Annotated in this window: 48 protein-coding genes and 1 tRNA gene (1 of these 49 only partly in view); 38 read left to right on the top strand and 11 right to left on the bottom strand. The window is 48.2% G+C overall.

From position 1 onward, the window contains the following. Window positions 1–872, top strand: the 3' portion of a protein-coding gene (locus DXC51_RS09530) for a DUF2357 domain-containing protein (RefSeq protein WP_117544368.1). It extends 1,303 nt beyond the left edge of the window; 872 of the gene's 2,175 nt are visible here — the last part of the coding sequence; the start codon falls outside the window, past its left edge; the stop codon is at window positions 870–872. Between the two features lie 357 nt (window positions 873–1,229). Here DXC51_RS09530 and DXC51_RS29980 read toward each other — a convergent pair whose 3' ends face one another. Continuing rightward, window positions 1,230–1,586, bottom strand: coding sequence for a hypothetical protein (locus tag DXC51_RS29980; RefSeq protein WP_243003169.1), 357 nt, complete (start codon window positions 1,584–1,586; stop codon window positions 1,230–1,232). Between the two features lie 531 nt (window positions 1,587–2,117). Further along, window positions 2,118–2,525: a hypothetical protein gene (locus DXC51_RS29975; RefSeq protein ID WP_243003168.1), complete on the bottom strand. Its 408-nt coding sequence runs from the start codon at window positions 2,523–2,525 to the stop codon at window positions 2,118–2,120. A 223-nt stretch (window positions 2,526–2,748) separates the two neighbouring features. Between DXC51_RS29975 and DXC51_RS29970 the strand changes: the two genes are divergently transcribed. Further along, a complete protein-coding gene (locus tag DXC51_RS29970) occupies window positions 2,749–3,135 on the top strand; it encodes an ATP-binding protein (protein WP_243003167.1) in 387 nt (128 codons plus the stop codon). Window positions 3,136–3,562: 427 nt separating this feature from the next. Beyond that, window positions 3,563–4,024 (top strand): low molecular weight protein-tyrosine-phosphatase, encoded by a 462-nt coding sequence (locus DXC51_RS09515; RefSeq protein WP_117544367.1) that lies wholly within the window; start codon window positions 3,563–3,565, stop codon window positions 4,022–4,024. Between the two features lie 18 nt (window positions 4,025–4,042). Here the strand turns inward: DXC51_RS09515 and DXC51_RS09510 are convergent, their stop codons facing one another. Further along, the gene (locus tag DXC51_RS09510) at window positions 4,043–4,972 is read right to left on the bottom strand and encodes an AraC family transcriptional regulator (RefSeq protein WP_051358326.1); all 930 of its coding nucleotides are present in this window, start codon (window positions 4,970–4,972) and stop codon (window positions 4,043–4,045) included. Between the two features lie 201 nt (window positions 4,973–5,173). Between DXC51_RS09510 and melA the strand changes: the two genes are divergently transcribed. The 7 genes from melA to DXC51_RS09475 all read left to right on the top strand — a co-directional run bounded on the left by melA (window position 5,174) and on the right by DXC51_RS09475 (window position 15,283). After that, the gene (melA, locus tag DXC51_RS09505) at window positions 5,174–6,496 is read left to right on the top strand and encodes an alpha-glucosidase/alpha-galactosidase (RefSeq protein ID WP_021634822.1); all 1,323 of its coding nucleotides are present in this window, start codon (window positions 5,174–5,176) and stop codon (window positions 6,494–6,496) included. Window positions 6,497–7,044: 548 nt separating this feature from the next. Beyond that, window positions 7,045–8,439, top strand: coding sequence for an SMI1/KNR4 family protein (locus DXC51_RS09500; protein WP_117544366.1), 1,395 nt, complete (start codon window positions 7,045–7,047; stop codon window positions 8,437–8,439). A gap of 273 nt (window positions 8,440–8,712) precedes the next feature. After that, window positions 8,713–10,050 carry a phosphoglucosamine mutase gene (gene glmM / locus DXC51_RS09495; RefSeq protein ID WP_025487717.1) on the top strand — a complete coding sequence of 446 codons (1,338 nt, stop codon included), beginning with the start codon at window positions 8,713–8,715 and terminating at the stop codon, window positions 10,048–10,050. A gap of 200 nt (window positions 10,051–10,250) precedes the next feature. Continuing rightward, on the top strand, window positions 10,251–11,492 hold the full coding sequence (locus DXC51_RS09490) for an ABC transporter substrate-binding protein (RefSeq protein ID WP_117544365.1): 1,242 nt from the start codon (window positions 10,251–10,253) through the stop codon (window positions 11,490–11,492). After that, entirely contained in the window at window positions 11,489–13,228 is a 1,740-nt protein-coding gene (locus DXC51_RS09485; RefSeq protein ID WP_117544364.1) for a sensor histidine kinase, read from the top strand. The genes DXC51_RS09490 and DXC51_RS09485 overlap by 4 nt, the downstream gene beginning before the upstream one ends. Beyond that, window positions 13,212–14,732, top strand: a complete 1,521-nt coding sequence (locus DXC51_RS09480; protein ID WP_243003175.1) for a response regulator transcription factor — start codon at window positions 13,212–13,214, stop codon at window positions 14,730–14,732. Before DXC51_RS09485 ends, DXC51_RS09480 begins: the two co-directional genes overlap by 17 nt. 311 nt (window positions 14,733–15,043) lie before the next feature. Then, complete coding sequence (locus tag DXC51_RS09475) at window positions 15,044–15,283, top strand: HPr family phosphocarrier protein (protein WP_021634829.1); 240 nt, start codon at window positions 15,044–15,046, stop codon at window positions 15,281–15,283. A gap of 72 nt (window positions 15,284–15,355) precedes the next feature. On the opposite strand, the gene DXC51_RS09470 is transcribed toward DXC51_RS09475, so the two are convergent. Continuing rightward, on the bottom strand, window positions 15,356–16,180 hold the full coding sequence (locus tag DXC51_RS09470) for an AraC family transcriptional regulator (RefSeq protein ID WP_117544362.1): 825 nt from the start codon (window positions 16,178–16,180) through the stop codon (window positions 15,356–15,358). Between the two features lie 648 nt (window positions 16,181–16,828). On the opposite strand from DXC51_RS09470, the gene DXC51_RS09460 reads away from it, so the two are divergent. The 14 genes from DXC51_RS09460 to DXC51_RS09395 all read left to right on the top strand — a co-directional run bounded on the left by DXC51_RS09460 (window position 16,829) and on the right by DXC51_RS09395 (window position 34,123). Beyond that, the gene (locus DXC51_RS09460) at window positions 16,829–17,608 is read left to right on the top strand and encodes a response regulator transcription factor (protein WP_180998023.1); all 780 of its coding nucleotides are present in this window, start codon (window positions 16,829–16,831) and stop codon (window positions 17,606–17,608) included. Beyond that, a complete protein-coding gene (locus tag DXC51_RS09455) occupies window positions 17,605–19,326 on the top strand; it encodes a cache domain-containing sensor histidine kinase (RefSeq protein ID WP_021634833.1) in 1,722 nt (573 codons plus the stop codon). The genes DXC51_RS09460 and DXC51_RS09455 overlap by 4 nt, the downstream gene beginning before the upstream one ends. A 184-nt stretch (window positions 19,327–19,510) precedes the next feature. Further along, a complete protein-coding gene (locus DXC51_RS09450) occupies window positions 19,511–20,425 on the top strand; it encodes an ABC transporter permease (protein WP_117544360.1) in 915 nt (304 codons plus the stop codon). A 12-nt stretch (window positions 20,426–20,437) separates the two neighbouring features. Beyond that, the gene (locus DXC51_RS09445) at window positions 20,438–21,340 is read left to right on the top strand and encodes a carbohydrate ABC transporter permease (protein WP_117544359.1); all 903 of its coding nucleotides are present in this window, start codon (window positions 20,438–20,440) and stop codon (window positions 21,338–21,340) included. A 52-nt stretch (window positions 21,341–21,392) separates the two neighbouring features. After that, on the top strand, window positions 21,393–23,030 hold the full coding sequence (locus DXC51_RS09440) for an extracellular solute-binding protein (RefSeq protein ID WP_117544358.1): 1,638 nt from the start codon (window positions 21,393–21,395) through the stop codon (window positions 23,028–23,030). 76 nt (window positions 23,031–23,106) lie between these two features. Then, window positions 23,107–24,597: a sulfatase family protein gene (locus tag DXC51_RS09435; RefSeq protein ID WP_117544357.1), complete on the top strand. Its 1,491-nt coding sequence runs from the start codon at window positions 23,107–23,109 to the stop codon at window positions 24,595–24,597. Between the two features lie 345 nt (window positions 24,598–24,942). Next, window positions 24,943–26,217 carry an L-cysteine desulfidase family protein gene (locus DXC51_RS09430; RefSeq protein ID WP_243003166.1) on the top strand — a complete coding sequence of 425 codons (1,275 nt, stop codon included), beginning with the start codon at window positions 24,943–24,945 and terminating at the stop codon, window positions 26,215–26,217. Window positions 26,218–26,234: 17 nt separating this feature from the next. Continuing rightward, on the top strand, window positions 26,235–27,212 hold the full coding sequence (locus DXC51_RS09425) for a uroporphyrinogen decarboxylase family protein (protein WP_117544356.1): 978 nt from the start codon (window positions 26,235–26,237) through the stop codon (window positions 27,210–27,212). Window positions 27,213–27,271: 59 nt separating this feature from the next. Beyond that, window positions 27,272–28,603, top strand: coding sequence for an ABC transporter substrate-binding protein (locus DXC51_RS09420; protein ID WP_117544355.1), 1,332 nt, complete (start codon window positions 27,272–27,274; stop codon window positions 28,601–28,603). Window positions 28,604–28,673: 70 nt separating this feature from the next. Continuing rightward, window positions 28,674–29,588: a carbohydrate ABC transporter permease gene (locus DXC51_RS09415; protein ID WP_021634842.1), complete on the top strand. Its 915-nt coding sequence runs from the start codon at window positions 28,674–28,676 to the stop codon at window positions 29,586–29,588. A gap of 11 nt (window positions 29,589–29,599) precedes the next feature. Next, window positions 29,600–30,427: a carbohydrate ABC transporter permease gene (locus tag DXC51_RS09410; protein WP_025487708.1), complete on the top strand. Its 828-nt coding sequence runs from the start codon at window positions 29,600–29,602 to the stop codon at window positions 30,425–30,427. A gap of 8 nt (window positions 30,428–30,435) precedes the next feature. Continuing rightward, window positions 30,436–31,749 carry a M20/M25/M40 family metallo-hydrolase gene (locus DXC51_RS09405; protein ID WP_117544354.1) on the top strand — a complete coding sequence of 438 codons (1,314 nt, stop codon included), beginning with the start codon at window positions 30,436–30,438 and terminating at the stop codon, window positions 31,747–31,749. 65 nt (window positions 31,750–31,814) lie between these two features. Continuing rightward, entirely contained in the window at window positions 31,815–32,882 is a 1,068-nt protein-coding gene (locus DXC51_RS09400) for a M24 family metallopeptidase (protein ID WP_025487706.1), read from the top strand. A 59-nt stretch (window positions 32,883–32,941) separates the two neighbouring features. Next, on the top strand, window positions 32,942–34,123 hold the full coding sequence (locus tag DXC51_RS09395) for an iron-containing alcohol dehydrogenase (RefSeq protein WP_025487705.1): 1,182 nt from the start codon (window positions 32,942–32,944) through the stop codon (window positions 34,121–34,123). 119 nt (window positions 34,124–34,242) lie between these two features. Here DXC51_RS09395 and trxB read toward each other — a convergent pair whose 3' ends face one another. Both trxB and trxA read right to left on the bottom strand, forming a co-directional pair. Further along, window positions 34,243–35,157 carry a thioredoxin-disulfide reductase gene (trxB, locus tag DXC51_RS09390; RefSeq protein WP_021634847.1) on the bottom strand — a complete coding sequence of 305 codons (915 nt, stop codon included), beginning with the start codon at window positions 35,155–35,157 and terminating at the stop codon, window positions 34,243–34,245. Window positions 35,158–35,190: 33 nt separating this feature from the next. Continuing rightward, window positions 35,191–35,517 (bottom strand): thioredoxin, encoded by a 327-nt coding sequence (trxA, locus tag DXC51_RS09385; RefSeq protein ID WP_025487704.1) that lies wholly within the window; start codon window positions 35,515–35,517, stop codon window positions 35,191–35,193. A 286-nt stretch (window positions 35,518–35,803) separates the two neighbouring features. Here trxA and DXC51_RS09380 point away from each other — a divergent pair, with 286 nt between their 5' ends. Then, window positions 35,804–37,240 (top strand): spore germination protein, encoded by a 1,437-nt coding sequence (locus DXC51_RS09380; RefSeq protein WP_117544353.1) that lies wholly within the window; start codon window positions 35,804–35,806, stop codon window positions 37,238–37,240. Between the two features lie 97 nt (window positions 37,241–37,337). Continuing rightward, window positions 37,338–38,006, top strand: coding sequence for a hypothetical protein (locus DXC51_RS09375; RefSeq protein WP_117544352.1), 669 nt, complete (start codon window positions 37,338–37,340; stop codon window positions 38,004–38,006). Between the two features lie 58 nt (window positions 38,007–38,064). Here the strand turns inward: DXC51_RS09375 and DXC51_RS09370 are convergent, their stop codons facing one another. Genes DXC51_RS09370 through DXC51_RS09360 form a run of 3 tightly spaced genes read right to left on the bottom strand, consistent with a single transcriptional unit; the run spans window position 38,065 to window position 41,826 of the window. Then, window positions 38,065–38,784 (bottom strand): hypothetical protein, encoded by a 720-nt coding sequence (locus DXC51_RS09370; protein ID WP_117544351.1) that lies wholly within the window; start codon window positions 38,782–38,784, stop codon window positions 38,065–38,067. Further along, entirely contained in the window at window positions 38,777–40,963 is a 2,187-nt protein-coding gene (locus DXC51_RS09365) for a M1 aminopeptidase family protein (protein ID WP_117544350.1), read from the bottom strand. The genes DXC51_RS09370 and DXC51_RS09365 overlap by 8 nt, the downstream gene beginning before the upstream one ends. Then, the gene (locus tag DXC51_RS09360; protein ID WP_102286805.1) at window positions 40,960–41,826 is read right to left on the bottom strand and encodes an ATP-binding cassette domain-containing protein; all 867 of its coding nucleotides are present in this window, start codon (window positions 41,824–41,826) and stop codon (window positions 40,960–40,962) included. Before DXC51_RS09360 ends, DXC51_RS09365 begins: the two co-directional genes overlap by 4 nt. A 305-nt stretch (window positions 41,827–42,131) precedes the next feature. Between DXC51_RS09360 and DXC51_RS09355 the strand changes: the two genes are divergently transcribed. Genes DXC51_RS09355 through DXC51_RS29960 form a run of 3 tightly spaced genes read left to right on the top strand, consistent with a single transcriptional unit; the run spans window position 42,132 to window position 44,035 of the window. Beyond that, the gene (locus DXC51_RS09355) at window positions 42,132–43,454 is read left to right on the top strand and encodes an AAA family ATPase (RefSeq protein WP_117544349.1); all 1,323 of its coding nucleotides are present in this window, start codon (window positions 42,132–42,134) and stop codon (window positions 43,452–43,454) included. Between the two features lie 4 nt (window positions 43,455–43,458). Continuing rightward, the gene (locus DXC51_RS29965) at window positions 43,459–43,707 is read left to right on the top strand and encodes a hypothetical protein (RefSeq protein WP_243003165.1); all 249 of its coding nucleotides are present in this window, start codon (window positions 43,459–43,461) and stop codon (window positions 43,705–43,707) included. Beyond that, window positions 43,685–44,035, top strand: coding sequence for an RloB domain-containing protein (locus tag DXC51_RS29960; RefSeq protein WP_021634857.1), 351 nt, complete (start codon window positions 43,685–43,687; stop codon window positions 44,033–44,035). Before DXC51_RS29965 ends, DXC51_RS29960 begins: the two co-directional genes overlap by 23 nt. Before the next feature lie 87 nt (window positions 44,036–44,122). Here DXC51_RS29960 and DXC51_RS09345 read toward each other — a convergent pair. After that, window positions 44,123–44,210: transfer RNA gene (locus DXC51_RS09345), tRNA-Ser, on the bottom strand. Between the two features lie 149 nt (window positions 44,211–44,359). Next, window positions 44,360–45,640, bottom strand: a complete 1,281-nt coding sequence (locus DXC51_RS09340; protein WP_117544348.1) for a cation:proton antiporter — start codon at window positions 45,638–45,640, stop codon at window positions 44,360–44,362. A 122-nt stretch (window positions 45,641–45,762) separates the two neighbouring features. Here DXC51_RS09340 and DXC51_RS09335 point away from each other — a divergent pair, with 122 nt between their 5' ends. From DXC51_RS09335 to DXC51_RS09295, 9 genes are all read left to right on the top strand, one after another. Next, entirely contained in the window at window positions 45,763–46,722 is a 960-nt protein-coding gene (locus DXC51_RS09335) for a LysR substrate-binding domain-containing protein (protein WP_021634859.1), read from the top strand. Window positions 46,723–46,774: 52 nt separating this feature from the next. Beyond that, window positions 46,775–48,286 carry a sensor histidine kinase gene (locus tag DXC51_RS09330; protein ID WP_117544347.1) on the top strand — a complete coding sequence of 504 codons (1,512 nt, stop codon included), beginning with the start codon at window positions 46,775–46,777 and terminating at the stop codon, window positions 48,284–48,286. Window positions 48,287–48,434: 148 nt separating this feature from the next. Next, window positions 48,435–49,136, top strand: a complete 702-nt coding sequence (locus DXC51_RS09325; protein ID WP_021634861.1) for a response regulator transcription factor — start codon at window positions 48,435–48,437, stop codon at window positions 49,134–49,136. Next, entirely contained in the window at window positions 49,133–50,419 is a 1,287-nt protein-coding gene (locus DXC51_RS09320; protein WP_117544346.1) for an ABC transporter substrate-binding protein, read from the top strand. Before DXC51_RS09325 ends, DXC51_RS09320 begins: the two co-directional genes overlap by 4 nt. 323 nt (window positions 50,420–50,742) lie before the next feature. Beyond that, the gene (locus tag DXC51_RS09315) at window positions 50,743–52,047 is read left to right on the top strand and encodes an ABC transporter substrate-binding protein (protein WP_117544345.1); all 1,305 of its coding nucleotides are present in this window, start codon (window positions 50,743–50,745) and stop codon (window positions 52,045–52,047) included. Between the two features lie 141 nt (window positions 52,048–52,188). Continuing rightward, window positions 52,189–53,109 carry a carbohydrate ABC transporter permease gene (locus tag DXC51_RS09310; RefSeq protein ID WP_021634865.1) on the top strand — a complete coding sequence of 307 codons (921 nt, stop codon included), beginning with the start codon at window positions 52,189–52,191 and terminating at the stop codon, window positions 53,107–53,109. Window positions 53,110–53,121: 12 nt separating this feature from the next. Next, window positions 53,122–53,973: a carbohydrate ABC transporter permease gene (locus DXC51_RS09305; protein WP_117544344.1), complete on the top strand. Its 852-nt coding sequence runs from the start codon at window positions 53,122–53,124 to the stop codon at window positions 53,971–53,973. A gap of 202 nt (window positions 53,974–54,175) precedes the next feature. Continuing rightward, entirely contained in the window at window positions 54,176–55,009 is an 834-nt protein-coding gene (locus DXC51_RS09300; protein WP_117544343.1) for an alpha/beta hydrolase, read from the top strand. Window positions 55,010–55,135: 126 nt separating this feature from the next. Continuing rightward, window positions 55,136–57,133: a beta-galactosidase gene (locus DXC51_RS09295; protein ID WP_117544342.1), complete on the top strand. Its 1,998-nt coding sequence runs from the start codon at window positions 55,136–55,138 to the stop codon at window positions 57,131–57,133. Window positions 57,134–57,671: the final 538 nt, after the last annotated feature.

Here is a 57,671-nt window from a genome sequence, read left to right as displayed (position 1 = left end):
TTACGTTATTTTACGAGCCATTGATATGGGTGAATCGTCTTAATGAGGGAATGAATCTATATTCTACAGGATATAATTTTACAAAATGTAAATGGAATGATAGATGGATCCCAGATTTTGTACTGAAAATAGAAACATCAATGAATGAATATTATTATATTCTAGATGCTAAGTATTCAAATACACAAAATGTAAAGAAAAGATATCTGCCTGAATTGGTTCTTAAATACAGTTCACAGATTGCATCAAAAGATAAATTTTTTTCTGATGTTATTGGTGTTGGTGCGATTTATCCTGGCGATAGCGATAAAATGTATTATTTTAAGAAGAATGGAGTGAATTCTAGTAAACAATCATTACCAAAGTATTTTTCGCTTACTATTGTAGGTGAAGAGGATGGTAGTATTGCATTAAGAGACAGAATATCAAGTCTATTAGATGTTGTCGATGCTTTAGAAGCAGAGGTGAATCTAATTGCTGATGAGAATAAAGAAAAAGTAATACATGAAAGGAATTTCTCTAATAGTAAAGAAGGAAATACAGATGTTAATTTAGAAAAAGCTGAGCAAGAAGGCAATTCAATAAGCAGTTCTAAAAAAATAGATGAAACTGGGATGTATGGTAAAAGATGTTTCTATTATTCCAGAGGAATGTGTCTTCGACAAAAAATAAGATGTACAATTGAAGGAAATATGTGTGAGTTGTATGAACATAAGAACTCAAGAGAACTGATTAAAGAAGAGTCGTGTAGAAATTTCATTCGATATATGCGAAAGGGTAAGATTAATCGCGTTGAATGCTCTGCCTCGGGACTTCCTGGATGTGTTGGTTCTGATAAGTGTAAGTTCTACTTGAAAAAGAAGAAAAAGTAAAAATAGTGTAAACACTCCATAGTGGGCCGAAGTCAGATATCAGGATGAAAATTATGGTTCTTTAATGTCTGTATAAGGGGGTTAAATCCCACGCCTTAAGGCGAAGCCTTTAGGTTAACCCCATAGCTTCAAGTTTAGTAAAAAGAAAAAAGAGAATACTAAATTTGACGTGATAACCGAATATATAAAAAATCAGGATTTGGAAGAGAGAAGGAAAAACAATAACTTTGAGATAGGTAACTTTAGGCGGCTTTAGCCGGCAGTGGTTCAGTTTTACAAGCGGATAAAGTAATTGCCCTTATTTTTATGAAATATTTAAAGGCACTTGACAGTGAAAAGTTTATACGACTAAGAAATCTATAAATCCTTATGGATTTCAGATCTTTTTTGCTTCTCCAGAATTATTTGTGTTATGCCTAAATGCGGTGTTTCTACCATAAAACGAAAAATATGTTGTCGTAGATGTTGCATCATCGTTGTTTCAGATACCGTCTTTTTTGATGGCGCTCTCATATATCGGAATTCGGATATGTTCAGCAAACTGCCGTATTGTAAGGATAACATTTGTAAGATTCCCATGGCAATGACTGACAGCATCATATGGCATTCTATTGTATTAACGGTTGCTATGATTTTTTCCCTGGCGCGGGATTGCGTGATACTCTCCAACGGATGTACCATTCCTTTTTTGAGATAGCGGTTTAACTTCGGCATACCTTTACTCCAGAAATGATAACAGAAGCCTCCTATCTGCTGCGTTAACTCCCGAAAGGCACATTCGATCCGAAACCGGTAACTGTAGAGCCTTATCATATCCAGCGGTTCCATCGACAGATTTGTACTGGCTAAAATGCTTTTTTGTTCCACCGTATTCAACCAACACAAAACACAATTCCTGATACAGCTTTTGCCCCCATAGGAGATTGACACAATAATATCTCACCTGCTCTTACTTCCCATATAAAACCAAAGTACTTTCCTGAAAGAGCGGACGGCAGGAATCAAACAATCCTTTGAGATAGACGGTTTTGCCTTTCTTGGGTGGGCGGCCGCGGTCCGGTTTCTTCTTTGGTGCCGCCTCATAAGCCTTACAGTTTAGCCTGGCCTTTGTCAGGATATCAAGATGCATCTGTCCGGTCTGGTTCAGATGATTAGTTTCTGAAAGCGCCAGGATGGACAAAAAGTATCGGTCCAGTAAAAGCAGGAAATCACTGAGAACCTTAGCAGCATCGTAGGCATCCCAAATCATCCGAACGACATGAGAAGCCGTATTGGCAGATGGTCCGGCCACGATTCAAGTGGCTCAAGCCCGTCATGAAGGCGAATGCTTAAGGGAATACAAAACCATTTGGAGAAGTCGCCGGCCAAAACGTCAAGGCCGCCAAACATATGTCCAAAGATGAAATCCGGTTTGGCAGAATTTTCAGATTCCTGAAATAATTTCTTCATCCTTGGCATAAAGCGAGCATCTTTGGCCTGCTTGACGCCATCACCAATCAGAATCGTACAGTTGTATTCCTGATGGAGAGGAGCAAACCGGAGAACTGCCGCCATCCAATATCGGCACAAGGAATCAAGAGACCAGGAGGAGGATCTGAATAAATGAAGCAGAGATTCGTAAGTATCGGCTCTGAGAGCCAGGTCGCGGATCATAGAGGTCACCCCGAGTTTATCAGAACGGAGCAGAAATGCCGTAACAATAACAACAAACCAGCAAAAAGCGGTAGTTCTGGAGAAGCAAGGTTTAAAATATCATCAATAAAATTTATCATGGTATCTAGCCAGTCACCGAAAAGTATGATAAACTGAAAATGAATAACTCTTTCGGTGATTTTATCCTTTTTGTGTGGTAACTTTAAGGATAATATAAAATGGCTTGAAAGGGTTATTTTTATTGAGAACTTTTCACTGTCCAGTAAAGGCAGATATTTCTTATAAAGGAGTGACAAGAGTAGAAACTTACCCATTCCCAAAAGATACAATAATTGAAGTCGCTTTTAATGCTATTGTACATAAATTTTACGGAGCACTGCTCCCCATTCAAATATGTGTGTATATAGATATGATTTATATTACAAATGACTGTATTTTTCCAGAAGATTGGACGATTGATGATCTGATGGGAAAGGATCGGTCAAGGCCATATGATCCGTTAATTGTTAATACGTTTTTCAGGGCTGGTTTTATTGAGGTATGGGGACGTGGAATCGGACAATCAAAGATAGTTGTAAAGAAGTTAGAAATCCTATGCCATAATATATGATTAAACGGAGAAGACAGCATGGTGATGTTCAAAAGCTTGATTAGTCATACTGACCAAGACACTAACCAAGAAGGTGGTAACTCTGTGGTGCCGTGTATATTGAGAGTAGTTGAAACAGAATTAATGATATCATAAAAAGAATAGCAGAAGTTATCGGAGAAAAATATAGTACAGTAAAGTATTATATGGAATCCATAAAAAAACAGGTATTATAAAGAGAGAATGTTCCAGTCAAAAAGGAAAGTGGATTATTTTATAGAATAAATTTTGATTGGTTTGCAGGAACACCACTTCTTACACCATTTGCCAGGTGATTTATGCAGACTTATGTAGATATGCGTAGAGAGGGGCAGAAACAGAAAATCAAGAAAGCACCGAAAAGCCTGAAATATCAAGGTTTAAAGGCTTATGAAAGGATATAATCAAGATGATAAAAATACTTTTTATTTGCCACGGCAACATCTGCCGCTCCCCCATGGCAGAATTCATCCTGCGTGACATGGTAAAAACCAGAAACCTTGCGGCCGAATTCCACATAGAATCCGCCGCCACCAGCACCGAAGAAATCGGCAACCCGGTGCACCACGGAACCCGCCGCAAGCTCTTGGAGCACGGCATTTCCCGGGAGGAGATTTCACAAAAACACGCCCGCCAGATGAGAAAAGAAGACTACAATAAATTCAACTACATCATCGGCATGGATGAAATGAACCTGCGCAACATCATGCGGATCCTCCGTTCTGACCCGGAAAACAAAGTCCATCTTCTCCTGGACTATACAGACCGTCCCGGCGCCATAGCGGACCCCTGGTACACAGGCAATTTTGAAGCCACCTACCGAGATGTATGTGAAGGCTGTGAGGGCTTCTTAAACAGCTTGGTAAAGTAAATAAGCAATTAAATAATCCTATCCCCCATAATTCCCCGCCAGCCGTCTGTACTGCAGCGGCGTCCGCCCGGTGGTCTTTTTAAACTGTCGGCAGAAGGACGGGGAATCCGTAAAACCGCAGGAATATGCAATTTCCGTTATATCCCTGCGTGTTTTCTTCAGCATATCCATGGCAGCCTCCAGCCGCAGATCCAGTAAATACTGCTGAACACTTTTCCCGGAATGTGAAATAAATATTTTATACAGATAAGTACGGCTCACCCCCACCTGCCTTGCCAGCTGCTCAATTTTTACCGGATAACTGAAATTATGCTCCAGATACTCCACAGCCTGGCGGAAATAAATTTCCTGCAGCGTTCCGGTCTGGGAAGCATTCCCGGATTCCGGGAGAAGATGCGCAGGAAGCTGTTCCTGATACATGCAGGAGAACAGCAGATAAAAATTCCCCAGGATTTTCAGCAGGTTCTGGCTATTTTCGTGAAAACTGTCCTCAAACACAATTGTCTGTGTAAGCAGCCGCTGTGCACTCTCCTCGTCCGGTGCCCGGTAGACAACCTGGGAATCCGTAAAACCACAGTGACGCAGCAGCGTCCCTGCATCCGGACCATCAAAGGCAATCCAGGTGTATTCCCACGGCTCTTCTTCGTCCGCCATATATTTTGTCGTTTCACCGGGAAGGATCAGGAACGCATCCCCTTTTTTCAAAGCATATTCGGAATTGCCGCGCATATACCTGCCCTTCCCGCTCCTGATAAAATGGATCAGATAATGAGTCCTTACGGCCGGGCCGAAAAAATGTCCCGGGGCACAGGACTCACTTCCGGAATAATAAAGACGCAGCGCAATGCGCGTCTGTGACTCTGTTAAAAGCCGGATTGTCTCCCGGATGTTATTTTTTTCATCTGTTATATGCCTCAATTCATTAACCTGCGTCAATTCATTTTTCATAAAAACCTGTCCTTCCGATATCCGGTTCCATCCGCGTCCGCCATACCCTTCCGCCCTACGGAAAGAAAACACGAAAGGAAACATAAATACAAAAATAAGAAACAATTAATATAGAAAAAAAGTCCAGAAATCTTAAAATAAAAGCAGATACCATGATTTTAAAGGAATCATAAGTTAAATGCAAGAGAAGGAGGAACTCTCATGGTAAAAATTACTTTTCTGGGGGCAGGAAGTACGGTATTTGCAAGGAATGTCCTTGGGGACTGCATGTGCACACCGGTGCTCAGAGATGCGGAAATCGCATTATACGACATTGACGGAGAACGTCTGAAGGATTCAGAAATCATCCTGAAGGCTATCAACCATAATGTAAACGAAGACAGAGCGGTTATCAAAACCTATCTTGGTGTGGAAAACAGAAAAGAAGCGCTGCGTGACGCTGACTTTGTTGTAAATGCCATTCAGGTAGGCGGCTATGAGCCCTGCACCGTAACTGATTTTGAAATTCCCAAGAAATACGGCCTGAAGCAGACTATCGGTGATACGCTGGGAATCGGCGGCATCATGCGCGGACTCCGTACCATTCCCGTAATGGAAGGCTTTGCAAGGGATATGGAAGAGGTCTGCCCCAACACCCTTTTCCTGAATTACACCAACCCTATGGCAATTCTCAGCGGCTACATGCAGAGATATACGAAAATCAGAACCGTAGGCCTTTGCCACAGCGTTCAGGTCTGCACCGAAGGACTTTTGAAGGGTCTGGGAATGGAAGACAAGCTGGAAGGCGCCACGGACTATATCGCTGGCATTAACCATATGGCCTGGCTTTTGGATATCAGGGACAAAGACGGAATCGATCTTTACCCCGAAATCAAAAAGCGTGCGCTGGAGAAGAATAAAAATGAAAAGCATAACGATATGGTGCGTTATGAATACATTAGAACCCTTGGCTATTACTGCACAGAATCCAGTGAACATAACTCCGAGTATAACCCGTTTTTTATTAAGTCCCGTTATCCGGAAATGATCGATAAGTTCAATATTCCGCTCGACGAATATCCCAGACGCTGCATCAAGCAGATCGCGGACTGGGAGCAGGAAAGGGATAACATCCTTAAGGACGGCAAGATAACCCACGAACGTTCCAGGGAATATGCTTCTTATATTATGGAGGCAGTCGTAACCAACCATCCTTACCAGATTGGCGGAAACGTACTGAATACAGGCCTGATTGACAATCTGCCTTCCGACGCATGCGTGGAGGTTCCCTGCATGATCAATGCAAAAGGTGTAAATCCCTGCCATGTAGGCCGCCTGCCCGTACAGCTGGCCGCCATGAACCAGACAAACATCAACGTACAGCTGCTTACCATTGAAGCTGCGAGGACAAGGGATAAGAACTACATTTACCAGGCAGCTATGCTGGATCCCCATACTGCGGCAGAGCTGAATATCGATGATATCCGCAGCATGTGCGATGAGCTGATTGAAGCCCATGGCGAGTACATGGCAATGTATAAATAAATGCATTCCGGAGGTTCTGCCGGTACACGATCCACGGCGTACTGCGTGCGGATAAGCAAAAGTAAAAAAGTAAGAGCTACTCCGGACAGCAGTTTTAAATGAGAGAAAGCCTTTCTTAGGAAGGTATTTCCAAAAGAAGCAGTAAGCTAAGAAACAAAAGGCTAAGAAACAATAAGCGGTTATACAAACGTTGGTTTTGTATAACCGTTTATTGTTTCTATATTCCATAAATCATTTCCCGCCAATAAGAAAATGCCATATAATATTTATATTTAATACCGAACTGCGCTCATAGACTTAATTCCCATAAAATATTATAATATTCAAGACACTTTATATCCTTTATCAAGATAAAAAGCCATTTAAAAAAGAGGACTAAAAGCAAGATAAAAACAAGTGAACAAATAAACAAACCAATCAGAAAAAAATCATATTGCCGCATGCAAAGGCACATATTACCGCACGGACAGGCACAGGCTGTAAATCACCCTGAAAACTACTCATTAATGCAGCATCGCAGGCAAGACTACAATATACAGGAGATAATAATGGAAGAAAAATATCACCCATCCCCGGATTCCCCAACAGAAATACCATTCCACCCAGCCCATGCCTCTTATCTGAAATCTCTGGTAACCCAGGCCGGAGCCCGGGATCCTTCCCATCTGATATTTGGCGCGGATCGCCACAAATACAAGCTGAATCCCCCTGCTTCACCGGAACAGGTGCGCCGGTTTGAGGAAAAACATAATCTTCTGCTTCCCGAGGAATACAAATTTTTCCTCACTCAGATAGGGAACGGAGGGGCAGGCCCTTACTATGGCCTCTATTCTCTTGATGAAGCGGAACGGTATACGGAATACCTGGAGACTACGCAAACCGCTGCAAAGCAAAAGGATGAAGAAGTCCCGGTGCCCGCCTTCATCGACCGGCGCATGACGCCGGAGGACTGGGCCGTCCGCATGGAGGAGCTTGATAACTGCAGCGATGATGAATACGACTCATTGATTTATAAGCTCTGCGCGGGAATGCTGGTCATCGGAACCCAGGGCTGTACCTATGACACTGTTTTGATGTGCAGAGGAAGTGAGCGCGGTAAAATCGTCTATATCGACTGGAACCTGGAACCGGAGTACGGCCCCTTTTTTACCGGAATGCCCTTTCTTTACTGGTACGAAATGTATTTTCAGGAAATCCTTCAGGATCACAATCTTACCTCCTACGGATACCTGTGCCTGAAATCCGAAGAAGAGCTTGTTAAGGACTTCTGCGAAATGGACAAAAAAACAGCGGTGGAAGACAACAGGGATGTTCCGCCCCTGAATAAGGAACAGCTTCTGTCAAGCCTCTTCCGGTTCAAAACCGCCGCTGCAGAAACCATAGATTTTCTTGCAGCATTGAAGGAACCAGAATTGGATGCCATGAGGACGGAGCTTCTTTTCCGTTTTGATTTACACAGGGGCCGGGAGGTCTTTGAACAGCTTTTGTCAGGAAGCAATCCTGACGCTGCCATTTGCTGCGCCAGAAGACTGCCGGAGGGTGAAAAGTGCCGCTATTACCAGCCCATGCTGCAGCTTTTATATGGAGAAAATGTTACAGAAAAAAACAGGCTTCTGTATTTCCTCCATGACTGCAAATGCCGCCGTGCCGGGGATATCATCGTTTTTGCAATGGATAACAACAATAAAGAGGAAACAAGAAAAACCGCTGTCTACGTCATCGGTACCTGCGATGATAAAATGAACTATGTGAGAGAGCTTTCCGAATTAATGCGGGGAGAGTCCTACTGGCTGGCCCATACAGCGCTTCAGGCTGTCTTCAGAAGCAAATGCAGGAAGCTTGACGATACCTATCTTTGGATGTGGAAGAAATATAAAACCGACCGGATGATGAGCGCAAATCTGAAAATCGCCTTCCAGACAAATGGAATCAGCCCACAGTAGAATCATCAGGATAAACGCATCAGCGTAGGCGGCCTCCTTCCTGCCATCCGAAGCTTCAGCTGCCAGCCGTCTTTTTTCCCGGGCAGGATGGAGGCCGCCTACGCTGATGCGTTTATCCTGGCAGAATCATAAAAATGTCAAAACCCGCGTTTACTTTTCCTCATCCTCACATATGCTACTTTAGTACAAAAAAAAGATTTAATAGTGCAAATTTTCCAAAACTGTGATAAAATGGCAGACGAAAATCGTGATTGACCCATGAAAGGAGATCATATGAAGTATTTTGGTACCGATGGATTCAGAGGAAAAGCAAACGAGGTTCTGACGGCGGACCATGCCTTTAATATCGGGAAGTTCCTGGGCTGGTATTTTACGGACGGCGCCCATAAAAAGGCGAGCTGCGTTATCGGAAAGGATACCAGACGCTCCAGCTATATGTTTGAATATGCCCTGGCGGCAGGCTTAAGCTCAGGCGGCGTAGATGTCAACCTGCTTCACGTTACCACCACGCCCAGCGTATCCTATGTGACAAAGAGCGGGGATTTTGACTTTGGCATCATGATTACCGCCAGCCATAACCCTTTTTATGACAACGGAATTAAAATTATAGACAAAGACGGCTTTAAAATGGAGGATGCCGTACTGGAAAAGGTGGAGGATTATCTGGACGGCAAGGTGGAAATCACCTGCGCCCGCAATGAAAATATCGGTAAAATTACCGACTACATCCAGGGAAGAAACCAGTATATCAGCTATCTCACCTCCACTACCATACATTCCTTCCGCGGCTACAAGGTGGGTCTGGACTGTGCCAACGGCGCCGCCAGCAGCATTGCCAAGACGGTATTTGAAATGCTTGGCGCCCGCACTTATATGATTCATGATGAGCCGGACGGCCTGAATATTAACGTGGACTGCGGTTCCACGCATATTGAGTCCCTGCAGAAGTTCGTAGTGGAAAAAGGTCTGGATGTGGGCTTTGCCTTTGACGGCGATGCTGACAGATGCTTTGCTGTGGACGAAAAAGGAAATGTTCTGGATGGCGATTTGATTATGTATCTGTGCGCCGTGCACATGAAGGAAAGGAATGCGCTGATTGACGATACGGTGGTTGCCACAATCGCCTCCAACATGGGAGTGGAAAAGGCTCTGGAAAAGCAGGGCATCCGCATGAAACGCACGCCGGTCGGCGATAAATACGTATCCCTTGAAATGCAGGAGCATGGCTACAGTATAGGCGGCGAGGAATCCGGACATATTATTTTTAACAAATACAGCACCACAGGGGACGGCATTTTAACCGCCATCCGGGTGATGGAAATTATTGTGGGAAAGAAAACCATGCCTTCCTTCCTGACCGCAGGAGTCACCCTGTTCCCCAAGACACAGATTAACAAACGGGTGCAGGATGCCGCGGCAGTACTGGAAAATCCCGTGGTAAAAGAGGCCATTGACCAGGCTTCTCTGGAGCTTGACGGCTCAGGCCGCGTGCTGATCCGCAAAAGCGGCACGGAGCCGGTGATCCGGATTCTGGTGGAGGCCCGTGAGGAAGAGGTCTGCCGGAAGCTGGCTGAACAGATTGCCGCGAAGATGGAAGAGGCAGGACAGTAAAAATAAGGCATACAGGAAAATAAAGAGCTGAGGCAGGGGAGCCATAGCGGAAAAGATTTCCGTAAGGCTCCCTTCTTTCATACGGATATGATATACTTTTAGTAACTATTCAACAGTCCAGCGCTTTGCGCTGACCGTAAGAAAATGATTCAGTTAGTAACCATTCGGCTGGTCCGCTGCAGAAAACAGGGAGATTGAAAATGAACGTCAGAAAAATCGGGCTGAGGGCAGGCATGGCCTTTCTTCTTATATTGCTGCTTTTTACGGCAGGCTGCGGCAGGCAGGCGCAGGAGGAGGTAAGTGCACCTGAAAAAACGGTGGTAACGCTCTGGCATTACTGGGATATCCCGGCCTGCCAGCAGACTCTTTCGAAGCTGGTGAAGACATTTAACGCATCCCAGGATCGCATTACGGTGGAAATAAAATATGTACCGGATGAGGATTTTAAGAAACAGCTTGCCCTGAGCATGGCGGATGGAACCATGCCGGACATTGCGGTGGTGGATTCCTCGGATTTCCGGTTTTTCCATAATATGAAGCACTTTGCGGATTTGACAGGGAAGCTGGAGGTGCTTCCCGAATATCTGCCCCAGGCGATGGAACCCTGTGAAATTGACGGAAGGGTTTACGGCCTTCCTTTTGGAATGAACTGTCCGGCGCTGATTTACAATAAACAGATGCTGGAGGAGGCAGGCTGCGCTGTGCCTGCAACCTGGGAGGAATTCTGCGATACGGCGGTCCGTACCACAAACGAATCCCACTACGGGTTTGCAGTGGCGGGAATACAGAGTGAGGAAAGCCTGTATGCCTTTCTTCCGGTGCTGTGGTCTATGGGAGGGGATGTGACGCGGATAGACAGTGAAGCGGGCAGAAACGCATTCAGCCTTCTTGGGACGCTTTCGGAACAGGGCGTTTTAAACAGACAGAGCGTGAGCATGACGCTGGCGGATGTGATGCACCAGTTTTCAAAGGGAAAAACGGCGATGATGTTCAATACCTGCATGACAGTGGGGTATATCCGCAAAAACGCGCCGGATATAGAATTCGGCATTGCCCCCATTCCCTCGGACGGGGAAAGGATAACCACGGTAGGAGGCGAAATCATGGCCGTATCGGAGGATGGACATGTGGAAGAGGCGCTGGAGTTTATGCGCTACCTGGCAGAACCCCGGAGGATGCAGTCCTATATGGATGATTTCGGCTTCCTTGCCCCAAGGGATGACGTCATGGAAAAGCAGTTTCCCGACGACGAAGAGCGCAGAGCTTTTGTAGGGCTGTTTCAAACGGCCAGATGCAGGGAATTTGCACCCTGGTGGCCCAGCGTATCAGGAACGGTGACCGAAGCCATGGAAAATGTCATTCTTGGGGCCGGCGTGGAGGAAACCTTAAAGGAAGCGGAGGAAACCATTACGCTCCTGCTGGAGCAGGGAGGCGGCGAATGAAAAGACCCTGGGGAATTCGTATCAGATTGATTTTTATGCTTCTCACATTGCTTTTTATCCCCATCCTGATTTTTGCAGGGGTATCCCAGCTGCGGCTGAATTCATCCATGGAGGAAAGCCTGGACAGCCGGGTGCAGGCAGGCCTGGAAAAGTCCAACCGCAGTCTTTCCCTTACCCTGGAGAAATATTATACGCTCCTTTACGACTTCTGCACGGATGACGATATGATAGATTTGGTGGAAAAATTCAATGCCGGCGCAGAAGATATGGAATCCGTTAAAATACGTATCCGCAGGGAACTGAAGCATATCTGCAACCGGAATGACGGCGTGATTGGACTGGCTGTTTTTACAGCGGACGGAACCTGCCTTTACTATGACGGCCTGTCATCCTCCACCAGCGAAAGTCTCTGGATAAACAGCAGCATGAATCTGCTGCAGGATGAGGTGGAGATGTATCAGCCCATAAAATACGCCACAGTGGCGGGAAATGATCCGGTATATGTTTTTTCCATCCAGAGAAGGCTGATTGATTACAGGGATATCCATAAGGAAGTGGGAAGCGTTCTTATCAGCGTGGATGAGAGAGTGCTGCAGGACGCCATGAAGGGAACCGGAAGTGAAATCTTTGTTCTGGAGCAGGACGGCAGAGTGCTGAGCGCGCCGAACAACAGCATGATCGGTTCCACCATCAGGCTGGATCAAATCAGCCGCATCGGAAACCGGTCATATTCGGAATATAAGGCGGCATCGGTAACAAACGAAAAGAGCGGCTGGAACATTGTGGAGTTCTATCCCCTGTCCCATTACCAGAAAACCATGCGGGATCAGTTCTGGCTGCAGGTGGGAATGGTTTTCGGCGTCTGCATTGTCCTGGTGTCCGCTGTACTGATTGTGATTCATCCTGTAATAGTGTCCGTGGAAGCCGTTTTGAAGGCCATGCACCGGGTGGAGGAGGGCGATTTTACCACCCGGGTGGAAAAACGGGGCAACATGCCCGTGGAGGTTGTGGAGATTGCGGACGGCTTCAACGAAATGGTGGCGCAGACCGATTTGCTGCTGGGACAGGTCAGGCAATCCGCCCTGGAACAGAAAAACGCGGAAATATCCGCCCTGGAGGCCCAAATTGATCCACATTTCCTCTACAACACCCTGGATACCATTAACTGGAAGGCGATTGCCAGAGAGGAATATGAAATCAGTGAAATGGTTGGGGATTTGGGAGATATCCTCCGTTATGCCATCAAGAATGCAGGCGGTGTCACCACACTGGGAGAAGAGATCGCCTGGCTGAAAAAGTATACCCGCCTCCAACAGGAGAAGCTGGGAAAGGAAATCCAGATTTTCTGCAGCCTCACCTCCGAAGCCGCAAAATGCCCCATGCATAAGCTGCTTCTGCAGCCCTTTGTGGAAAACAGCATCAGACACGGGCTGCATGGCAGCAAAAAAGAACCGCTCCTGATAATAACCGGAGAGCTGGAAAACGGTATGCTCCGGGTAAAAATCGAAGATAACGGAAAGGGTATGCCTGAAGAAACGGTGACAATCCTGAATCAGCCGGATTATCACAGGGAAGACCATTTCGGAATAGAAAATGTGAGAAAAAGGCTGCGGCTCTATTACGGGGAGGCCGCCAGCGTTCTCTTTGAAAGCCGCCCGTCCGAATATACGAGGGTGACGTTGTGTATTCCCGTAATGGAGGAAAAGAAAATTGAGAATTGTGATAGTGGAAGATGAAGCGCCCATCAGGGAAGGCATGGAAGGAATCCTGAAAAAACTCAATCCTTCCTATGAGCTGGCGGGAAAAGCCGCCGATGGCATTGAGGGCCTGGAGGTCATCCGTCGTGTAAAACCGGATTTAATCATAATGGATATCCGCATGCCTGATATGGATGGCCTGACCATGCTAAAAAAGCTGCGGGAAGAGGGCGTTGCCAGCAAGGCCCTGATCCTGAGCGCATATTCTGATTTTTCCTATGCCAAACAGGCCATGGAGCTTGGAGTGAGCACCTATCTTCTCAAACCTGTAAAAATCCAGGAGCTGAAAAAAGTGTTGAAGCAGATGGAGGAAGAGGTACAGGAGAAAAATCACCAGGGAACGCTGCTGAGCCTGGAAAGTATGACCCGCAGCGCATTGACGGGAATTCTGGAAAAAACGGAGGAAACCGCCGCCGCGCTTGAGAAAAAATATGATATTAAAGCAACGGATCCGATGACCGTTTTCATCATTTGGCTGGGACGGTTTTATGATGAAAGGAAGGACATTGTGCTCCGTATCCTCGGTGAGGTGGACGGGCATGTGCAGGGCTTCAGCAGCGTGGTGACCGCATTCCCGGAAAGGACGCAGTGCACGATGGTGCTGTACCATATGGAGCAGGATCGGGACTGGGAAGCTTATTTTAACCGTTCCGTAGTCCCTATGCTGCTTTCCAATACCGACAGCAAAGCGGTGTGTGTCTGGGATGAATGCGGGGGCTTTTATGAACTGGAGGAAAGCCGGAAGAGGATACGCCGGCTTTTGGAATGGAGCCTTTCACTGGGCAACGGGAAAATCATATCTGAGCGGCGCATCGCGGACATTCCCGTATATCCGCTGAAATATCCGCCGGAGCTGTCCCTGCGGCTGAAACAGTCCGTCATCAAGGGCGATGAAAAGGAGTTTAAAGCCTGCTTCACGGAATTCCTGAATTACTGCAGGGATCAGGTGCATAAACCAAAGGATATCAAGGAAGCGTGCATTACATTTCTGTGGACAGCTCTGAATACGGCCCGGGAATACATAACCTTTGAGGAAAATGAGCTGGAGGTTCCGGAGCTGCTGGAGGCCATAATGAACGCTTATACCTGGGACGATGTGGGCGTGAGCATGAAGCGCCTGTTTGACGCCATCATGGCGGGGGGAATTACCGGAAAGCAGGAAGTAAGCCCCCTGATCGCCCGGGCGAAGCGCATGATTGAGGAATACTACAGCCAGGGCATTACCATGGAGGAGGTCGCCAGGAAGCTGGCTGTTTCCCCGGAATATCTGAGCCGCCAGTTCAAAAAGGAAACCGGCATATCCTTTACGGAGGAGGTCCGGAATGTGAAAGTGGAAAAGGTAAAGACCCTGCTTCTGGGAACCAGCCAGAATCTGATCCAAATCGCAGCAATGACCGGCTTCTCCGATCCGAAATATATGAGTAAGGTATTTAAAGAGGAGGTAGGCGTCCTCCCCGCGGAGTACCGCCAGATGAACAGCTGAATCCTGATTATCATGGAGGAAAGCCGTATCCGACAGCGGTACAGGACGTATTTTCCCCTCCCCAAAAAAAGGATAACACCCCGTTTCACCGATGAAAAAGGACACGAAAACCCACTTTTTCACCGTGAAACGGGTTACAAAGTGCAAAAATTTCCCCCAATATTAAGATTTTCCTCCTAACAGGGAGGAATTTTTTTTGTATGATAAATACAACGAAAAAAGAAACTAATCGATGACGGCTTACAGATGCGCCAAACGTAAAAAGCGAACATAAAGAACACAACCAAAGATGAATTTCAGGAGGTATTGAAATGAAATCAGTTAATATTTATCTGGAAAATGCAGCGGCAGCAGAATCCTTCGTACAGACCATGAGACAGTTCGAAGGAGAATATGACCTGGCTCTCGGAAGCTATACTGTGGATGCCAAATCCATCCTGGGCGTATTCGCCCTTGGTATCGGAAAAACTCTGAACCTGGTATTTGTGAACTCCAAAGGAGAAGACGAGGATGTATTGAATGCAGTGGAACGTTACCGTATGGCTGCATAAATACGATTTGTATAATTAACAGTTTCCCCCAAACAAAGACGGTTCCCCGGAAAAACAGGGAACCGTCTTTGTTTATTGAGGAATCCATATTTCCACCAGGCAGGTATCCTCCGCGTCGTTCCAGGACACATATTTTTCAATGGTGGGAAGCGGGCCCTTATGGAACCTGCTGGAGGGCAGAAACTCCGTGTTAATCTGGCGCCAGACATTTCCCAGCGTATTGTCCGAAATCTTACCGCTTGCCTCGAACTTCAGCCAGGTGGTTGCAGGATATTGGTACACACTGTACTCATCCCCATCGTAATCCTCACATTCCACGGCGCACATATAGTCGTTGTTTCCCTCATCGTCGAAACCGAAGCATAATCCCAGGTCAAAGAAGCTGCCGGTAAGCGAACGGATCCGGTCATTGCTGCCGTCGCTCTTTACGATGGCCCAGGTACCGCCGCCGTAGGGCGTAATCCTCCTTATACCGATGACCTGAAAGGCTTCTCTCTCCACTACGCTGTAATTCATTTTTTCTATCCCCCTGATATTAATTTCAAAAGTGAGGCGGCAGTAAAAAACCAGGCTGGGGTTGGATTTCCTGACCTCCGCAGGAGTAATGCCGTACAGGTTTTTAAACGCCACCCGGAAGGCATCGTCCGACTGGTAGCCATAATCCATTGCGATGTCAAGTAGTTTTCTGTCAGTATTCAACAGCTCATATGCCGCCATGGTCAGCCGCCGCCTTCTCACATATTCTGAAAAAGGAATCCCCACAATCTGTGAAAAAGAGCTCTGAAACATGGAATACGGACATGCCGCAATCTTGCTGATTTCTTCTTCGGAAATCTCTCCGTGTACCGAAGCCTCCACATAATCCATCACCTTGTTAAGCCTTGTCGTCCAATCCATTATCCCTCTGTCTCCTCCTTACCTTCAGTATATCCAAACTGCAGAATCCCGCCCGATAATTATACAGTTAATTTTAACGGATATGAGAGGAAAAGGAAAGCATATTCTCTCCGGGGCCCAGGTGGGGCGCAGGATAAATGCATCAGCGTAGGCGACGCCCTTCCCGCCGTCCGAGGCTGCGGCTGCCGGCCGTCTTTTTCCCGGACGAGATGGGGGTGTTGTCCGATCCAGTTTCAAAAACGGGGTATTTCTAACTGTCCCGGTAAACCAGAATTCCACCAACGCGGCCAGAACTCCTCTCGCAGCGACTTACGTCTGCTGCGTTCGTCAGACAGGCCGCTAAGGACGGCGAAATTCTGGCCTCCCGGGACAGTAAGAAATATCCGCCGTTTTTTCTTATGGTTCGGACAATACCCCCATCTCGTCCGGGAAAAAGACGGCCGGCAGCTGCAGCCTCGGACGGCGGGAAGGGCGTCGCCTACGCTGATGCGTTTATCCTGAGGTGGGGCATGTCCTGTAACCGGAAAAGAATGGAATTGTGGAATCGGGGAAACGATGGTAGACTAAAATAAAGCAAAAAGAGTCAGAACAGTAGTAAAATGGAGCGTTGTTCTGCGGAATGCCTGAATATACATGGAGGCGGAGAAGATGGATACATACCGGGTTTATCTGGTGGATGACGAGCCATGGGCGCTTGTTTATCTGGAGAAAATTGTAAAGTGGGAGGATTTGGGCTTCAGGATTACAGGAAAATTTGAGAATTCCATGGAAGCCTTTAACCAGGCGGTCTCCGATCCTCCGGATGTTATATTTATCGACATACGGATGCCGGAAATGGATGGTTTGAGCTTTATGAGAAAAGCTGTGGAAGCGGGGCTTCCCTGCCGGTTTGTTGTTATCAGCGGATTTGCAGAATTTAGTTATGCCCAGGAGGCCATACGCATGGGTGTGGTATGCGATTATTGCCTGAAGCCCATTGCCAGGGACAAGCTCACAGCGTTGCTTGGTAAGCTGCATTTGATATTAGAGGAACAAAAGGAAAAGCAACAGGAAAAAGAAGAGATCCCCCTGACGGAAAATCCGGTATTTCAGGAGTTGCTGACTTATATGCACGGACATTTCCAGGAAAAGCTGGTGCTGAAGGAGCTGGCGGAGCAGTTCCACCTGAATGCCAATTACTGCTGTGCACTGTTTAATAAGGATACCGGCGGTTCTTTTTCCGAATATCTCACCTCTATCCGAATGAAGGAGGCGGAACGCCTCCTGACCCATACCACGCTGTCACTGGAGGAAATTGCAGTGCAGTGCGGCATCCAGGACTATTACTATTTTAATAAGGTATTCAAAAAATACAGCGGCGCAACACCCAGCCAGTATCGGAAGCAAAGGAAAAACCCGGAGAACCGGGCTGCCATGGAGGAGATATGAAACTGAGTTTTAAGAAAAGTATTGTGCTTATTATATTTGCGGCAGTGTTAATCCAGATTGGCAGCCAGTTCATATATATACACAGAATTGCGGAAAATTCAGCGAAGCGTCTGCTTTCCTATACCAATACCACCGTGAAACAGATAGAAAACAACTTGGATTCAGCTTTTAAAAGCATTGCCTATACCACCACCTATTTTTCCATCAACTCCGCTGTACAGCAGTTTCTGTCGGAAGAAGAGCAGCTGGAAAAATATAAAATGCTTACCTTCGTGAATGATACCTGCCAGGCAGCCATGGCCATGAATTCCCAGATACAGACAGCTCTGTTGTTTGATAAGGAAGGAAATTGTGAATTCAGCTACAGCTCGTCGGAAATGAAATTCCATGAGGAGCTGAAGAAAATCGAGAGGGAATGCTACCGGGAAGCTGTAAATAATCGTTTTATTTTCTATCAGGGTGACGACGGCCGGGAAATGCTTCTGTGCATTACTCCTATTTATTCCAATAAGGCGGCCATTTTTACCGAGAGCCAGCGCATTGGTACAGTGATGCTTGTCATACGGCCTAATGCCATCATGAAGGTTTTAGAGGAAACCGGGAATTCGGAGGAGGTAGAGTTCTATCTTCTCGATCCGGAGGGGCGGATCATGGCGGCCAATTCCGGCGCGGATACCCTGGAAAGGGATCTGCGCGGCTTTACCTATCTGGAACGGGAAATCTGGGGAGAGCAGGGCTTCCGTATCGTTGCAAAGATTAACAACCATCAGGTGGTAAAAGAATACGACCTGTTTAAAAGCCAGATGCTGCTCAGCTGTGCCATAATGGTGGGAATGCTGCTGCTAATTGGGTGGCTTTTCAACCAGACCATTGCCCATCCCATTGACAGGCTGATCGGGGAAGTTGCGGAGCTTGGCACGAACCGGAGAAAAAAACAGATTACCGGAAAATACCACTTCCAGCTCACCCCCCTTGTTGATAAAATGAATGAAATGCTCAGAAACAACGACCAGATGTCGCATCGAATCTTTGAAACACAGAAACGGCTGTACGAGTCGGAGCTTGTGAAAAATGAGAGTGAAATCTATGCGCTCAGAAGTCAGATTAACCCCCACTTCCTTTACAATACGCTTCAGTGCATGGGTGGAATCGCCCTGATGAATGATCAGCCCGTAGTGGCGGAAATGGCAGCAAACATGGCTGAGATCTTCAGATATTCCATTAAGGAAGGTGATAAGGTTAGCATGGAGGAGGAGGCGGATTTCCTGAGAAAATATCTGGATATCTGCGATGTGAGATTTAACGGCAGATTTAAGTGGAGGATAGAACTGGAGGAAGGACTGGAAAGCCTGCATATTGATAAAATGATTCTCCAGCCGCTTGTGGAGAATGCGGTTTACCATGGACTGGAAAAACGGACCGCGCCCGGAGGAATGCTGTGGATTCAGGGAGAAAAAGAAGGCAAGAGCCTGATTTTCCGTATCACCGACAACGGCTGTGGGCCGGATGAAGAGCAGCTTGCACTCCTGCAGGCAACCCTGGAAAATAAAGAGCTCCTGGAGCAGGAAAGGCGCGCCAGGAAGAGGATAGGGCTTGTAAATATCCAGAGCCGTCTGAAGCTGATGTATGGGGATGCAGGCGGCCTGACATTCGGCCGGAAGGAGGGAATGACAATAGTAACGGTGAAGCTGCCCATAGATATACAGGAAGGGCGGTAGTTTCCGAAAGCGCGTGGATCGTACCGTCACGCGCTTTCCTTATGCCTGCTGCAGTCTTCTTTTGTCTGCCATATTTTTTGTCATAAACTGAGTTTTTTACAAAAATAACTGATTTCGTTTCATAGGCTCTTTTTTATTCCTTTGATAAAATAATCTTATCAAAAAGAGAAAGGAATGAGGGGTCTTGAAAAATAAAGCACTGTTCAGAAAAAGTCTGAAGAAGAACGGAATCTTATATTTATTTCTTTTGCCCATGATAATCTACATCCTGATTTTTAACTATATGCCTCTGGCAGGGCTGCAGATTGCTTTTAAGGATTTTGTAGCTACCAAAGGAATTTGGGGAAGCGAATGGGTGGGTTTCAAATATTTCCAACAGTTTTTCAGTTCTCCCATGTTCTGGAAGCTGCTGAAAAATACGCTGGTAATCAGCCTGTATCAGCTGGTGTTCAGTTTCCCTATCCCCATAATACTGGCGCTGATCCTGAATTATACACCCAACCAGAAACTGAAAAAAATAACGCAGACCGCCACCTATGCGCCGCATTTTATTTCCACAGTGGTTCTGGTGGGCATGATGTTCGTATTCTTCGATCCTGCGGCCGGAATCGGAACCACTATCCTGAAGGGATTCGGAATGAATAATCCCCAGGTGCTCACCGACCCTGCCTCATTTCCCCACCTGTATGTCTGGTCCGCCATCTGGCAGACTACCGGCTGGTCGTCAATTATATATATAGCGGCGCTGTCCGGAGTCAGTCCGGAGCTGCATGAGGCAGCGATTGCGGACGGAGCCAGCAAGCTGCAGCGTATTATTTACATCGATATCCCCATGCTGATACCCACGGCAGTGATTCTGCTCATTCTAAACTGCGGAAATATCATGAACCTGGGCTTTGAAAAGGTGTATCTGATGCAAACGGCGCCCAACCTGTCCACATCAGAGGTTATAAGTACCTATGTTTACAAGATTGGTCTTCAGGGACAGCAGTATTCTTATGCTTCCGCTATCGGCCTTTTCAACAATATAATCAACTTTACAATCCTCATTCTCGTCAATCAGATTGCGGGAAAAACGACGGAAAATTCATTGTGGTAAGGGAGGGTGATTATGGAAACGAAAAAAATTAAAGCCGGAAGGGAAGACCGGATTTTCAATATTGCGGTGACCGTGATTTCCCTTATAGTGCTGGTCATTGTACTGTATCCACTGTACTTTGTAATCATTGCTTCCATCAGCTCTCCGGAAGACATATCCCTGGGAAAGGTAACCTTTCTTCCCTCCGGTATCAATTTTGCAGCGTATAAATTCGTTCTGGAGGAATGGAAGATCTGGAGAGGCTATCTGAATACGATTTTTTATACTTTTTTCGGTACTCTTTTGGGTACCAGCGTTACCCTCATGGCAGCCTTCGCCCTGTCCAGAAGGGATTTGTTCGGCAGGAATGTAATTACCAAGCTTTTTGTATTCACCATGTTTTTTTCCGGCGGACTGATTCCCACTTATATGGTGGTCAGCAGCCTGCATCTGGTAAACACTAGGACTGTTCTGGTTGTGATGGGAACTGTGACCGTATATAACATGATCATTGCCAAGACCTTTTTTCAGAACAGCCTTCCTGAGGAACTGTTTGAAGCGGCGGAACTTGACGGCTGCGGGATTGGAAAATTCTTTTTCAAAATCGCGGTTCCCTGTTCAAAAGCGATTATTGCGGTGATTGCACTGTATGTAGGCGTCAGCCAATGGAACTCTTACTTTACGGCAATGATTTATGTGACGGATCAGAAAATATATCCTCTGCAGCTTGTGCTGAGGGATATCCTGATTCTTGGACAGCAGCTGACACAGATAACGGATCCGGCTGAAATCGAGGCTCTTGTGGAACGCCAGAAGGTAGCACAGATAATCAAATATGTAGTCATTATCGTTTCTTCGCTTCCGGTCATCTGTGTATATCCGTTCCTGCAGAAATATTTTGTAAAAGGCGTTATGATTGGTTCGGTCAAAGGTTGACGGACCTTCAGATAAAGATACAAGCTATGAGAAGAAATTGGAGGGAGTAATTATGAAACTCAAAAGATTGATTGCAGCGGCGGCCGCCGCCGCCATGGTAATGTCAGTTCTCGCAGGATGCGGGAACACGGCGGAATCAGAAAAAACAGAAAGCACAGAAAGCACAGCCACAGCGGCCTCAGAGGCTGTCAATAAGACGGGATATCCGATTATGAATGAGGATTATACCTTTAAAATTGTATATCCGGTAGCCTCTACGGACAAAATCGGCGGTTGGGAAAACAAGGATTTTGTTAAAAAAATAGAAGAGGAAACAGGCCTGAAAATTCAGTGGATGGGAATACCTGAAGCATCCTATAACGATCAGGTGGCAATCATGATTGCTGCGGGAGATCTGCCGGACGCATTTATCGGCCAAATACCCAACTTTGCACAGTTCCTGGATTCCTTTGTCAAGATGAACGATATGATAGACGAATATGCACCCAATCTGAAAGCGTTTTATGACAAATATCCGAATATCAAGCTTGCCAGTGTATTTCCCGATGGTTCCATGTACGGACTGCCGGAGGTGCAGCTGGATGGCTATGTAGCCGGTAAGAGTCTTGCCATTAATAAAAAATGGCTGGAAAATGTTGGAATGGAGATGCCCGAAACTGCGGACGAACTGTTTGATGTACTTATGGCATTTAAAACGCAGGATCCCAATGGAAACGGACAGGCAGATGAAATTCCCTTTGCTTTTTACAAGGACAGGAAATTTGATTTGCTCAAATCCGCCTTCGGTTTTGCCGGCTATGATGAGAAGGACTATAAATATCCTTACTTGCAGGTAGTGGATGGAAAAGTTGATTTTTATCCTGTTTCCGATAATTACTATGCCTATCTGCAGTATCTGAATAAGCTGTATTCCAACGGGCTGATAGATCCCAACGGTTTTATTCAGGAAGAGGTAGATATGATTGCCAAGGGTACCAACGCCCAGATTGGCGTATTCCCCAACTATTCCTATGATGACATTACTGTAGGCGATTATGCAAATGAGTATACATACCTTCTTCCTTTAAAGGACAGCAGCGGGGAAAGACATTATCTTCCCAGCTCATGGTCAGGCTCCGTAATTGTAAACCAGTTTTCCATTACAAAGAACTGCCCTTATCCGGAAGCAATGCTCAGACTTTACGATTATATCAACAGTTCTTTTGAAAACAGGCTTCTTTTCGGATGGGGTCCCAAGGATATGGCCTGGGTTGACAATGGCGATGGGACGATTTCCAAGAAGGCAGATCCGGTTCTGGAAGGCTATAACAGCTATGCTGAGGTGCGCCACACTTTATCCATGGGCATAAAAGGTGTATTCTTATGGACTGAAGAGGATAATGCAAAATTCGCAGTAACTTCCGATCGTGAAATCAAATATATGGAGAGACAGGATCCTTATATGGAATGCGCCGTAAAGGAATTTATACCTGAAGGCCAGGATTATCCTGAAAACACCCAGGAAATTAATGTACTTCTTACGGAGTTAAGGACCTATATGGATAATTTCATGGCGGAAAGCGTAATGAATGGAATTGATGACACCAAATGGCAGAAGCATCTGGAAGACTGCAAAAAGTTTAATTATGAAAAATATACGGAGCTGAATCAGGAGTATTATGATAGAATGATGAAGCTGGCTGAAGAATAAGCAATGAAAAGGCCATAGGCTGGCGATTACGGCCATGGCCTTTTTCTTTCATAGGAAGAAAGGATGGAGAAAAATTATGAAAGCAATCATGGTAATGTACGATTCCCTGAACCGTCACATGCTTTCCCCATACGGCTGTGACTGGACACAAACCCCGAATTTCAAACGCCTTGCGGACCGCTGCGTCACGTTTGACAAATGCTATGTGGGAAGCCTTCCCTGCATGCCCGCACGGCGGGAAATCCACACAGGACGTTACAATTTCCTGCACAGAAGCTGGGGCCCCATGGAGCCCTACGATGATTCCATGCCGGAAATCCTGAAGAAAAACGGCATTTACAGCCATCTGATCAGCGACCACTATCATTATTGGGAGGATGGAGGCTGCACCTATCATAACAGATACAGCAGCTGGGAAAATGTGCGCGGTCAGGAGGGGGATCACTGGAAGGCCTGCGTAGGTGAGAAAGAACTGCCTCCGCATCTGGGAGAGTGCATTAAGCAGGACATGGTGAACCGGGAATACGCGGATACCGTGGAAAAAATGGCACAGACCCAAACCTTCCAGGCCGGAATGGAATTCCTGGACAGAAACCATGAAAGCGATAACTGGTTCCTTCAGGTGGAGACCTTTGACCCTCACGAGCCCTTCTATGTACAGGATGAGGATCTCATGGGCTTTGAGCCGGAATATGACGGCCCATTTTTCGACTGGCCGGGCTATCATCCCGTAACGGAGGAGGAGAAGCCGTATGTCCGGCATGTACGCAATAAATATGCTGCCCTTCTCAGGATGTGCGACCGCAGCCTGGGCAGGATTCTGGATAAAATGGACGAATATAACCTGTGGGAAGACACCATGCTTATCGTTAACACGGATCATGGCTTTATGCTGGGAGAACATGACTGGTGGGCAAAGAGCAACCATATCAACTACTACGAAGAGATTGTACATACACCACTGTTTATCTATGATCCCAGAAGCCGGGCCGCGGGCCGCTGTGACTGCCTGGTCCAGACCATCGATCTGGCGCCCACCGTTCTTGACTTCTTCGGCCTTCCGGTTCCGGATGATATGCTGGGACATCCGCTGGGCGATACGATAGCGGAGGGTAAACCGGTGCGCAGCACCTGTTTGTATGGAACCTGCGGTTCCCAGATCAGCTGTACCGACGGCCATTATGCCTATATACTGGCGCCTGCGGATAAGAACAATAATCCATTGTATAATTATACACTCATGCCCACCCATATGCGTTCTATGTTTCCGACACAGGAGCTGCAGGAGCTTGAACTCAGCGAACCCTTCTCCTTCACCAAGGGCTGCCGCCTCCTGAAAATTAAAAATCAGGAAAAGAAGGAATACCTGGATGAAAACGGAGAACACCCTTATGAAACGCTGCTGTTTGACCTGGAGAAGGATCCCGGGGAACTCTCCCCCATATCTGATCCTGCGTTAGAAGCATACTTCAGGAAGGAAATAGCCCGTCTCATGAAGGAAAACGATGCGCCCGCCGAGCAGTATGAGAGGATGGGGCTTTTGGAGGAAGCAAAAGAAATTCAGTAAAATAAACAGCCTAAGGCTGCTAAACTGTAACGAAAGCACTGCAATAACCGGAAAGCCCGGGGAACGGTTAAGCTTCTCCCCGGATTTTCCGGTTATTTTGCTTCATATATCTGATATGCCGTTCTCATTTTGCCCCTTTGCCATTCGGCTGATAAAGTATACATAATTTCTTATATTCTCTGTTTTTCACAAATTGAATCCCTGATTTTTATGCAATCACACAAAAGTAAAAAATGTAGTAAAAACAGCTTGCTTTTTTAGGGAAGCAAGGTTATATTCTAATTATCACATTGCTAATCATATCAGCAATATATACAAAGAGAACATTATAAGTATGAGGATAATATGATGGAATATGACAAGATCCTGAAAATACTGAAACAGGAAATGGCGGCAGCCATGGGATGTACGGAACCGGTAGCCATTGCCTATGCCTCAGCAAAAGCCAGGGCAGTGCTGGGAAGGAAACCGGACAGAGCCAGAGTAAACGTCAGCTGCAATATACTGAAGAATGCCATGGGAGTCGGTATCCCCGGAACTGATATGGCGGGCCTGGAAATGGCGGCTGCGCTGGGTATCATTGGAGGCGACAGTGAGGCAATTCTGGAGGTGCTTCACAGCATAACCCCGGAACACATTGCGGAAGCAAAAGCATTTGCAGAAAACTGTGTGGAGGTATCCTTAGAGGATACGCCCAAGAAGCTGTATATAGAAGTGATTCTGGAAACGCAGGGACATTCCGCATCCGTGACCATAGAAGACAGCCATACCAATATAACAAGAATTGTCCATGATTTGCTCTGCATTTATGACAAAAGCGGATGCGAGGAGCTTCCCACAGAGGAATATGACAGGTCTGTTCTGACAGTGGACAGCATATATGATTTTATAAAGCATGTGGACAGCAGCGAGCTGGAATTCCTTGACGGCTGTATCAAAATGAACTGGGCCATTGCCCAGGAGGGACTGAAACGCGGTTATGGATTGAATGTAGGGCGGAGCATTTACGATGATATAAGAAGCGGCGCAACGGCGGACGATGTGCAGAATTATGCAATAGCGGTTACCGCGGCAGCAGCGGATGCCAGAATGGCAGGCTGTGCAATGTCTGTAATGACGGTCTGCGGCAGCGGAAATCAGGGACTGACGGCAACGCTTCCTGTGATTGCGGCCGTTTATAAAAGGAATGGCAGCTCCGAGCTTCTGTACCGTTCCCTGGCGTTGAGCTGCCTGATAACAATCCACGTGAAAAGCTATATTGGAAAGCTCTCCCCTCTGTGCGGCTGCGGAATGGGATCCTCTATCGGCGCCTGCTGTGCATTTGTGTACATGCAGGGCGGCGGACTGGGCCAGATTAAAAGGGCGATTAACAACATGATAGCAGATGTATCCGGCATTATATGTGACGGCGCCAAGGCAGGCTGCGCACTTAAGATAGCAACGGTAATTTCAAGCGCCTTCCAGTGCTCCATGCTGGCATTGAAGAATTATGGCGCAGGAGAGCTGGACGGAATTGTATCAGGAGATGTGGAAAGCACCATCAGGAACCTGGGGGAACTGGGAAACAGAGGAATGGCCGATACGGATCAGGTGATTCTGGACATGATGGTTTGCAGATAAAAAGGAGGAAAATAAAAATGGATAAAAGGACAAGAGTATTAAACGCAATGAATAAGAAAGAGGTGGACCATGTTCCGGTAGGCTTCTGGTTCCACTTTGCCGGAGAAGAGGCCTCCGGAGAAGGCTGTATCAAAGCACATCTGAAATATTACAGAGAAACGGATCTGGACTTCGTAAAAATCATGTGCGATGGCTATTTCCCTTATCCGCTTCCGGAAATCAGGGAAGCCGCCGACTGGAAAACACTGCAGCCGCTGACAGCAGATCATCCCTTTATCAGGGAACAGGTGGAAAGAGCAAAGGCTATTGTAGATGATATCGGAAAAGAACGCTGTGTGTTCTATAACGTATTTGCACCCTTTTCTTCCCTGAGATTTGGTGCGGAAGCGGTTGGATTAAGCGATGCTGACGTAATGGAATATATAAGAACCGATAAAAATGCGGTAATGCAGGCGCTGGATGTAATCGCACAGACCAATGCCCTGCTGGCAGAACTGCTGATTACCGAAGCCGGCTGTGACGGTGTTTACTACTGTGTACAGGGCGGGGAATATGACCGCTTCACACCGGAGGAATACAGGAAAATAATTACCCCCAGTGATTTGTATGTCCTTGAACATGCGAACAGATATTCCGAAAACAATATCATACATATGTGCGGTTGGGCAGGAAACAGGAACCAGCTGGCAATCTGGCAGGATTATCCGGCAAAAGTGGTAAACTGGGCTGTATTTGTGGAAGGTCTGTCCCTGGATGCCGGAAGGTACTTTATAGGAGGAAGAACCTCTCTGGGCGGATTTGAAACGCATTGGGATGAGCATACCCAGCAGGGTATTATTTATACCGGCACTAAAGAGGAAGTGCAGAAATACACTACGGATATGATTCTCAATCATGGAAAAATCGGCCTGATGCTGGGCGGAGACTGCACAATTGACGCCAAGCTTGACTGGGAAAGAATCCGCTGGGTGGTAGAGGCGGCAAGAAGTATCTGATATAAAAAGGGATAGGCCCTTTTTGATAAAAGCAATGAATGAGAGAAAGGAAGAGTATTATGAAAAAGTGGAGCAAATTTGCAGCATTGGGGTTAACATTTGCCATGGTTCTGGGAACGACGGCATGTGGCAGCTCTTCAACAGGGGCAGAGGCCGGCAGCAGTGCCGAGCCGCAGAGCCAGGAAGCAGCTGTGGAAAGCACAGGCGCCGCAGATTCCTCTGTGGCGGATGCAGCGGAGGAAAAGACCTATGAACCTACCACGCTGACCTTCTGGAACGGTTTTACAAGCACAGACGGTGAAGTCCTGCAGCAGATTGTGGATGATTTTAATGCGACAAATGAATGGAACATTACAATTGAAATGGATGTTATGCCCTGGGCAACCTTTAATGAAAAGCTTCCCGCCGCGATTGCAGCCGGAAACGCACCTGATTTTGTGCTCTGTTCCTCAGGCTATTACGCACCGTATGTGGAAGCGGGCAGCTTCCAGGATGTGAGCGATTTCTATGAGCTGCCGGAAGTAAATGCAGATGATTTTGATAAGAACGTTGTTGACCTGCTGTATTATGATGATCTCTGCGTAGGTATCCCCATGCAGATGGTATCCCACTATTTCTACTGGGATAAGGATTTGTATGCAGCCGCAGGCCTGGATCCGGAATCTCCTCCGGAAACCTTTGAGGAAATCGTTGAGAATGCGAAGCTTCTTACAGACAAGAGCAAAAACCAGTACGGCTTCTGTGTTCCTGTCAATAATAATATAACCGCTCAATATACAATGTATGCTTACGGCGGCGGCTATGTAAATGAAGATGAAACCAAAGCAGAATTCAATTCCGAAGCGAATGCCAAGGCCTTTGACACACTTAAGACACTGTATGAATGTTCACCTAAGGATACAGATGACAATACCTACATCAGCGGACAGCTGGCACAGTTTATCAATGGGCCCTGGATTATCAACGGGCTGCGTGAAAATGAGATTAACTATGGCGTTAAGGCGGTTCCGGCCTGTGTTGGAGTAGAACAGGACGCAGCAGTTATCCCGGTCGGTTTTTCCGTACCCAAGACTACTTCAGATGAACATAAGGAACTGGTGTATAAATTTGTAAACTACTGGAATTCCGAGGAAATCTGTACAAAATGGACTAAGGAGTGCGGTACTCCCGCATATCTGATTTCCGCTCAGGCGAATTTTGCAGACGATCCGCAGACCTCAGCACTGTCGGAGCCTCTTTCCTACGGACATATCGAATGTAAAATCCATGGTGTCAACACCATTTCCACAGATGGCTTATATCCTGCAATGGAAGAAATTTTTGCAGGCGCCGATATAAAGACCACACTGGATAAATATAATGATGTAATACAGGGAATTCTGGATAAATAAATTCTGTCAGGATTATATAAAGGATGCGGCTGCTTTCAGCGGCATCCTTTATTCAGAAGGGAGCCTAAGGATGGAAAAGAGCAGCCCAATTAAGAAAAAAATAGCAAAATGGACGGGAAAAGACAGGGTAGGCTATCTGTTTATCTTCCCTGCAATACTTGTTTTGTTTGTATTTACGATTGTCCCTTTGATAATATCTTTTGTTATCAGCCTGACAAATCTGGACATATTTCTTGCCTGGCCGGATTTTGTGGGTCTGGATAATTTCAAACGGACCCTGGCCGATGAAAGGGTATGGAATGCATTCAAAAACACTTTTTATTATGTTGTGATATCCGTACCTATTCAGCTGATTGTAGCGCTTGTCCTGGCCTACTGGTTGTATAAACCTACAAAATTCAACAAGCTTTGCCGCTCTGTGTTCTACGTGCCGGTGCTTTGTTCCTTTACAGCAATCGGTATTCTGTTCAACCTGATTCTGAACTCAACGGTAGGCTACATTCCTTATCTGATCAGCCTTGTATACGGTGAGCCGATTGCCCTGCTCAGTGAAGTGAAATTTGCCATGCCGATAATCATATTTATTTCCGTGTGGAAAGCCTTTGGCAAGACACTGATTATATTGGTAGCGGGTATCAATGATATTCCCGGGACCTATTTTGAAGCTTCCGAAATTGACGGCGCGTCAAAAACACAGCAGTTTTTCCATATAACGCTGCCAAACCTGCTTCCGACCATTAATTTTACTCTGCTGACAACAATAATCGGAGCTTTCCAGGTATTCGACGTTGTTTATGTGACGACAGGCGGAGGACCGCTTTATAAAACGGAAACGATGGTTCAGTACATATATAACAGGGGCTTCTCGGATCCTTATGATCTGGGGTATGCATCGGCAATGTGTATTGAATTGTTCTTTGTAATCGCCGTCATCATTCTCATATTTAAGGGATACATGGAACGCAAAATTGCGAAAAACATGTAGGAGGAGCCGGAATGAAGAAAAAATTAAAACCCTATAATATAATCAGAATACTGATATGCGTCTTCGTTCTCTTTTTGATTGTATTTCCCTTTGCCTGGCTTTTCCTGAGTACGTTTAAGCTGCAGAAGGATATTATCAAATGGCCCCCTACGCTTTGGCCTAAGGCCTGGACAATAAAAAACTATATCCAGGTATGGTCAAGAATCCCGTTGGCCACCTACATAAAAAACACAGTTATTTTCGCGGGCATTGTATCCGTATGCTCCGCTCTGCTGGATTCCCTGGCGGGTTATGCGTTTGCCCGGCTGGAATTTAAGGGGAAGGAGACCATTTTCAATATCGTTCTCCTTACGATGCTGATTCCGTTCCAAATCATCATGATTCCGTTGTACCTGGAACTGCATACCTTCGGTATCCTGAATACCTATATTGGTCTGATCCTGCCCAGAGCGGCCTCCGCATACGGAATGTTTTTCATGCGTTCCTTCTACATGGGGCTTCCAAAGAGTCTTGAGGAGGCGGCAAGAATTGATGGCATGAACGAGTTTGGAATTTATACGAAAATCATGTTCCCGCTGTGTAAGCCTGCGTTTGTAACCTTTTTCATTTTTTGCCTGACGTCTAACTGGAATGATTTGATCTATCCCCTGATGATGACAAACTCCACCAAAATGAGAACCCTGTCGGCCGGACTTGCCATGTTTGTCGGCGAGGGTGTCAGGGAAACCGGCCCCGCTCTGGCAGGCGCCCTGATTTCCATGCTGCCGCTGCTGATTCTTTACTGTTTTGCACAGGAATTCTTTGTGGAAGGAATCGCCGTATCCGGCATGAAGGAGTGAATCGTAATATGTTTGAAAAAATTGGTGAAAAGCTTTCCGCTATGGTCGCAATACCTACTGTCAGCGGTAACAGGAATAGAACAGACTACCATATTGGGGAGTACCGGGAATATCTGCAAACAGCCTTTCCCTGCCTGTTTGCAGCCGCTGTGCCCACGCTGGTGGGGGAGGCTCTCCTTCTGAAAATAGAAGGCAGGGGAGAAAAGAAGCTTCCGGTGCTGTTTACCGGCCACATGGATGTGGTGCCTGCAGACGACGCCTCCGCCTGGAGGTATCCGCCTTTTTCCGGTAAAATCGTAGACGGCTGTGTATGGGGAAGAGGATCGCAGGATATGAAGGGGCCTCAGTGCGCCCTTCTGTCCGCTTTTGATGAGCTCCTGCAGGAAGGGTGGAGGCCCGGAAGGGACATCTGGATTTACCTTTCCTGTGATGAGGAAACAGGAGGAGAGACTACAATCCGCGCTGCGGCTCTTTTGAAGGAGAAAAATATCCGGTTTGAAACGGTCTTTGATGAAGGCGGAACCATTTGTGAAGACTTTATGGGATTATTGAAGGGAAAGGCGGCGCTTTTCGGCCTTTCTGAAAAAGGTTCCCTTGAATACCGTTTTACTGCAAATTCCGAAGGCGGCCATTCTGCGAACCCTCCGGCGAATTCGGCAATTGTAAGGTTGGCCGATTTCATCCATGAGGTGGAGCATACGGAAATTTTTTGCAGAAAGCTGAGTGAAGGGAACCGGGCAATGCTTCGGGGCATCGCAGCATATTCCCATGGAGAAAAGAAAGAAAAGCTTTTGCGTGCTTCTGAGGAAACGGACGATTATCAGACCCTTTTTGAACTTTGCCCGGAAGCCAGGACGTTGTTGGGCGCTACGATAGCCTTTACCATGGTTGAAGGCGGAACGGCTTTTAACGTAATGCCAAAAAAAGCGGTGCTGACGGCAAATGTACGTGTCGCTTCCGTAGAAACGGAAGGTGAGATAACGGTAAAATTAAAAGAAATTGCCGAACGTCATGATCTGATCTGTGAGCTTGCAGGCGGAAGGGATGCCGCGCCGGAGAGCAGGGCGGACAGCGAAGGCTATCGCAATATGAGCGGGAGCGTAAAGGAAATTTATCCCGGCCTACCCATCATTCCCTTTGTCCTTGGCGGAGGAACCGACTCCAGACATTTTCAGGAACTTACCGATAATGTGCTCCGGTTTTCCCCCATGTATGCGGCGCCAGAACAGGGAAGAGGAGTTCACGCAGACAACGAATCCGCCGACATTCAGGCAGTGGCGGATGCAGCCGCCTGCTATTATTCCCTTCTGAAAAAATACTGACCCTATTCATAACTGTAAGGATACTGAACAGTTATCCCCTTTCAAAAAAACTGGAGGAACCAACCATGAACAAAATAACCCGCCTCCAACAGGCAATGCCCGCCTCCATGCAGGCGATAGTCCTGCGTGACGGCGCCAACCGGTTTTACCTCACCGGCATGAAATCTTCCGCAGGAACCGTGCTGGCCACCAGAAACAAAGCATGGCTGATCATTGATTTCCGCTATCTTGAGGAAGCCGAAAACAAAGTGAAAAACTGCACGGTTCTGGAAGAAAAGAACCTGTATGCCCAGATAAAAACACTGCTGGAGGCAGAGCAGATCACCTCCCTTTCCGTCCATGCCGGGCTGGTATCCCTGGAGGAGTTCAGGAAGCTGCAAGCAGGCCTGCCGGGAATCACCCTTGATGGCTCCGAGGCCCTTTCAACCCTCATGGACACCCTGCGCAGGGAGAAGGATGAGGACGAAATCGCCTGCCACAGAAAAGCGCAGCAGATTACGGATCACACCTTTTCCCATATTTGCGGTTATATCCGCCCCGGCGTGACGGAAACGGACATTGCAAGGGAAATCGGCGTTACCCTCACCGCCCTTGGTTCAGATGATAAAAACTTCAACTTTATCGTGGCGTCGGGCCCCAACAGCTCGCTGCCCCATGGTTTTGCCACAAACCGTCTGGTCAGGAAGGGCGATTTTGTCACCATGGATTTCGGCGCGGTATACGGCGGCTACCTGGCGGATATGACGCGGACGGTAGCGGTGGGAAGCGTATCCGACGAACAGCGCAGGGTCTATGAAACCGTGAAGGAAGCGCAGAAAAGAGCCTTTGATAAAATCCGGCCCGGCGCAATCTGCCGTGAGGTGGACGCGGCGGCCAGGGATTATATCTATCAGCAGGGCTACGAGGGCTGCTTCTCCCATGGGCTGGGGCACAGCGTTGGCGTGGAGGTCCATGAGAACCCCCGCTTTAATGAAATCTGCACCGACCGCCTGATCCCGGGCATTGTCATCACCGTAGAACCCGGAATCTACCTGAAAAAAAGATTCGGGGTCCGGATTGAGGATATGATTGTGGTCAGGGAAAACGGCTTTGAAAATCTGACAAAAAGCCCGAAGGATCTGATAATCCTTTAAAAAAGAAATATAAGGGAAGCGCCCGCGCAGATACATGGTGCGCTTCAGAAAGCAGGAAAATGAACGGATTTGAATTTCAATGCGGTACTAAAATGATTTTTGGAAAAGAAACCGAGCTTCGTGTGGGAGAAGAACTGAAAAAACAGGGCGCAACAAGAGTCCTTTTTGTATACGGAGGCTCTTCCATTAAAAAAAGCGGACTATATGGAAAAGTGGTAAAAGCGCTTCAGGATGCAGGCCTGCCCTTTGACGAGCTGCCGGGCGTGGTTCCCAACCCGAGGGTTTCCCTGGTAAGGAAAGGGATTGCGCTGTGCCGGGAAAAAGGGATTGACTTTCTTCTGGCAGTAGGCGGCGGGAGCGTCATTGATACCTGCAAGGCCATGTCCTTCGGCGTATACTATGACGGGGACGTATGGGATCTGATTTCCGGGAAGGTGAAGCCCGGTGATAGAAGAGTGCCTGTGGCGGATATCCTCACCCTTCCGGCAGCAGGCAGTGAAGAAAGCGACAGCTGTGTTATCTCGGATGAAACCACACATACAAAAACCGGATTTGGCTCACCTCTGATGCGCCCTGTATTCTCCATCATGAATCCGGAGCTTACCTATACGCTGCCTCCTTATCAGACAGCGTGCGGAAGCATGGACATCATGGCCCATGCCATGGAACGCTACTTCAGCCATACACAGAATGTGGAAATGACCGACAGGGTGACGGAAGCAATCCTCACCACCGTAATCCACAACCTTTCCGTCGTTCTGGAAAAACCGGATGACTATGCGGCAAGGGCGGAAATCATGCTGTGCGGTACCTGGGCGCAGAATGATATGACAGGCTGCGGCAGGGCGCAGGACTGGTTCAATCACGGACTGGAGCATCAAATCAGCGGTTTTTACGATATCGCCCATGGCGCAGGGCTGGCGATTTCCTTCCCTGCATGGATGGAGTTCCTCTGCGGCAAAGAAGAATGCATCCCTAGGCTGGCGCAATATGCTGTACGGGTATGGAATGCGGAAATGAATTTCGACAACCCGGAAGAAACAGCGCGTGAAGGCATAAAACGGCTGCGCGGCCTGATTAAGGAGGCCGGGCTTCCATTAACCTTAAGCGAGGCCGGCGTGGGAAAAGAGAAATTTGAGGAAATCGCCGATAACATGACAAACGGCGGCTCCCATACCTGCGGCGCCTTCTATGCATTCACCAGGGATGATATTCTGACGCTCCTTGAGATGATGGCGTAACCTGGACCAGAAAGAAGACATGTAAAAAGGGTCCGTGAAAAATGACTGTTCATTTTTCACGGGCCCTTTAACTGCCTGTTCGGGCGCAATTCATTCCTGCGCCTGGCAGCGTCCTTTCATTACATCAGATATTCTTCAACAAAATGGGAAGCCGTAGCTCCGTCCGCCGCCGCGGTAACTATCTGCCTGAGCGGTTTGGTACGCACGTCCCCCACGGCAAACACGCCCGGAATGCTGGTGCGCGTCGTTTCATCCGCGATGATATAACCCTGGGGATCAAGCTCGATCTGCCCGCGGAAAAGCTCCGTATCCGGAACGCGCCCGATTGCCACGAAAACTCCGTCAACAGGAATATCCCTTATGCTTTGATCCTTCACGTTTTCGATCCGTACGCCGTTCACCCGTTTATCATGAAGGATTTCTATAATCCTGCTGTTCCATAAGAATTCCACGCCGCTTTTTTCCAAAGGCTCCTGATAGATCCTGGATGCCCTCAGGCTGTCACGGCGGTGGACCAGATATACCTTGCTGCATATCTTGGAGAGGAACAGGGCATCCGCCGCCGCGCTGTTGCCGCCGCCGGCTACGATGACCGTTTTATTTTTATACATCTGCCCGTCGCAGGTGGCGCAGTAGGCAACGCCCCTTCCGCGCAATGCGTTTTCTTCGGGGAGTCCCAACAGCCTGGGAGATGCGCCTGTGGCTATAATAACGGTGCCTGCGTTTATCACGCCTGAGGTTGTGGTGATCTGCTTTGGAGAGGAGGCCAAATCCACGGACACGACCTCGTCGAATTCCGTTTTCACGCCGAAACGCTCCGCGCCCCGCTGCATTTTTTCACCCAGCTCAAAGCCATCTATCCCTTCGTCAAATCCGGGGTAATTGTCCACCTGGCCGGTGGTTGCCATCTGGCCGCCCGGCGACAGCTTTTCCAGCACCAGGACGGAATAGCCGCTTCTGGCACAGTATAATGCCGCGGAATAACCGCCGGGGCCGCCTCCTATGATAGCTACGTCTGTATAATCTGATTTCATGGAAGACTCCTTTCTTTCTTCAGCATGGCCGCTTTATTCCACACCGTTTTCCTTCAGCCATTCCGTTACCTGGCCTCTGGACTGGGGAGCGATAATCACTGCGGGTTCCTTTCCCTTTTGGAACAGCATCAGCGTGGGGATGGTCTCCACCGTGTATTTTTCCGCAAGCTCAGGTTCATCGTCAATATTGATTTTGCCGATCACAAGACGGCCTTCATAAGCTCCGTCAAGCTGATCTACCACAGGGCTTAACCTGCGGCAGTAACCGCACCAGGGCGCCCAGAAATCCACCATAACCGGAAGATCGGACTGCAGTACCTCTTTTTCAAAATTTGCTTTTCCTATAGTAGTAACAGACATAAATAAGCCTCCTTTTATCTTTTGTAAATTGTTGTTTGGTTTCTGTAAAAATTGCAATTACAGTTTATACTGTAACTATAGTATATACAGTAATGCTTGTCAATAGTAAATCTTTAAAAAGCAGAAAATATATAAAAAGTAAAAATATAATCAAAGTGCAAAAACAGGTCTTAGGAACAAAAGAATAGAGTTTCCGCCGATGGCACATACTATCCTGTAGGAAAAAATAAGAAACTGTCCACATGGCAAAGCAGTTACGAAAATAAAAATAGAGGATAAGCCCATTATGAATAAGCTATCAGAAAATATTGACGACAACATACAAACGGCAGGAGAGCTTTTTCCCATTGGAACCAGCTTCGATCTCATCACAAGGGATCTGTATCTGGGCGATACCAGGGGCTACTGGATAGGAATCAACGGATTCTGCAAAACAGAAATCCTGCAGCAGATTTTTTCCGATCTGCAGAACCCTCTCTATATGAAGGATTCCGTCGTAGAAAACATACAGAATTATATGAATGCCAGAATCGGGTACGCACAGGCAAGCCTTACGGATGACTGGGATACAATCGTGAGAAACGTTCTCAGCGGCCCTTCCGTTCTGCTGATAGACGGTTTTGCCCAGGCGATCATCCTGGATGTGCGTTCCTATCCGACCCGCGGCATCGACGAACCGGATACGGAGAAGGTGACGAGGGGATCACGCGACGGTTTTGTGGAAACCATGCTGTTTAATACCAACCTGATACGCCGGAGAATCCGTTCTCCCCAGCTTACCTTTGAAATACAGAATGTCGGCACGGAAAGCAAAACCGATGTGGCAATCGCCTATATAAAGGGCTATGTAAACGAGGAGCTTCTTGATACCCTGAGGAAAAAGCTTCAAAGCCTGCAGGTAACCTCCCTTACCATGGGCTCCAAGAGCCTGGAGGAGCTGCTTGTGCATAAAAGATGGTATAACCCGCTTCCATGCATACACAGCACGGAGCGTCCCGATGTGGCCTGCAGTTATCTGATGGAAGGTTATCTGCTTTTGATTGTGGACAATTCCCCGGAGGCGCTGATTCTGCCCTGCACATTTTTCCAGTTTACCCAAAGCCCGGAGGATTATTATAAAAGCCCGATTGTGGGCAGTTATTTCAGGCTTGTGCGCTTTGTCTGCATTTTTATCAGTTTGCTCCTGATGCCCATTTTTCTGCTGATAACCGCTTATTACCCGGATATTACAGAAAAGTGGCAGCTGCTGGCAGACGGCACGCTGCCGGCGCCGACCCTGATTTTTTATGTACTGGTAGTGGAATTCGGCCTGGACCTGTTCAAGTATTCCGCCTCGCTCAGCTCCAGCCGGTTTGCCGGCTCCCTGTCCATTGTGGGAGGGCTGATTATCGGGGACATTGCTGTCAGCCTGAACTGGGCTACGGTGGAGGTCCTTTTCTATGCCGCGGTGACCCTTCTTACCAGCCTTTCCCTTTCCAGCATGGAATTCAGCGACGCCGTCCGGGTGTACCGCATCTTTTTGATACTGATGACTGCGGTCTTTAGGCTTTGGGGGTTTGTGGGAGGTCTGTTACTGGTAATCCTCTCCGCCGTCACGACCCCCACCTTTGCGGGCACAAGCTATTTGTGGCCGCTTTATCCCTTTAACTGGGCGGCGCTGAAAACGCTGCTGTTCCGATATCCTACCTTCCGCGCACAGCCCAGTAAAATCTGGAAGCATTGACTTATACGGGGCGCATGGTACTATGAAAGGGAAGCGATAACCGTCTTGACCCTCCCCTGCGGGGGAGGGTGTATCCTCAAAGCAGGAGGAAAATGCCATGGAAAGAGAAGAACTGCTGGAAAAGCTGAGAAAAAAAGACCCGGCGGAGAGCTATGCCGCACAGGTATATGAAGAAAATATTTTGCTTACTGATCTGCTGGACATCCTGGAAACGGAAAAGACAGCCGCCAAATATATGGCGGAGAAGATTGTGCGTTACATAAGTGAAGACAGGCCGCAGCTACTGTACCCCTGTTTTGACCGGCTTTTTGCCCTCCTGGACAGCGATAATGCATTTATCCGCCTGGGGGTCATCCTGTCCGTCCCCAATCTGCTGGAGCTGGATTCGCAGACGGAAAGAAAATGGGAAAATTGCGCCGGGCGCTACCTGCGTCTGCTGGATACGGATGATATTGCGGTGTTCGGAAATGTCGTACAAAGCGTTCCCAGGATTCTGAAGGCCTATCCGGAAGCGGCGGATACGGTGCTTCCACGCCTCCTGGAAACAGACAGCCATAATTTTTACAGGAAACAGGAGCTTTCCCCAGAATGCAGAAACGTGGCTGTCGGCCATGTGATCGACTGCTTTTCCGTCCTCTTATGTCTGCCCGGCTATCAGGAGAAGATGATTGCCTTTGCGGAAAGAAACCGTGACAATGAAAGAAAACAGGTGCGTGGAAAGATTGCCAGGTTTCTGAAGTACGCCAAAGGGCGGGAAAAAGCGTAACGCTTGACAAAGTGCAGCCGTTACGGCAGATTCCCGCAGTGCAGCCTGGGCAGAAAGCTCAGGAAGCCTTTTTCCGCCGCCATATGGCCAGAAGGAGAAAAGCAGCTCCGGCAAGAAGAAAAATAATCTTCGATACAAGCATGCCTGCCGGCAAGGAAAATGCCGGATCAGGCAGCCCCAGGGTGAGCGGATATTCCGTAAAGAAGGAATATCCGTAAAGATCAAGCTTCATGGGAAGTGGGACAAATCCCGCTGCGAGGGCGAACACCATCAGCACAAACAGCAGGAGGGAATGTATATGTCCGGCCAGCAGCCCTAGGCCTGTCAGGAACACAAGTGATGGCAGCAGTGCTAAGGCGGCCGTCAGCAGCAGCATTCCCACCGGCACGCTGCCGCCAAACAACGCCGTCAGAAAGACGATGCCCAGGGCTGTGACGCTCAGCGCCAGCAAGAGCCAGGCCGTGACCGCGGCGGCGCATTTTACCAGAAGATACCGTCCGGGAGGCACGGGAGTGGAATCCGTGAGGATCCAGAAGCGTCTGGATTTTTCATTGCACTGGTTCCATTGGAAAAACAGCAGCGCCACGCCCAGAAGCGGCAGGAGGCGGGACAGATAAGCGCCGAAGCTCCAGGGGGAAAACGGAGCCGTATGGGCCGCGCCCCGGATGGTAGCGGTCTTAAGCGTATTCCAGCCGAAAAACAGACATACCGCCAGCAGGCCCCAGAAGAATTTACTCCGCACGGTTCTGCGCAGTTCGTATAAATAAATTTTACCCAAGATTCAAATCCTCCTCCGATAGATTACAGGCGTCAAGAAAATCCTGCCAGGTGAGATAGGGATAGGACGGATTGGTTTCTCCGGTGAACAGCCCGGACAAAATCTGATCCATAGCTTCCTCACCGCCCACCAGCTTTTCCGCTTTCAGTATTTTCAGCGGCATTTCGCAGTAACGCCGGACGGTGGACTGGCTGTTGGCGATATCGGCCCTGTACTGCTCCGGCAGCGCTGACAGGAACTCAGGATTGCGTACGTAGAAATCCTGATAATAATCCGCCACCCGGGACTGCCACACATCTACATAATACTTTTGCGCATAGTCCGCGCCGTGAAGCTCCTTCATCAGCCGGTAGGTGGTGTAAACCGTCAGACCTTCGGCGGACCAGGGATCTGCCTCGGAGACAGGTTCGACCATATTGCCCAGCCCCCACCACTGATGAATGATTTCGTGGGCCATGACTTCACTGCCGCCTGCCCCTTTCAGGGGATCCTTAAGGCCTGCTTCGCTGAAGCTGTCTTCGCCCATGACGCTGGCGCCTCCGGCCGCATATCCGCCTCCCACGGCGCCGATTTCTATAAGCCGCATACCCTCATCCCCATAAAAAGACAAAGGACCATAATGATCGGTACAGTATTCAAATACCTGTTTCAGCGTATCATTTACGCGGCACTCCTCCATTACCCGCTGGTGCTTGGCACTGTAGAAAAATTCCACGTTCAGCCCTGCGGTGTCAATCTGCTCGGAAATATAATCCCCGGCATAGAGTATCAGACTCCAGCCCGCATCATGCAGAACCCATTGCGTGGAACCGTTTTCAGTTTTTTTTGCTTCCACTTCGCCTGTGCCAAAAAGAACCGGCCTCAGCCCGTCAGGCAGGGTGATCCTGGCCGTAAGGGGCGCCTGTTCCTTGGTGCCCTCCGCAAAATCCCGCGGCATAGGCGAAAAATCCTGATGGGCAAGATAGATATAGTCATCGCTGATTTCAGTTTCTCCCTGATACAGGGACATAATATTCCATTCCTTTGGGAATCCGCCGTATTCAACTATCAATTCTATGTTCTCATCGGCAGGTATATCCAGCTCTATTGTTTTTTGATTGATAGAGTCATCGTTCAGGTCACGGAAGAGAACTGCCCTGCCGTTCGCCGTAACGGACCGGAAGGTGTAGCCCGGATTAATCCAGAAGGAGATCGTCTGGGGCTGTCCGGAATCATTGTGCAGGGTAAAGTCCGCTGTCCCCCGGAAGAGCCCGCGCGTGAGAGAAGGCTGCGCGTCCACGGTAATGGCGGAATAGGTCACATGCCCGTTATAGTCAAAGTCGTAGTGTGCATCGTAATCAATTTCTTTTTCACTATGATCGATAAAGGGCTGTTTCGTGTAGGCCAGAAAGCTCGCCGCCGCCAGTACAACGGACAGTACGGGAAGATAAAACTTTCTTGCATTCCGGATCAGGGAACCGAAGGCGCCTTTGCCATATCGCCTGGTACACAGCAGGCACAGACACCAGAGCCCGCCCAGTGCCAGCAGCCAGAAAAGCCGGTTCCAGCCCAGGGACATAAGCCTCCGCAGGTTGCCAAAATCGTCGGAAAGATAAGCCAGGGCAGGATTTACCCACCGCAGAAGCCAGTTTTCGGACCAGGCGGTCAGGCTTAAGAGGAAAAAGCCTGTGAAGGCAACCAGTGTGATGTCCAGCCTTCGCACGAGCTGATAGGCTGAAGCGGTAAAAAGGATGGCAAACCAGAGCGCGGGCAGAATTACCAGCAGATAGACTGCCGCACACAGGCCCGGCCGGAATATGGCGCCGGTTAACGCAGCCGTAATGGGGAGCCAAATTAATACAGCAGCTATAACGGCAGCGGCGGCGGCCGTCAGCAGGGCCAGCGTCCGGGAGGCCTCCGCAGCGAGAGGGGAAACCATGGAATCCGTCAGGACATCGGTGCGGCTGCGGTGGACACGGTCCAGCTCCAGAACGGTGAGCAGCACAAAAATCAACGCGCCGGCCAGCACACCTGCCAGGGCGGGATTGGCGAGAAAGGTACAGTTCAGAGAACCGGAGAGGGGGCTGTAGAGCGTAAGGCCAAGCACCGGCGCGGCTATGGTAATACCGAGAGCCGCCCAGGTCAGCCTGCTTCTGAAAAGCCGTCCCAGCTCCACCCGGAAGAGAGAATGGAATTTCATTGTGTTTTTCCCTCCTGTGTGATGAGATATAAATAAGCGTCCTCCAAAGTGGGTTCCACGCTGCGGGCTTCCTGGGGCAGAACCTCCGCCACGCCCCGGCACAGCACGCCCTCCGCTGTATTGACCCGTGAAATGATGCGGAGTGCGGAAGTTTTTTCACCCCCGCCCTGTTCCAGGAATACCCCTACATGTCCCCTGGCCTGCAGAACCAATTCCTCAGGCCTTCCGATAAACAGAATCTGCCCCCGGTCAATCACAATGAGCCGGTCGCATACGGACTGTACATCCTCGATGATATGTGTGGAAAGCAATACCAGCTTATCCTGCGCTGTCTGGGAGAAAAAATTACGGAAACGGATACGCTCCTCCGGATCCAGGCCGACCGTAGGCTCATCTAAAATAAGAAACTCCGGCGTGCCCAGCAGCGCCTGTGCAATTCCCACTCTCTGGCGCTGTCCTCCTGACAGGGTTTTGATACGCGCCTTCCTCTTTTCCTCCAGGCCGGTAGCCAGGATAGCGGATTCGATGGCGGCCTTACTGTCACGGATACCCTTCAGCGCCGCCATATAATCCAGAAATTCCCGGACCGTCAGCTCATCATACAGGCCGAAATCCTGGGGGAGATAGCCCAGCTTTTCCTTCAGCTTTTTTTCACATCTGGACAGGGGGACATCATCAACGCTGATGGTGCCGCCTGTGGGAAGAAGCCCGGCCACAAGCAGCTTCATCAGGGTCGATTTCCCGGCGCCGTTAGGGCCCACCAGGCCTATAAGGCTGGGACTTTCCAGCGTCAGGCTGATATCCTTTAAAGCCTGCCTGCCGTTAGGATAGATCATGCTTAAGTGGTTTAAATTAATTCGCATGGATAAATTCCTTTCTGTTCTTTCTGTTTCTGAAGGAGTACTACTTGCTTTTGGTATACTTAAGAGTATAGTAGCTGTTTCTTAAAAAATGATCTTCATAATTCTTAATAAAAACTGACAATTGGTGAAAACAACGATAATTAGGTATAATAGTTTTACAAAATATGAAAGGAAGTCTACTGTATTATTAAAAAACATTTTGCAAAGATTACGCAAAATTAATATAAAAAATTGACTTAATGCCATACTATACAATATAATAAAGCTATATTTTTGTAAAATTTTTGCAGAATGGAGGGGGAAGTATGTTATTGGAATTTCGCACATCCAATTACAAGTCATTTAAGGATGAACTTGTCTTTTCACTAACACCAGCACCTAAACAAAAAGGACTGGATTACAGTATATTGGAAGAAACAATTGGTAAAAAAACATACAAGGGACTGTGTTCCGCTATTATTTATGGTCCTAATGCATCGGGAAAAACCAATATTATAGGTGCAATGGATACTTTTAAATCTATTGTGCTTCGGGGCAATATCCGAAATGATAACGATAAAAGTGATCCTAATGCGGCGGCCGGTACGTTGGAGCTGATTCCGAATAGTTCCAGTCAAAATAATTTACCAGTAAGCTTTGCGGTTAAATTTATCTCAGAAGAACGGCTGATTGAATATTCCTTTACTGTTGATTTGGGTGGCTTTTTGGAAAGCCATTATAAACGGCGGATCCTGACTGAAACATTGTCTGTCGATGGTTCTGTTATTTTTTCCCGGAATGGGGGGCTTAAGATTGAGGACCTGACGGTAATCAGGAATATGCTGGTCAATGCTTTTGAGCAGAACGCCGAAGGTGCAATAGCACTGGCTGTCAGTAATCTGAATGAAGAAGAATTATTTTTGATGAATGGCTTTAAGACTATGTTCAGTTCCAAGCTGGTATCACTGATAAGTGAATGGCTGGATAATAAATTTATGGTCATATACAGGGCTGATGCCCTGCATCTGATTCGGAAATTCAGTGATGCCGGGAAGAAATCCGTATATGTGGAGAAAACCATAAACGAAGCAGCCGCTTGTTTTGGAATTAATTCCAATGCGCTGGGCTATATAGTTGATGGGGAAAGTAACGAAGCCAAATTATGTTCTGTTTTTAAAAATATGGAAAAAGGAACTGCAATTCCTGCAGAGTTGTTTGAGTCTTATGGGACTATCCGATATGTAAATATGTTTCCACTGGTAGTTAATGCGCTTCTAAACGGCGGGACGTTGGTGGTTGATGAATTCGATGCGTCCCTCCATCCGATGGCTCTGATGAATATAATAAATATCTTCCATAATGACGAAATTAACATCCACCATGCACAGCTGATTTTTAATACACATAACCCTATTTTCCTGAATGCTAATCTTTTCCGGCGTGATGAGATTAAGTTTGTAGAGCGTGATGAGGCGAATCACTGCAGTATACATTATGCACTCTCAGACTTTGGAACTGCAGGGAAAAAAGGTGTCCGAAACAACGAGGATTACATGAAAAATTATTTTGTAGATCGGTATGGGGCTATCCGGGATATTGATTTTACACCTATTTTTGAAGAACTGCTTCATCGTGGAAATGAGGTGTAAAGTTATGAGGAAGGAAACACGAAAATACTACTTTTCCGTTGAGGGAGAGACCGAACACTGGTATTTGAACTGGTTGCAAAATACAATTAATGCAGAATCGGATGCAAAATTCCGCGTCAAGTTGGACAGTCAAGTCCAGAAAGATCCGCTTGTTCGTATTAAAAAACTGACAATCTTGGGAAAAACTGAAATTACCCATATATTCGACCGTGAAAGTGAAGACGAAGTACATGTACAGCAATTTTACTTTTGAACTATGGATTATTCTCCATAAAGCGGATTGTAATGGTAGCCTGACCAATCGGCGCCAATACCTTGCTCCGCTTAATCGTGCATATGGGGAGGATTTTGAGAACCTTTTTCAGTATAAGCAAGAGGAGAAATTTAAAAGGATTCTCAGTAAACTGACCCTGGAAGATGTTCGTTCTGCTATTCAAAGGTCAAAAGTAATTATGCAGCGTAACCGTACAAATGGTTGTGTAGAACAGAAATATAAAGGTTACAGTTATTATAAAGAAAATCCATCACTTTCCATATGGGAGGTGGTGGAGAAAATCCTGAAAGACTGCGGACTACTTTAAATGTGATCGGTATGTTTGAACAGTTTTAGGTAAAATAAAAACCAGATAATAAAAAAAGCCGCCGGTATCTACCGACAGCTTATTCAGCGGAGATGGTGGGATTCGAACCCACGTGCCCAGTTAAGGACAAAACGATTTCGAGTCGTTCTCGTTATGGCCGCTTCGATACATCTCCGGACATACTGAGTGCTGCCGTAACCGGCAGCACTTATATTCTATAGTAATTTTCCGTATTCTGCAAGTGGTAAATTTCAATTCTGCGGTCGGATTTGCTCTTTTGGCAGCTGTTCAGTCCCTTCAGAGTTACCATTTTTACATCACAGTTTATCCCGCATTCTTAACCGGTTTTTTTCCGGGATACTTTTTTACCTTTTCCTTCCCCGTATTCCTGTCGGCTTCCGGCTTTGTTTCCCTCTTGATTGTTCCGGAAAGGAAGAAGGAAAGCTTTGCGCTGGCCGGCCCCACCAGCTCATAGAGAACAGAGGAGGATAAAATAATGGTCAGCAGAAGATTGCCGATTTCCGCAGGAAGCAGCCGCTGTCCCAGGAAAGCAAGGCCAATTGCCACCCCTGCCTGGGGAATCAGCGCCAGCCCCATATAATTTCGGTGGGAAGCCGGCATTTTAGTCAGGACGCAGCCCAGATACATTCCGCCGTACTTCCCGAGGATGCGGATCAGGAAATAGGTGATTCCAATAACCCCGGCTGTTTTCAGCGCAGTAAGATCAAGGCTCATGCCGGAAACAATGAAAAACATGGAAAGCACAGGAGGCGTAAAACGATCCACCTGACGGAACAGCTTCTTATCCTCGGTAAGATTAATATAGGAAGCGCCGAAAACCATACAGGAAAGCAGCGGCGACAGCCCGAAAGCGGAGCACAGCCCTGATATCCCCGTGAGCATGGCGATGGCCAGAATCAGACGGTTATCCTTGCTCCGGGCGGGCGTCAGCAGCCTGGAAAGCAGATAGCCACAAAGGAAACCTATTCCCAGCGCCGCCACATTATAAACAACAGGAAGAAGCACATCCATTATCCGGATATGGCCGCTGCTTCCGGCATTGATGACAGCCACCACTACACTGAAGGTAAGCAGGCAGACCACATCGTCGAGCGCCACCACCTGCAGCAGCACATTTACATAATCGCCCTTGGCATGATACTGTCTGATGGTCATCATCGTGCTCGCCGGTGCGGTAGCCGTGGCGATTGCGCCCAGAATCAGGCAGAAATCCCAGGACAGGTGAAAAATCAGCCGCATGCTTACCGTAACAAGCAGGCCGGCCAGCAGAGATTCCCAAAGTGTAACGGTTACCACCTTCCAGCCCGTTTTCATTAAAACATCCTTTTTAAAAAACTTTCCCACGCCGAAAGCGATGAAGGCCAGCGCAATATCGCTGACAAACCCCATATGATCCAGGATGTGGGAGGGCACCAGCGCCGCGACCTGCGGCCCGATCAGCACGCCCGCAAGGATGTAGCCGCTCACATTCGGAAGATGCAGCCGTTTGGTCAGGCGGGTGAGAAGAAACCCCGCAAAAAGTATGATGGATAAAGAACATAAGACGAGAGTCGCCTCGTCCAGATTATTATAAAATTCTTTCATGAAAAAAGACCCCCTTGTATTGCTATATTCCCCTTCTATGGTACAATTATATCAACGAAAACCATAAAGGCAAATTATGATTTATAACTATCTCATTATGAAAATTTATGAGGAGGCATTCCATGATAGATCCCAAGCTCGTCACTCTTCTTACGGTTAATGAACTGAACAGTTTCACCAAAGCGGCGCAGAAGCTTTCGCTTACCCAGCCGGCTGCCAGCCAGCATGTCAGGCAGCTGGAGAAGGAGCTTGGGGTTACCATTTTTGTCCGCGGGGAGGGAAATCTCAAGCTGACGAGCGAAGGAGAAATCGTTATCAAGTACGCTAAAAGAATAGTAAGCCTGTATCAGAACCTGCAGCAGAGCCTGAAGGATGAAAGGAGGCATGCCCGGAAAATAACGGTGGGCATCACACATACCTCCGAAAGTAATATCATGGTGGAGGTATTGGCGAAATACAGTAGCTTCAGCGAAGGTACGCGCATAACAATTATTTCTGATGCCATAAATAATCTTTATATGAAACTGAAAACCTATGAGATCGATCTGGCCATTGTGGAGGGCAGGATTACGGATCCCAATTTCAATTCGGTCATGCTGGATACAGATTCCCTGATTCTGGCCGTATCCAATAAGAACCCGCTTTCTAAAAAGAGCATGGTGACCCTGAATGAGCTGAAGAAAGAGAACCTGATTCTGCGCCTTCCGGATTCAGGAACCCGAAATCTTTTTATTTCCCATCTGGAGAGCAATAATGTATCACTGGATGAATTTAATGTCATACTGGAAGTAGACAACGTGGCAACCATCAAGGATTTGGTACGCCGGGATTTCGGCGTTTCCATACTGGCAAGGAGCGCCTGCGCAAACGAACTGAAAAAAGGGAAGATGGCGGGACTGCCCATTGAGAACCTGAGCATGACAAGAGAGATCAATATGGTATACCATAAGGATTTTGAACATACGGATCTGCTTCAGAATATCATGCGTATTTATAATGAATACTCCGTGGCCGGAGCCGTGGAAGGAAAAGTGCGGCCCAAAGAAGTCCATTTCGTTGACACTCCTGACCAATTATTGTAAGATACAAGCGGATCCGAAAAAATGCCTGTTTTACAGGCTGTGGAGGCTTTGAATGGTATATTTGATACTTGTGTGCGCAGTGGTGATTATGCTGCTCCTTTTTACCCGATCCGAATACCGGACCATGCAGCTGATATCCATGTTTCTGGTTCTGTTTTTCTTCCTGACATCACTGTGCTTTTTTATTTTATATTTTTGTAAATCCTCATTTAACCTGAGTATATTCCTGCGTTATTTCCTGGTGCCCAGGGGGATGGCGGCCAGGCTCTATTCCCTGAAGATTTCCAGGGAAGCCGTAATAAACTGCCTGAATATCAGCAGTATTCTGTTTACGGCAAGCAATCTGGTGTTTGCAGCCTCCTTCATGAAGCAGGAGGAGAGGAAAAAATGCAGAAGGCTCTGCCCCGCGGCTGCAGCCTTTTTCCTTCTGGAATACATCATTTGCAGCCCTGGAATTTACATCCGCGCCTATTCGTTCCTCTATCCGGCCCACATGACGGTTTCCGGCGTGGAAAGGCTGTGGAACGGCATGGGAACGGCTACCTCTGTCATGAACCTGCTGCTCCTTTTTCTTTGTCTGGGAAGTATACTGGTGAGCCTGCTCCGGGTGCCTCATATTAAGGTGTACCGGATGTCCCTGATCATCATTCTGATATCGTATTTTATGCTGATCCTATGCTATCTGATGTTCATGGGGCGCCTCCCGATGCAGATGATAAAGTACTCGAAGGCAATGGATGTTGTTACCTATAAAATGCTGTTTATGAACAGCTACATCCCGTTATACCGCGCGCTGCCCTACCTCATTTTACTTTTTATCATCCTGATGCTTGCCTGGAGCTACCGATTGAATGCGCTTCGGACTAAGATGGAAAATTATAGCCTGGAGGTATCCCAGAGCATCAATGCGGTAAACATGTCCACCCGGGTTTTCTGCCATTTTATGAAAAATGAACTGCTCAACCTGCAGGCCGAGGTGGAAAATCTGGAGGTGAGAGAGGAAGACAGCAGGGACAAGGAGCTTCTGGTGGAGCACTGTGAAGCGCTTTACGGGCGGCTGGACGATATCCACAGGCATATCAAGGACAACACCATGAATTTCCGCAGGCTGCGGCTGGGAGAGCTGGTACGGCAGACCGTGGAGGATACGAAGTCTTCCAGGCCGGAAACGGATATAGAGTGGTCGGTGAGCATTCCCGGTGAGGACCCGGAGGTATTTGCAGACAGGGAATTTATCGGCCAGGCGCTCATTAACCTTCTCAACAATGCCTGCGATGCCCTCAGGCAGGTGGAAGGGAGAACCAGGAAAATTCAGGTAATGCTGCTGGCTGACAGCCGGTGGGGAATAATCGATGTAAAGGACAACGGCTGCGGAATACCCGAGGAAGACCTGGTGAATATCTTCACCCCCTTTTTTACCTCGAAGCCAATGACAAAGAGCTGGGGCATGGGCCTGACACTGACACATAAAATCATTACCGACTCCGGCGGTAAAATCGATGTGGAAAGCGAAGTGGGCCAGGGAACCGTATTCCACGTATACCTCCCGGTTACCCGGATATAGCATGCATGCAGATAGGAGTAAAGCTGAAGCCCTGCCTTCAGCCTTCCTGATTTAAATGCGTGCCTTGCACGCAGATAGGAGTAAAGCTGAAGCCTTGTCTTCAGCCTTCCTGATTTAAGTGCGTGCCTTGCACGCAGATAGGAGTAAAATGATAAAAGTATTAATTGCGGAGGATATGCCCGCGCTTTTGAAAAAATACCAGCGGCTGCTGGAAAAAGACGGCGAGCTTGAAGTGGTTGCCGCCGTTCAGAACGGCTATGAGGCGGTAATGAAAACCGTACTCTGCCAGCCCGATGTCATTCTGATGGATATTGAAATGGAAACCAGGACCGCAGGCCTGGATGCGGCCAGCCAGATCCTGTCCCAGTATCCCCAGGTAAAAATCATCATCCTCACCTCCTACGAGGATGATGATAACGTATTCCAGGCCTTTAAGCTGGGAGTATCCGATTATGTGTTGAAAAATTCCGGACAGGAGGAGCTGATCACCTGCGTGAAGGATGCCTATTACGGCCGTTCCCCTATACGGCCTGTGATTGCGGAGAAAATCCGCCGCGAATTCCAGCGGGTAAAGCAGAGCGAAGACAGCTTCCTGTATAATCTCATGCTGGTAACCCAGCTGACCCAGACGGAAATTGATATCCTTGATCTGCTCCGCCAGGGCTATGAACGTCCGGAAATCTGCGCCATGCGCTGTGTGGAAATGACAACCCTGAAAAGACATATCCACAATATCCTTAAAAAATTCGATCTTGATTCCATGGCGGAAGTGGTAAAAAGGGTCAATGACCTTAAAATTTATGATTACCTTCATAATGTAAAAAATATGGATCTGAAGGACGCAAAATGAAGCAGAAAATAAAACATTTCCTGATACTTACGATTTTCCTGCTTTCCCTGTCCTTCCTTGCTTCCTGCCAAAAAGTGCAGAAGGAGCAGGATACGCAATACAGCGACAGCCAGCCGGCGGGAAAGCAGAAAATTATTTGCTATGATGTAACGGTCAGCGCTCCCTACATGGAAGATCTGGTCAAAGTTTTTAATGCACAAAGCAGTACGACCGAAGTGGAAATGCGCTACCTGGAGGATTCTGAATACGAAGACCGGCTGAATAAGCTTCTGGAAGAAGGCGGCCAGGCGGATGTAATCTGGCTTCGCCAGCCCTCCAAATCCAACCGCATGGCGGAGGCGGGACAGCTCTTTGATCTGTCCCAGCTGGTGGGCGGCAGCACACTGGACATTTCCAAATACGGCCAGTCCCTGGATATCGTAAAGCTAGATGAAAGTATATATTCCCTGCCCTTCATCCAGAATATCTGGCTCCTGTTTTACAACCGTGACATTTTTGACGGCCTGCACGTGGACTATCCTGGACAGATGACCTGGGAGGAATATGCGGACCTGGCGGCACGCATTGACGGCACGGCGCCAGACGGACAGAAGAGGTGGGGCGGCTACCTTCCCATATGGGTTCCCAACCTGGGGGCGCTGGAGCTGGGAGAATATCTTTATGATGACGAGCTTCCCGCCACAAAAGAGTTCCTGCAGCTGATGGACAGACTCTACAACCAGGATCACAGCCATCCCAACCCCGTGGAAATGGAAGAAATCTACACCCCTGGCTACGAAGCCTTCCTGGACGGTGGAATCGGCATGATGATAAATGGTGACTGGACCATACAGATCCTTCAGAACCTGGAAGCCTCCGGGACCGTTAGCTGCCGCTGGGACGCGGCGCCGCTTCCCCTGTCGGAGGGCGTGGAACCGGGGACCTCCGTGGGGAGCAACTCCTACCTGGCGGTTTATTCCGGCAGCAGCTATCCGGAAAATGCCTTTGAATTCCTGGAGTTTGCCTGCGGAGAAGAAGGGGCCTCCATCCTGGCCTCCCACTATTGCTTCCCCTCCTATTTTACGGAAGAAGGCAGGGAAAGCTATAAGCAGAACGCAGGCGCCATCCATGTGAACTTTTTCTTTGATGCCATCCTGCAGAATGAAGAAGGCAAGCACGTTCTGTATCAGGATCTGAGGGATATTTTTGATAAAGAAGCCGCCTCATACCTGAAAGGGGAAAAGACTCTGGATCAGACCATGAAGGATTACCTGAAGGAACGAAACAACCTGAACCGAAATTGAAGAAGGGCTGAAATTTCAACTTCCCCATTTTAACGCTTCACGTCAAGCGCATATATTTCAAAGAAAATACGCCTGATTACTGTTATTGCGTACATCAGTTTCAGAGGGAGGGTGTAGAAAAATTCATCCTCTTTTTGCAGTTCTGCTGTTGCACCCCAACTTTAAAATTTATGCCAAACGCCTGATTTACGGTAAAAACCGAAGAAATCAGGCGCTTTTTTTATGCCTGTAAGGTGTAGATTTTTTGTGACTTTTCAGAATGAATGTAAAAGCTATAATGAAAACATCAAGTGACTGGAAACAAAAGTTCAAAGGAGGACATTATGAAAAAGAAAGCATTAAGCATTCTTCTTACGGCTGCCATGGCAGTAACCCTGCTGGCAGGATGCGGAAGCTCTTCCGACAATGCAGGAAGCACCGCAGCATCAGGAGACACAACCGCAGAAAGCGCCGCAGGCTCAGAAGCTGCCGCAGGTTCCGATAAAACAGTAGTAAATTTCTACTACTCCACCGACCTGGAAAAAGTGGCACAGAAAGAAATTGAAGCATTTAACACTGCCAACAGCGACATCGAAGTGGTGGGACACAGCATCGCAGAAGGCGATTATGACGATAAGGTTAAGGTAATGACAGCAGGCGGTTCCACAGACGCCGATATTTACTGGGTACGTACCCCTGCGCAGATGGCACAGTATACCGCCAACGGCGCTTTTGTAAACCTTGCCCCCTATGCTGAGAAATCCGGCGTGGATCTTTCCCCCATCAAGGAAACCTCCCTTGCAGGCGTTACCGACGCTGACGGCGCCTTTTACGGATACCCCACAAGCGGTTCCTGCTGGATGCTTTTCTACAACAAGGAACTGTTTGACGCAAAAGGAATCGATTATCCTGAAAACCTCACATGGAACGAATACCTTGACCTGATTAAGGAGCTCACCGGTGAAGAAGACGGAACCAAATACTGGGGCGGCCTGATGCCTATCTGGACTCCCAACCTGGGCGCTGTCGCAGCAGGCGAATACCTGGATGACGAAAGCCTGACAAGAACCAAAGAATTTGCACAGATTCAGCACCGTATGTACGTGGATGACGCAAGCGCTCCCGGAATTGCAGAAATGACCTCCGGAACCTTTGACATCAAGGCGTACTTTGAAGCAGGAAATATTTACACCATGATCAACGGCGACTGGATGTTCCGGCTGATGGAAGCTGATTTTGAATGGGGCGCGGCGCCGCTGCCGATCTTCGACGGCGAACCGGAAGGCTCCAGCGTTGGACAGAGCTCCTACCTGGTAATCTCCTCCAACTCCAAGCATCCGGAAGAAGCATACAAATTCATCGAATACTACTGCACCACTCCTGAAGGAACCACCATCATTGCCCAGAACCATGATGTTCCTTCCTATGCAACCGATGAAGCTCTGGAAGTATTCAAATCCGAAGTAAACGTTCCCGGTGTGGATTACCGCTTCTCCGCCAAAATCAAGGACGAGCAGAAGGGCCAGGAAGGCTATGCATCTCTGATTGAAGCTTACAATCAGGAATTACAGCTTTACCTGCTGGATGAGCAGTCACTGGATGCAACGTTTGAAAATTACGCCGAGTTACGTGACGAGATTATGAATTAAGACAGCAGAGTACCCGCGCAATCCGGCACCTCTATTACAGGGGCGCCGGATTTTGCCGGGTAAACATCCGCTCTCCCGGATGGAGGGCGGCACACATGCACAGCTAATTTGCATGGCACAGCATGCAACAAAGGAGGGAATATGGCATCTTCCGTAAAAAAACAACCTAAAAAAAGGATGAGCAGGGCGGCAAGAAGAGAAGCTATCTCAGGTTACCTGTATCTGCTCCCCAATTTTATCGGATTTTTCATTTTTACAGCAATCCCGATTATCCTGGGGCTCTTAATCAGCTTCACTGACTACAACGGTTTCAAATGGAATTTTGTGGGACTGCACAACTACATCAAAATGTTCGGGGACTCCCAGTTCAAGGCGGCCCTGGTAAATAACCTGATTTACTCCCTGGTGAGCGTGCCGCTTACCATTGCTTTTTCATTGATTCTGGCCCTGGCCCTGAACCGGAAGCTGTTTGGCGGCGGATTTTTCAAGACCGTGTTCTTCTTCCCCAACCTGACCTCCATGGTAGCCATTGGCTGTATCGCCATGCTGCTGTTCCAGCCGGTAGACGGCCCCGTCAACCAGGTGCTGCGCGGCATCGGCATTGCCCAGGAGCATCTTCCCAAATGGTTCATGTCCACAAAAACAGCGCTTTTAACGGTTATCATCGTCGTTGTGTGGAAGCAGGCCGGTTATTACATGATCATGTTCATGGGCGGGCTTAAGAGCATTCCCAACCATTTATATGAAGCGGCCCAAATCGATGGCGCCAACTCCTGGAAACTGTTCTGGCATGTGACCTGGCCCATGCTTTCCCCCACAACCTTCATGGTAACCATCCTCTGCTTTATCGCATCCTTCCAGGTATTCGACATCATCAATGTTACCACGCAGGGAGGACCCGGACGCTCCACCAGCGTGCTGGTATTCCGTATTTATAAAGAAGCCTTCGGAGAATGGAAGATGGGCTATGCATCGGCGATTGCATATTTCCTGTTTGTAATCATTCTGATCATAACACTGATTCAGTGGCAGGGTCAGAAAAACTGGGTAAACGAGGATTAAAGGAGGTTAGGCATGGCAAAATCAAAAGACGGACAGAACAAAAAGAAAATAAAAATCAGCACCGTCCTGATTTTTTTCTTCTGTTCTATTGTCGCATTTACAATGTTAGTTCCCTTTGTGTGGATGGTCAGCGCTTCCTTTAAGCTGAATTCGGAGATTTTCTCCTATCCCGTAAAATGGATTCCCGAGGTATTCCGTACCCTCAATTATGAAAAGGTATGGCAGAGCATTCCGTTCCTGCAATATTTCCTGAACACGCTGAAGCTGGCGGTCATTATCACACTGCTCCAGCTGTTCACCTGCTCCCTGGCGGCATTTGCATTCACCAAACTGCATTTCCCCGGCAGAGACAAGATATTCGTAGCTTACCTGGCAACCATGATGGTTCCCTGGCATGCAATCATGATTCCGCAGTTCATCGTGGTAAAGGCTTTCGGCATGTACAATACCCACCTTTCCCTCATCGTCCTGCAGGCCTTCAGCGCCTTTGGCGTATTCCTTCTGCGCCAGAACATGCTGAGCATTCCAGACAGCCTTCATGAGGCGGCCAAAATTGACGGCTGCTCCACCTTCGGCATCTACCGTAAAATCATTCTTCCCCTGTCCCAGAACGGCCTGGCTACCCTGACGGTACTCACCTTCAACAGCGTATGGAACGACTATATGGGCCCCATGATCTATCTGGACAGCGACAGGCTGAAAACCATCCAGCTGGGACTGGCAAGCTTCCAGCAGCAGTTCTCCGCAGACTACGGCGCCATCATGGCGGGTACGGTATGCTCCGTCATCCCGATTATCATCGTATACTGCATCGGCCAGAAGTATATCGTGGAAGGCGTTGCCTTTGCCGGAGTAAAAGGCTGATTTCATGTAACAGCTCAGGACGACGGACCTCCTGGACCGTTATGGTTTCCCCGGAAAGCCGGAACCGGCTCACACAAAGATCCCTCCGGCGGACCGTATTTAAAGGTTGACTGTAATCACAGGATATTGTATAACGAAAATGGACCCGCGCTTAGCGTGGGTCCGATTATTATTCTGAAAAACACACCAGACAGGAGCACACATGAAAACAGTAGAAATTCATCCCATTCAGGATTCCCAGGCCCTTCTTGTGGGCTGGCTGCATCCTTATTATGAAGAAATGGCGCATAGGAAAAAACGCCCCTGCGCCGTAATCTGCCCCGGCGGAGCTTATAAATACTGCTCCGACAGAGAGGCCGATCCCATTGCTGAAGCCTATTTCGCCAAAGGCTTCCAGGTATTTATCCTCTACTACAGCACCACAGGCAGGGAACTGGAACGCCCGGCCACCGGCCTGCGTCCTCTGGGCGAGCTGTCCGAAAGTGTGGTACATATCCGTGAAAACAGCGCCCTTTACGGCGTGGATCCGGAAAAAATCGCAGTCATCGGCTTTTCCGCAGGGGCCCATCTGGCGGGGAGCCTGGGTGTCCACTGGAACAGTGAAAAACTGCGGGAATTTTATCCTTCAGAGCCTGGGAAAAACCGCCCCGACGCCATGGTCCTCAGCTATCCCGTGATTTCTGCCCGGCCGGAAGCACATCCCGAATGGCATGACAGCTTCAGCGCCCTGCTGGGCCCGGACCGCACTCCGGAGGAGGAAGCCTTTTTCTCCCTGGAAGAACAGGTCAATGAAGAAACGGTGCCGGCCTTCTGCTGGCATACCATGGATGACGACTGTGTCTGCGTAGCCAACACCATGCGCTTTGTTAAAAGCCTCTACGAACACGGCATCCCTGCAGAATGCCACCTGTTTGAACACGGCCACCACGGCCTGTCCATGTGCACTGAAGAGGTGGGAGACGATTACCCCCACGTGGCCCACTGGTTCGAAATGAGCTGCGAATGGCTGAACACCCGTTTTCACTGGAACCCCTAAAAAACCAGAACCGGAAAGAAAAGCAGGAAAGATCCCCCGGCTCTGTAACAGTACGGTTATCCGTACTGCAACAATTTTTCACAATAAATTGCCTGTGCGCGATTCCGTGTGCAGAAGGGAGAAAATATGGCAAAAAAAATGTTATACGGCGGAGACTATAATCCCGAGCAATGGGAGGAATCCGTATGGGAAGAAGACATGCGCATGTTCCATCTGGCAGGGATAGACTGCGTAACATTGAACGTATTCAGCTGGGCGGCCCTGCAGCCTGACGAGGTAACCTACCGTTTTGAGCGCCTGGACAAAATTATGGACCTGGTGCGCAGGAATCACCTGAAGGTAGTCCTTGCCACCTCCACCGCCGCCCACCCCGCCTGGATGGCAAAAAAATACCCGGAGGTGCTGCGCACGGAATTCAACGGCATGAAACGTAAATTCGGCAGCCGCCACAATTCCTGCCCCAACAGCCCCGTCTATCAGAAATATTCCAGGGCGCTGGCCGAAAAGCTGGCTGAAAGATACGGAAAATATGACAATATCGTAGCCTGGCACATCTCCAACGAATACGGCGGAGAATGCTACTGCGAAAACTGTGAAAAAGCCTTCCGCGTATGGCTGAAGGAAAAATACGGCACCATAGAAGAAGTCAACCGCGCCTGGAACACCAGCTTCTGGGGCCATACCTTCTACGACTGGGATGAAATCGTGGCGCCCAACCTGCAAAGCGAACATTTTGCGGAAAACCGCACCACCTTCCAGGGGATTTCTCTGGACTACCGCCGTTTTAACTCAGATTCCATGCTGAATAATTACCGCGCGGAATACGAGGCTGTAAAAGCCGTAACCCCCAACATCCCGGTCACCACCAACCTCATGGGCTTTTACAAACCCCTGGATTACCAGAAATGGGCGAAATATCTGGACTTTGCCTCCTGGGACAACTATCCCGACACTGTGGATACCAACGCTGCTGTGGCCATGCGCCACGACCTCATCCGCGGCCTGAAGCAGGGAGCTCCCTTTGTTCTCATGGAACAGACGCCCAGCGTAACCAACTGGCACCCCTATAACCTCCTCAAACGCCCCGGCGTCATGCGCCTTTTAAGCTACCAGGCAGTAGCGCACGGTGCGGATGCAGTCATGTTTTTCCAGATGAGAAGAAGCATTGGCGCCTGCGAAAAATTCCACGGCGCAGTCATCGACCATGTAGGCAACGAAAATACCCGCGTCTTCTGTGAGATCAGCCAGCTTGGCCATGAACTGGAAGCCCTGGGCGACCTCACCCTTGACTCCAGGACACCCTCCCGGGCTGCGATCATGGTGGACTGGGATAACTGGTGGGCTCTGGAATACTCCGCCGGTCCCAGCTGCGAACTGAAATACATGGACGAAATTCTCCTCTACTATACAGCCCTCTACGAAAAAAACGTGCCCGCCGACATCATTTCCACAGAAGACGACCTGTCACAATACAGCGTAGTTATCGCCCCCGTCCTCTATATGACGAAACCCGGCACAGATGAAAAAATCCGCAGCTTTGTCAAGGAAGGCGGCACCTTTGTCACCACCTTCTTCAGCGGCATCGTAGACGAACACGATCTGGTTATCACCGGCGGCTATCCCGGAAAACTGCGCGACATCCTGGGTATTTGGGTAGAAGAAACAGACGCCCTCCCCTCCTATATGAAGAACAGCTTCACCTGGAACGGAAAAACCCACGAAGCCGGAATTATCTGCGACATCATGCACATGGAAACAGCGCAGCCCCTCGCCGTTTACGACAGCGACTTCTACGCAGGGACCCCCATGCTCTCCGCCAACGCCTACGGAAAAGGACACGCCTACTACGTAGCCACCCGATCCGACAAAGACTTTTACGCAGATTTCCTGCAGCACATACTGGACGAACAGAATATCACCCCCGTATACCCACCCTGTGAAGGCGTGGAAATCACAGAAAGGGACAAAGACGGAAAAAGATTCCTCTTCTTCCTCAACCACAACGACTTTCCCGTCTCCCTCCCCCTGGAAACCGATGGCACAAGCCTCCTGGAAAACCGCCCCTGCAAAGCCGGAACCACCCTCCAACTCCCCCCCAAAGGCGCCGCCATCTACCAATGCTGACATCCCTCCGATTATAAATGTTATAAAATTTATAACTCTACTTTCCCTTCACAGTTACTGCCAGAATCCATCCCCAATCGCTTTACAGGATGGATTCCGGCACACCTAAATCACTTCCCTGAGCTCAACGCACGAAATACGCTGACCTTTCCGATCTGAAACCAACATACCCCATCCTTCCTCAACACTCCCCGAATCCCCGTCATTTTTCCACTTCCGCCCTAAAAAACCTTACGCTGCCTCCAGGGTTCAAGGGAGTTGTGTCAGGGGGCGGCCTGGGGGCGGGGGGACGGCAGGGATGGTTAGGGATACTTAAGAAGTTTTGGAGCAGTTTCTTAAAGCGTCTGAAGGAAGCTTAATCTACAATACGGCAGCTGTCTGAGGAGCGCCAGCGACGAGTTCCTGCCGTATCAAGGTCGCCCAAGCTGCCGTTTCAGGCTTTTAGAAACAGCCCAAGGCTGATATGGCAATTGAAAATCCCCCTCTCCCATGCCCCATCCCATCCGAAGCGGACCCATACCGGGCAACAATACCTAAC

The sequence above is a fragment of the Eisenbergiella massiliensis genome (assembly GCF_003435485.1).
This window is presented reverse-complemented; position numbering and strand designations above follow the sequence as displayed.

Bases quoted from the DNA above. Each gene is read 5' to 3' on its own strand.
- DXC51_RS09360 (WP_102286805.1), bottom strand. From the start codon at position 41,826: ATGCGAATTAATTTAAACCACTTAAGCATGATCTATCCTAACGGCAGG.
- DXC51_RS09455 (WP_021634833.1), top strand. From the start codon at position 17,605: ATGAAACTGAGTTTTAAGAAAAGTATTGTGCTTATTATATTTGCGGCA.
- DXC51_RS29975 (WP_243003168.1), bottom strand. From the start codon at position 2,525: ATGATCCGCGACCTGGCTCTCAGAGCCGATACTTACGAATCTCTGCTT.
- DXC51_RS09305 (WP_117544344.1), top strand. From the start codon at position 53,122: ATGGCAAAATCAAAAGACGGACAGAACAAAAAGAAAATAAAAATCAGC.
- DXC51_RS09470 (WP_117544362.1), bottom strand. From the start codon at position 16,180: ATGGATTGGACGACAAGGCTTAACAAGGTGATGGATTATGTGGAGGCT.
- DXC51_RS09510 (WP_051358326.1), bottom strand. From the start codon at position 4,972: ATGAAAAATGAATTGACGCAGGTTAATGAATTGAGGCATATAACAGAT.
- DXC51_RS09295 (WP_117544342.1), top strand. From the start codon at position 55,136: ATGGCAAAAAAAATGTTATACGGCGGAGACTATAATCCCGAGCAATGG.
- glmM (WP_025487717.1), top strand. From the start codon at position 8,713: ATGAAGTATTTTGGTACCGATGGATTCAGAGGAAAAGCAAACGAGGTT.
- trxA (WP_025487704.1), bottom strand. From the start codon at position 35,517: ATGTCTGTTACTACTATAGGAAAAGCAAATTTTGAAAAAGAGGTACTG.
- DXC51_RS09315 (WP_117544345.1), top strand. From the start codon at position 50,743: ATGAAAAAGAAAGCATTAAGCATTCTTCTTACGGCTGCCATGGCAGTA.
- DXC51_RS09410 (WP_025487708.1), top strand. From the start codon at position 29,600: ATGAAGAAAAAATTAAAACCCTATAATATAATCAGAATACTGATATGC.
- DXC51_RS09310 (WP_021634865.1), top strand. From the start codon at position 52,189: ATGGCATCTTCCGTAAAAAAACAACCTAAAAAAAGGATGAGCAGGGCG.
- DXC51_RS29965 (WP_243003165.1), top strand. From the start codon at position 43,459: ATGAGGAAGGAAACACGAAAATACTACTTTTCCGTTGAGGGAGAGACC.
- DXC51_RS09490 (WP_117544365.1), top strand. From the start codon at position 10,251: ATGAACGTCAGAAAAATCGGGCTGAGGGCAGGCATGGCCTTTCTTCTT.
- DXC51_RS09460 (WP_180998023.1), top strand. From the start codon at position 16,829: ATGGATACATACCGGGTTTATCTGGTGGATGACGAGCCATGGGCGCTT.
- DXC51_RS09500 (WP_117544366.1), top strand. From the start codon at position 7,045: ATGGAAGAAAAATATCACCCATCCCCGGATTCCCCAACAGAAATACCA.
- DXC51_RS09365 (WP_117544350.1), bottom strand. From the start codon at position 40,963: ATGAAATTCCATTCTCTCTTCCGGGTGGAGCTGGGACGGCTTTTCAGA.
- DXC51_RS09395 (WP_025487705.1), top strand. From the start codon at position 32,942: ATGAACGGATTTGAATTTCAATGCGGTACTAAAATGATTTTTGGAAAA.
- DXC51_RS09425 (WP_117544356.1), top strand. From the start codon at position 26,235: ATGGATAAAAGGACAAGAGTATTAAACGCAATGAATAAGAAAGAGGTG.
- DXC51_RS09475 (WP_021634829.1), top strand. From the start codon at position 15,044: ATGAAATCAGTTAATATTTATCTGGAAAATGCAGCGGCAGCAGAATCC.
- DXC51_RS09415 (WP_021634842.1), top strand. From the start codon at position 28,674: ATGGAAAAGAGCAGCCCAATTAAGAAAAAAATAGCAAAATGGACGGGA.
- DXC51_RS09445 (WP_117544359.1), top strand. From the start codon at position 20,438: ATGGAAACGAAAAAAATTAAAGCCGGAAGGGAAGACCGGATTTTCAAT.
- trxB (WP_021634847.1), bottom strand. From the start codon at position 35,157: ATGAAATCAGATTATACAGACGTAGCTATCATAGGAGGCGGCCCCGGC.
- DXC51_RS09420 (WP_117544355.1), top strand. From the start codon at position 27,272: ATGAAAAAGTGGAGCAAATTTGCAGCATTGGGGTTAACATTTGCCATG.
- DXC51_RS09405 (WP_117544354.1), top strand. From the start codon at position 30,436: ATGTTTGAAAAAATTGGTGAAAAGCTTTCCGCTATGGTCGCAATACCT.
- DXC51_RS09440 (WP_117544358.1), top strand. From the start codon at position 21,393: ATGAAACTCAAAAGATTGATTGCAGCGGCGGCCGCCGCCGCCATGGTA.
- melA (WP_021634822.1), top strand. From the start codon at position 5,174: ATGGTAAAAATTACTTTTCTGGGGGCAGGAAGTACGGTATTTGCAAGG.
- DXC51_RS09375 (WP_117544352.1), top strand. From the start codon at position 37,338: ATGGAAAGAGAAGAACTGCTGGAAAAGCTGAGAAAAAAAGACCCGGCG.
- DXC51_RS09355 (WP_117544349.1), top strand. From the start codon at position 42,132: ATGTTATTGGAATTTCGCACATCCAATTACAAGTCATTTAAGGATGAA.
- DXC51_RS09330 (WP_117544347.1), top strand. From the start codon at position 46,775: ATGGTATATTTGATACTTGTGTGCGCAGTGGTGATTATGCTGCTCCTT.
- DXC51_RS09320 (WP_117544346.1), top strand. From the start codon at position 49,133: ATGAAGCAGAAAATAAAACATTTCCTGATACTTACGATTTTCCTGCTT.
- DXC51_RS29980 (WP_243003169.1), bottom strand. From the start codon at position 1,586: ATGCCGAAGTTAAACCGCTATCTCAAAAAAGGAATGGTACATCCGTTG.
- DXC51_RS29960 (WP_021634857.1), top strand. From the start codon at position 43,685: ATGTACAGCAATTTTACTTTTGAACTATGGATTATTCTCCATAAAGCG.
- DXC51_RS09340 (WP_117544348.1), bottom strand. From the start codon at position 45,640: ATGAAAGAATTTTATAATAATCTGGACGAGGCGACTCTCGTCTTATGT.
- DXC51_RS09335 (WP_021634859.1), top strand. From the start codon at position 45,763: ATGATAGATCCCAAGCTCGTCACTCTTCTTACGGTTAATGAACTGAAC.
- DXC51_RS09515 (WP_117544367.1), top strand. From the start codon at position 3,563: ATGATAAAAATACTTTTTATTTGCCACGGCAACATCTGCCGCTCCCCC.
- DXC51_RS09400 (WP_025487706.1), top strand. From the start codon at position 31,815: ATGAACAAAATAACCCGCCTCCAACAGGCAATGCCCGCCTCCATGCAG.
- DXC51_RS09430 (WP_243003166.1), top strand. From the start codon at position 24,943: ATGATGGAATATGACAAGATCCTGAAAATACTGAAACAGGAAATGGCG.
- DXC51_RS09380 (WP_117544353.1), top strand. From the start codon at position 35,804: ATGAATAAGCTATCAGAAAATATTGACGACAACATACAAACGGCAGGA.
- DXC51_RS09300 (WP_117544343.1), top strand. From the start codon at position 54,176: ATGAAAACAGTAGAAATTCATCCCATTCAGGATTCCCAGGCCCTTCTT.
- DXC51_RS09325 (WP_021634861.1), top strand. From the start codon at position 48,435: ATGATAAAAGTATTAATTGCGGAGGATATGCCCGCGCTTTTGAAAAAA.
- DXC51_RS09435 (WP_117544357.1), top strand. From the start codon at position 23,107: ATGAAAGCAATCATGGTAATGTACGATTCCCTGAACCGTCACATGCTT.
- DXC51_RS09485 (WP_117544364.1), top strand. From the start codon at position 11,489: ATGAAAAGACCCTGGGGAATTCGTATCAGATTGATTTTTATGCTTCTC.